The organism is Halobacterium bonnevillei (genome assembly GCF_009831555.1).
In the GTDB taxonomy this organism is placed as follows: Archaea; Halobacteriota; Halobacteria; order Halobacteriales; family Halobacteriaceae; genus Halobacterium; species Halobacterium bonnevillei.
On sequence record NZ_WUUU01000004.1, the window covers coordinates 1 to 54,341 of the forward strand.

56 protein-coding genes and 3 pseudogenes (1 of these 59 running past the window's edge) are annotated in these 54,341 nt (G+C 66.7%); 30 read left to right on the forward strand and 29 right to left on the reverse strand.

Annotation, left to right across the window (positions count from 1 at the left end; all coding sequences use genetic code 11):
• Both GRX66_RS01425 and GRX66_RS01430 read left to right on the forward strand, forming a co-directional pair.
• Positions 1-485 (forward strand): quinone oxidoreductase family protein (locus GRX66_RS01425; RefSeq protein ID WP_159524921.1); only part of this gene is annotated, 485 nt, incomplete at its 5' end.
• An 88-nt stretch (positions 486-573) separates the two neighbouring features.
• Positions 574-933: a hypothetical protein gene (locus GRX66_RS01430; protein WP_159524922.1), complete on the forward strand. Its 360-nt coding sequence runs from the start codon at positions 574-576 to the stop codon at positions 931-933.
• Positions 934-952: 19 nt separating this feature from the next.
• Here GRX66_RS01430 and GRX66_RS01435 read toward each other — a convergent pair whose 3' ends face one another.
• On the reverse strand, positions 953-1,636 hold the full coding sequence (locus GRX66_RS01435) for a 6-hydroxymethylpterin diphosphokinase MptE-like protein (RefSeq protein ID WP_159524923.1): 684 nt from the start codon (positions 1,634-1,636) through the stop codon (positions 953-955).
• 130 nt (positions 1,637-1,766) lie between these two features.
• Positions 1,767-2,913 (reverse strand): annotated as a pseudogene (locus GRX66_RS01440) (dihydropteroate synthase).
• Positions 2,914-3,040: 127 nt separating this feature from the next.
• On the opposite strand from GRX66_RS01440, the gene GRX66_RS01445 reads away from it, so the two are divergent.
• The 4 genes from GRX66_RS01445 (at position 3,041) to GRX66_RS01460 (ending at position 8,049) form a co-directional block, all read left to right on the forward strand.
• On the forward strand, positions 3,041-3,598 hold the full coding sequence (locus GRX66_RS01445) for a hypothetical protein (protein ID WP_159524924.1): 558 nt from the start codon (positions 3,041-3,043) through the stop codon (positions 3,596-3,598).
• Positions 3,591-4,307, forward strand: coding sequence for an RNA methyltransferase (locus tag GRX66_RS01450; protein WP_159524925.1), 717 nt, complete (start codon positions 3,591-3,593; stop codon positions 4,305-4,307). Before GRX66_RS01445 ends, GRX66_RS01450 begins: the two co-directional genes overlap by 8 nt.
• 197 nt (positions 4,308-4,504) lie before the next feature.
• Complete coding sequence (locus GRX66_RS01455) at positions 4,505-6,478, forward strand: methyl-accepting chemotaxis protein (protein WP_159524926.1); 1,974 nt, start codon at positions 4,505-4,507, stop codon at positions 6,476-6,478.
• 578 nt (positions 6,479-7,056) lie between these two features.
• Positions 7,057-8,049, forward strand: coding sequence for an MBL fold metallo-hydrolase (locus GRX66_RS01460; RefSeq protein WP_159524927.1), 993 nt, complete (start codon positions 7,057-7,059; stop codon positions 8,047-8,049).
• Between the two features lie 42 nt (positions 8,050-8,091).
• Here GRX66_RS01460 and GRX66_RS19715 read toward each other — a convergent pair whose 3' ends face one another.
• The 4 genes and pseudogenes from GRX66_RS19715 to GRX66_RS01475 all read right to left on the reverse strand — a co-directional run bounded on the left by GRX66_RS19715 (position 8,092) and on the right by GRX66_RS01475 (position 12,123).
• Positions 8,092-8,793, reverse strand: coding sequence for an acyl-CoA dehydrogenase family protein (locus GRX66_RS19715; RefSeq protein ID WP_233745233.1), 702 nt, complete (start codon positions 8,791-8,793; stop codon positions 8,092-8,094).
• Between the two features lie 151 nt (positions 8,794-8,944).
• Positions 8,945-9,244 (reverse strand): annotated as a pseudogene (locus GRX66_RS19720) (acyl-CoA dehydrogenase family protein); the annotation flags it as partial.
• Positions 9,245-9,360: 116 nt separating this feature from the next.
• Positions 9,361-10,305: an MBL fold metallo-hydrolase gene (locus tag GRX66_RS01470; RefSeq protein ID WP_159524928.1), complete on the reverse strand. Its 945-nt coding sequence runs from the start codon at positions 10,303-10,305 to the stop codon at positions 9,361-9,363.
• A 168-nt stretch (positions 10,306-10,473) separates the two neighbouring features.
• Positions 10,474-12,123, reverse strand: coding sequence for an acyl-CoA synthetase (locus GRX66_RS01475; RefSeq protein ID WP_159524929.1), 1,650 nt, complete (start codon positions 12,121-12,123; stop codon positions 10,474-10,476).
• A 264-nt stretch (positions 12,124-12,387) separates the two neighbouring features.
• On the opposite strand from GRX66_RS01475, the gene GRX66_RS01480 reads away from it, so the two are divergent.
• The 5 genes from GRX66_RS01480 to GRX66_RS01500 all read left to right on the forward strand — a co-directional run bounded on the left by GRX66_RS01480 (position 12,388) and on the right by GRX66_RS01500 (position 17,324).
• The gene (locus GRX66_RS01480; protein WP_159524930.1) at positions 12,388-12,585 is read left to right on the forward strand and encodes a hypothetical protein; all 198 of its coding nucleotides are present in this window, start codon (positions 12,388-12,390) and stop codon (positions 12,583-12,585) included.
• Between the two features lie 3 nt (positions 12,586-12,588).
• Complete coding sequence (locus tag GRX66_RS01485; protein ID WP_159524931.1) at positions 12,589-13,974, forward strand: phenylacetate--CoA ligase family protein; 1,386 nt, start codon at positions 12,589-12,591, stop codon at positions 13,972-13,974.
• A gap of 171 nt (positions 13,975-14,145) precedes the next feature.
• Complete coding sequence (locus tag GRX66_RS01490) at positions 14,146-15,330, forward strand: substrate-binding domain-containing protein (protein ID WP_159524932.1); 1,185 nt, start codon at positions 14,146-14,148, stop codon at positions 15,328-15,330.
• Positions 15,331-15,447: 117 nt separating this feature from the next.
• Positions 15,448-16,308, forward strand: coding sequence for a branched-chain amino acid ABC transporter permease (locus GRX66_RS01495; protein ID WP_159524933.1), 861 nt, complete (start codon positions 15,448-15,450; stop codon positions 16,306-16,308).
• Positions 16,305-17,324, forward strand: a complete 1,020-nt coding sequence (locus tag GRX66_RS01500) for a branched-chain amino acid ABC transporter permease (protein ID WP_159524934.1) — start codon at positions 16,305-16,307, stop codon at positions 17,322-17,324. The genes GRX66_RS01495 and GRX66_RS01500 overlap by 4 nt, the downstream gene beginning before the upstream one ends.
• A 126-nt stretch (positions 17,325-17,450) precedes the next feature.
• Here GRX66_RS01500 and GRX66_RS01505 read toward each other — a convergent pair whose 3' ends face one another.
• Positions 17,451-18,143: an ABC transporter ATP-binding protein gene (locus tag GRX66_RS01505; RefSeq protein ID WP_159524935.1), complete on the reverse strand. Its 693-nt coding sequence runs from the start codon at positions 18,141-18,143 to the stop codon at positions 17,451-17,453.
• Positions 18,140-18,865 (reverse strand): ABC transporter ATP-binding protein, encoded by a 726-nt coding sequence (locus GRX66_RS01510; protein ID WP_159524936.1) that lies wholly within the window; start codon positions 18,863-18,865, stop codon positions 18,140-18,142. The genes GRX66_RS01505 and GRX66_RS01510 overlap by 4 nt, the downstream gene beginning before the upstream one ends.
• A 105-nt stretch (positions 18,866-18,970) precedes the next feature.
• On the opposite strand from GRX66_RS01510, the gene GRX66_RS01515 reads away from it, so the two are divergent.
• Positions 18,971-19,822, forward strand: coding sequence for an acyl-CoA thioesterase (locus tag GRX66_RS01515; protein ID WP_159524937.1), 852 nt, complete (start codon positions 18,971-18,973; stop codon positions 19,820-19,822).
• A 71-nt stretch (positions 19,823-19,893) separates the two neighbouring features.
• A complete protein-coding gene (locus GRX66_RS01520; RefSeq protein WP_159524938.1) occupies positions 19,894-20,712 on the forward strand; it encodes an enoyl-CoA hydratase/isomerase family protein in 819 nt (272 codons plus the stop codon).
• 70 nt (positions 20,713-20,782) lie between these two features.
• On the opposite strand, the gene GRX66_RS01525 is transcribed toward GRX66_RS01520, so the two are convergent.
• The 8 genes from GRX66_RS01525 to GRX66_RS01560 form a co-directional block, all read right to left on the reverse strand.
• On the reverse strand, positions 20,783-21,067 hold the full coding sequence (locus tag GRX66_RS01525) for a 2Fe-2S iron-sulfur cluster-binding protein (protein WP_159524939.1): 285 nt from the start codon (positions 21,065-21,067) through the stop codon (positions 20,783-20,785).
• A gap of 2 nt (positions 21,068-21,069) precedes the next feature.
• Positions 21,070-21,552, reverse strand: a complete 483-nt coding sequence (locus GRX66_RS01530) for a GNAT family N-acetyltransferase (RefSeq protein WP_159524940.1) — start codon at positions 21,550-21,552, stop codon at positions 21,070-21,072.
• A gap of 273 nt (positions 21,553-21,825) precedes the next feature.
• Positions 21,826-22,014 carry a PaaD-like zinc ribbon domain-containing protein gene (locus GRX66_RS01535; RefSeq protein ID WP_159524941.1) on the reverse strand — a complete coding sequence of 63 codons (189 nt, stop codon included), beginning with the start codon at positions 22,012-22,014 and terminating at the stop codon, positions 21,826-21,828.
• On the reverse strand, positions 22,011-22,772 hold the full coding sequence (locus tag GRX66_RS01540; RefSeq protein WP_159524942.1) for a Phenylacetic acid catabolic protein: 762 nt from the start codon (positions 22,770-22,772) through the stop codon (positions 22,011-22,013). Before GRX66_RS01540 ends, GRX66_RS01535 begins: the two co-directional genes overlap by 4 nt.
• Positions 22,769-22,981, reverse strand: a complete 213-nt coding sequence (locus GRX66_RS01545; RefSeq protein WP_159524943.1) for a phenylacetic acid degradation PaaB family protein — start codon at positions 22,979-22,981, stop codon at positions 22,769-22,771. Before GRX66_RS01545 ends, GRX66_RS01540 begins: the two co-directional genes overlap by 4 nt.
• Positions 22,978-23,349, reverse strand: a complete 372-nt coding sequence (locus GRX66_RS01550; protein WP_159524944.1) for a metal-sulfur cluster assembly factor — start codon at positions 23,347-23,349, stop codon at positions 22,978-22,980. Before GRX66_RS01550 ends, GRX66_RS01545 begins: the two co-directional genes overlap by 4 nt.
• 113 nt (positions 23,350-23,462) lie before the next feature.
• Entirely contained in the window at positions 23,463-24,404 is a 942-nt protein-coding gene (locus GRX66_RS01555; RefSeq protein ID WP_201292878.1) for a Phenylacetic acid catabolic protein, read from the reverse strand.
• Between the two features lie 178 nt (positions 24,405-24,582).
• The gene (locus GRX66_RS01560) at positions 24,583-25,356 is read right to left on the reverse strand and encodes an SDR family NAD(P)-dependent oxidoreductase (protein ID WP_159524945.1); all 774 of its coding nucleotides are present in this window, start codon (positions 25,354-25,356) and stop codon (positions 24,583-24,585) included.
• Positions 25,357-25,893: 537 nt separating this feature from the next.
• On the opposite strand from GRX66_RS01560, the gene GRX66_RS01565 reads away from it, so the two are divergent.
• The 3 genes from GRX66_RS01565 to GRX66_RS01575 all read left to right on the forward strand — a co-directional run bounded on the left by GRX66_RS01565 (position 25,894) and on the right by GRX66_RS01575 (position 28,244).
• A complete protein-coding gene (locus tag GRX66_RS01565; protein WP_159524946.1) occupies positions 25,894-26,655 on the forward strand; it encodes an IclR family transcriptional regulator in 762 nt (253 codons plus the stop codon).
• Between the two features lie 63 nt (positions 26,656-26,718).
• Positions 26,719-27,849 carry an amidohydrolase family protein gene (locus GRX66_RS01570; protein WP_159524947.1) on the forward strand — a complete coding sequence of 377 codons (1,131 nt, stop codon included), beginning with the start codon at positions 26,719-26,721 and terminating at the stop codon, positions 27,847-27,849.
• A gap of 38 nt (positions 27,850-27,887) precedes the next feature.
• Positions 27,888-28,244 carry a Rieske (2Fe-2S) protein gene (locus tag GRX66_RS01575; protein WP_159524948.1) on the forward strand — a complete coding sequence of 119 codons (357 nt, stop codon included), beginning with the start codon at positions 27,888-27,890 and terminating at the stop codon, positions 28,242-28,244.
• 33 nt (positions 28,245-28,277) lie between these two features.
• Here GRX66_RS01575 and GRX66_RS01580 read toward each other — a convergent pair whose 3' ends face one another.
• Together GRX66_RS01580 and GRX66_RS01585 are read right to left on the reverse strand one after the other, a co-directional pair.
• Complete coding sequence (locus GRX66_RS01580; protein WP_159524949.1) at positions 28,278-28,727, reverse strand: MaoC family dehydratase; 450 nt, start codon at positions 28,725-28,727, stop codon at positions 28,278-28,280.
• Positions 28,728-29,494: 767 nt separating this feature from the next.
• Positions 29,495-30,427, reverse strand: a complete 933-nt coding sequence (locus tag GRX66_RS01585) for a DMT family transporter (protein ID WP_159524950.1) — start codon at positions 30,425-30,427, stop codon at positions 29,495-29,497.
• Between the two features lie 169 nt (positions 30,428-30,596).
• On the opposite strand from GRX66_RS01585, the gene GRX66_RS01590 reads away from it, so the two are divergent.
• Entirely contained in the window at positions 30,597-31,082 is a 486-nt protein-coding gene (locus tag GRX66_RS01590; RefSeq protein WP_159524951.1) for an Lrp/AsnC family transcriptional regulator, read from the forward strand.
• An 18-nt stretch (positions 31,083-31,100) separates the two neighbouring features.
• Here GRX66_RS01590 and gatE read toward each other — a convergent pair whose 3' ends face one another.
• Entirely contained in the window at positions 31,101-32,969 is a 1,869-nt protein-coding gene (gene gatE / locus GRX66_RS01595; RefSeq protein ID WP_159524952.1) for a Glu-tRNA(Gln) amidotransferase subunit GatE, read from the reverse strand.
• Positions 32,970-33,186: 217 nt separating this feature from the next.
• Here gatE and GRX66_RS01600 point away from each other — a divergent pair, with 217 nt between their 5' ends.
• Entirely contained in the window at positions 33,187-33,765 is a 579-nt protein-coding gene (locus GRX66_RS01600) for a hypothetical protein (RefSeq protein WP_159524953.1), read from the forward strand.
• 98 nt (positions 33,766-33,863) lie between these two features.
• Positions 33,864-34,823 carry a hypothetical protein gene (locus tag GRX66_RS01605; protein ID WP_159524954.1) on the forward strand — a complete coding sequence of 320 codons (960 nt, stop codon included), beginning with the start codon at positions 33,864-33,866 and terminating at the stop codon, positions 34,821-34,823.
• An 85-nt stretch (positions 34,824-34,908) separates the two neighbouring features.
• On the opposite strand, the gene GRX66_RS01610 is transcribed toward GRX66_RS01605, so the two are convergent.
• From GRX66_RS01610 to GRX66_RS01620, 3 genes are all read right to left on the reverse strand, one after another.
• Positions 34,909-36,372 (reverse strand): PH domain-containing protein, encoded by a 1,464-nt coding sequence (locus GRX66_RS01610; protein ID WP_325063904.1) that lies wholly within the window; start codon positions 36,370-36,372, stop codon positions 34,909-34,911.
• The gene (locus GRX66_RS01615; protein ID WP_159524955.1) at positions 36,369-36,854 is read right to left on the reverse strand and encodes a PH domain-containing protein; all 486 of its coding nucleotides are present in this window, start codon (positions 36,852-36,854) and stop codon (positions 36,369-36,371) included. Before GRX66_RS01615 ends, GRX66_RS01610 begins: the two co-directional genes overlap by 4 nt.
• 97 nt (positions 36,855-36,951) lie before the next feature.
• Positions 36,952-38,361, reverse strand: a complete 1,410-nt coding sequence (locus GRX66_RS01620) for a class II fumarate hydratase (RefSeq protein WP_159524956.1) — start codon at positions 38,359-38,361, stop codon at positions 36,952-36,954.
• Positions 38,362-38,555: 194 nt separating this feature from the next.
• Between GRX66_RS01620 and GRX66_RS01625 the strand changes: the two genes are divergently transcribed.
• The 6 genes from GRX66_RS01625 (at position 38,556) to GRX66_RS01650 (ending at position 44,816) form a co-directional block, all read left to right on the forward strand.
• Positions 38,556-39,905, forward strand: a complete 1,350-nt coding sequence (locus tag GRX66_RS01625) for an ABC transporter substrate-binding protein (protein ID WP_159524957.1) — start codon at positions 38,556-38,558, stop codon at positions 39,903-39,905.
• 9 nt (positions 39,906-39,914) lie between these two features.
• Positions 39,915-41,009, forward strand: coding sequence for a carbohydrate ABC transporter permease (locus GRX66_RS01630; protein ID WP_159524958.1), 1,095 nt, complete (start codon positions 39,915-39,917; stop codon positions 41,007-41,009).
• The gene (locus GRX66_RS01635) at positions 41,009-41,884 is read left to right on the forward strand and encodes a carbohydrate ABC transporter permease (protein WP_159524959.1); all 876 of its coding nucleotides are present in this window, start codon (positions 41,009-41,011) and stop codon (positions 41,882-41,884) included. Before GRX66_RS01630 ends, GRX66_RS01635 begins: the two co-directional genes overlap by 1 nt.
• A gap of 1 nt (position 41,885) precedes the next feature.
• Positions 41,886-43,031, forward strand: coding sequence for an ABC transporter ATP-binding protein (locus tag GRX66_RS01640; RefSeq protein WP_159524960.1), 1,146 nt, complete (start codon positions 41,886-41,888; stop codon positions 43,029-43,031).
• A gap of 130 nt (positions 43,032-43,161) precedes the next feature.
• A complete protein-coding gene (locus GRX66_RS01645) occupies positions 43,162-43,890 on the forward strand; it encodes a DUF4013 domain-containing protein (protein ID WP_233745236.1) in 729 nt (242 codons plus the stop codon).
• Positions 43,891-43,982: 92 nt separating this feature from the next.
• Positions 43,983-44,816, forward strand: coding sequence for a hypothetical protein (locus GRX66_RS01650; RefSeq protein WP_159524962.1), 834 nt, complete (start codon positions 43,983-43,985; stop codon positions 44,814-44,816).
• On the opposite strand, the gene GRX66_RS01655 is transcribed toward GRX66_RS01650, so the two are convergent.
• The gene (locus tag GRX66_RS01655) at positions 44,813-46,087 is read right to left on the reverse strand and encodes an AGE family epimerase/isomerase (protein WP_159524963.1); all 1,275 of its coding nucleotides are present in this window, start codon (positions 46,085-46,087) and stop codon (positions 44,813-44,815) included. The genes GRX66_RS01650 and GRX66_RS01655 overlap by 4 nt on opposite strands.
• Positions 46,088-46,164: 77 nt before the next feature.
• Complete coding sequence (locus GRX66_RS01660; protein ID WP_394351503.1) at positions 46,165-46,425, reverse strand: BolA family protein; 261 nt, start codon at positions 46,423-46,425, stop codon at positions 46,165-46,167.
• 127 nt (positions 46,426-46,552) lie between these two features.
• On the opposite strand from GRX66_RS01660, the gene GRX66_RS01665 reads away from it, so the two are divergent.
• Positions 46,553-47,533 carry a YIP1 family protein gene (locus GRX66_RS01665; protein WP_159524964.1) on the forward strand — a complete coding sequence of 327 codons (981 nt, stop codon included), beginning with the start codon at positions 46,553-46,555 and terminating at the stop codon, positions 47,531-47,533.
• Positions 47,534-47,551: 18 nt separating this feature from the next.
• Here the strand turns inward: GRX66_RS01665 and fen are convergent, their stop codons facing one another.
• From fen to GRX66_RS01680, 3 genes are read right to left on the reverse strand one after another with little or no spacing between them, the layout of a single operon-like run.
• The gene (gene fen / locus GRX66_RS01670) at positions 47,552-48,535 is read right to left on the reverse strand and encodes a flap endonuclease-1 (protein WP_159524965.1); all 984 of its coding nucleotides are present in this window, start codon (positions 48,533-48,535) and stop codon (positions 47,552-47,554) included.
• A 37-nt stretch (positions 48,536-48,572) separates the two neighbouring features.
• Positions 48,573-48,785 carry a hypothetical protein gene (locus tag GRX66_RS01675; RefSeq protein ID WP_159524966.1) on the reverse strand — a complete coding sequence of 71 codons (213 nt, stop codon included), beginning with the start codon at positions 48,783-48,785 and terminating at the stop codon, positions 48,573-48,575.
• Between the two features lie 30 nt (positions 48,786-48,815).
• Positions 48,816-49,394 carry a GNAT family N-acetyltransferase gene (locus tag GRX66_RS01680; protein ID WP_325063909.1) on the reverse strand — a complete coding sequence of 193 codons (579 nt, stop codon included), beginning with the start codon at positions 49,392-49,394 and terminating at the stop codon, positions 48,816-48,818.
• A gap of 90 nt (positions 49,395-49,484) precedes the next feature.
• On the opposite strand from GRX66_RS01680, the pseudogene GRX66_RS20675 reads away from it, so the two are divergent.
• Positions 49,485-50,107 (forward strand): annotated as a pseudogene (locus GRX66_RS20675) (class I SAM-dependent methyltransferase).
• A 52-nt stretch (positions 50,108-50,159) separates the two neighbouring features.
• Positions 50,160-50,558 carry a DUF3054 domain-containing protein gene (locus tag GRX66_RS01690; RefSeq protein WP_159524967.1) on the forward strand — a complete coding sequence of 133 codons (399 nt, stop codon included), beginning with the start codon at positions 50,160-50,162 and terminating at the stop codon, positions 50,556-50,558.
• A gap of 3 nt (positions 50,559-50,561) precedes the next feature.
• Here the strand turns inward: GRX66_RS01690 and GRX66_RS01695 are convergent, their stop codons facing one another.
• Complete coding sequence (locus tag GRX66_RS01695) at positions 50,562-51,779, reverse strand: MFS transporter (protein ID WP_325063908.1); 1,218 nt, start codon at positions 51,777-51,779, stop codon at positions 50,562-50,564.
• 163 nt (positions 51,780-51,942) lie between these two features.
• Between GRX66_RS01695 and GRX66_RS01700 the strand changes: the two genes are divergently transcribed.
• A complete protein-coding gene (locus GRX66_RS01700; RefSeq protein WP_159524968.1) occupies positions 51,943-52,164 on the forward strand; it encodes a hypothetical protein in 222 nt (73 codons plus the stop codon).
• A gap of 57 nt (positions 52,165-52,221) precedes the next feature.
• On the forward strand, positions 52,222-53,220 hold the full coding sequence (locus GRX66_RS01705; RefSeq protein ID WP_159524969.1) for an ornithine cyclodeaminase family protein: 999 nt from the start codon (positions 52,222-52,224) through the stop codon (positions 53,218-53,220).
• Positions 53,221-53,400: 180 nt separating this feature from the next.
• On the opposite strand, the gene GRX66_RS01710 is transcribed toward GRX66_RS01705, so the two are convergent.
• Positions 53,401-54,341 carry the 3' portion of a presenilin family intramembrane aspartyl protease PSH gene (locus GRX66_RS01710; protein ID WP_159524970.1) on the reverse strand. 10 nt of this gene lie beyond the right edge of the window, so the window shows 941 of its 951 coding nt (coding positions 11-951); the start codon falls outside the window, past its right edge — the gene reads right to left on this strand; the stop codon is at positions 53,401-53,403.

Consider the following 54,341-nt stretch of genomic DNA (forward strand, 5'->3'; position numbering starts at 1 on the left):
GCGCCGAGGTGTTCGGCACCGCCAGCACCGCCGAGAAACTCGACCTCGCGGACCGCCTCGGCTGCGACCACCCCATCAACTACACGGACGCGGACTTCGCCGACGTCGTCGACGACCGCACGGACGGCGAGGGCGTCGACCTCGTGCTGGACGGCGTCGGGGGCGAAACCTTCAGTCGTAGCGTCGACGCGCTCAGCCACTTCGGGCGCGTGGTCGCCTACGGCGCGGCGTCCGGAGAACCCGGCACCGCGGACACGGCGACGCTGCTGTTCGGGAACAAGTCCGTGGAGGGATTCCACCTGGGGCGCGCGATGCAGCGCGACCCCGAACGCGTCTACCAGGCGGTCCCGGAGCTCTCGAGAATGCTCGCCGCGGGCGACCTCGAGGTCGTCGTCGGGCAGACGTTCGACCTCGCCGACGCCGCCGACGCCCACCGCGCGCTGGAGGACCGTGAGACTACCGGCAAAGTCGTGCTGGAGCCGTAACGTCTGACTGCAGTGCCGGACCGGGGCAGACCACAGCGCGCATTTGACGTATCCCTGAAGCTTTCCGTCCCCTCGGTCTCGTGCGAGTATGCCCAGTCGACGCAGACAGGTTGTGCTGGCAGTGCTGGTCGCCGCGCTCGTCGCGGCGGCGGGATGTAGCGGGATTCTGGGGAGTACAGAGACGGAACTCCTCCTCGTCAACAACGACGAACAGTCACACGACGTGACCGTGGAAGTGCTCGACGACGGCGACGTCGTCTACAGTGAGCAGGAAACCGTCGACGAGAACACGAACAACGACTTCCCCACCTTCGAGGGGAGCGGCGAGTACACCGTCGCGGTCACCGTCGACGGCGCGACTACGGAGTCGGTCCACGAGTTCAGTGAGGACCCGGAAACGCTCTCCATCGGCGTGCAGAACGACGCCTCGGTCATCATCGGCGGGTGACCAACCTGGCCGTCGCAGGTCACCGCGGGGTGACTGCTTCGATGTCGTCGCGTCGTCCGTCGAGGACGTCGAACTGGTCGCCGCGACGACGTTCCAGCCAGTAGAGCAGGCGTTCGGCCCACGCCAGTTTCTTCGCTTTCTCGTCGCCGACGCTGGCGTCGTCGAAGTCCCAGCCGGGGAACACGAGGTCGGCTGCTCCGAAGTGGTCGGCGAGGAACGCTGCCCGGTCGCCGTCCGTGAAGCCGCCGAAGTTGTGGACTGCGTCGACAGGTGCCGCCTGCGTCGTCCCGAGGACGTGGGCCGAATCGAACGTGGGTACGTGTTCGCGGACGGCCGGGACGTTGTCGCCGTGGGCGTGCGCCGCAACCGGAACCCCATCTTCGGTGAGCTGTCGGACAGTCGAGGGGTTCTTGTCCAGGTCCGTCACCATCAAGTCCACGTCCACGCCCGCGTCGGCGAGCACGTCGACGGCCGTGGAGGCGGCGAACACGCGGTCCGCCGTTGCTGCCAGGTCCGTCTCGTCGGCGAGACGAGGCGCCCCGCCGGCAATCGCGACCCGCTGGCCCGAGCAGTCCAGTCTCGACAGGTCGAACGGCTCGACGTGCGCTGCGAGGGCGTCTCGCGCCCGCTCGTCGGCGGCCCGGTCGAACCCGAAGTCAGCCAGAATCGCCTCGTAGACGGGCTCCCAGTCGTCGTAGTCCATAGCTGTGGCTACCAGACGTGAATAAATAGGAATCCGTGGTCCGAGCCGGGACGCCCCGCAAAGTACCCCTACCCGACGGGGGTCCGGCTTCCATCAGCGGCTTGAGTGGCCGTCGGTATAAGTTTTCCCGTTAGTTCCCGGGTTGTGACCATGACGCGACGAGTTCGCCGAGCGCTCCGTCCCGCGACTCGAGGGCTCTCGCTGCCGTCTGGAGCGCTTCGACGCTACCGGCGACGAAGGCCGGGTCGTCGCCAACCACGGCGATACCCTCCCCCGTGAGCGCCTCGCGGTCCGCCGCAGTGAGCCCCGCCACCTCGTACGCGCGGGCCCGTCGCGTGCCCCGCTGCCGCCTGTTCGAGGCGGTCGGCGCCGGCAGTCTCGCTGGCCGGAGCGAGTCTGTCGACGTGGCGCTGTGCCTCCCGGACTGTCGTCACGTCGAGTTCCTCGATACTGCCCTCGCGCAGTCGGTCACGCCGGAACTCGTACCCGACGAGTGCAGCGTCTCTCGTCTCAGCGACGTCGTGGGTTCTGACGACGTGCGCGCCGCGCTCCACCGCCATCGACGTCGCCGCCAGCGACGCGGGGAGCGCTTCCTCGGTCGAACGCCCCGCAACCTCCCGGAGGAAGTTCTTCCGGTTGATCGAGACCAGAATCGGGTGTCCGTGCCCGCGGAACTCCCGCAGGCGGTCGAACGTCTCGCGGTCGTCTGCGAGCGACTTCGCTTCGCTCCACCCGCCGAACGCCGGGTCCACGATGGTCTTGTCAGTGAACCCGTTCAGCGTCAACGCCTCGTAGATGTCATCGACGGTCTCGACCGCCCCCGGGCGCTCGAGGTCCGGCGGACTCGCCATCTTCGCGACGGCGACGTCGTGAGCCTCGCAGACCGCCGGCATCTCCGGGTCCGCGAACCCACAGATATCGTTGACCATGTCGAACCCCCGCGAGAGCGCTTCGTCGGCGACCTCGCTGTACCGCGTCTCGATGGAGAACACGGCGTCGCCGTCGACGCGCTCGACGGCCTCGATGGCGGTGTCGAGGCGGTCCAGTTCCTGCTCGGCGGACAGGACCTCGAGGCGCTTGTTCGCGGACTCGAGGCCGACGTCGACGATGTCCGCGCCTTCACCGATCAGTTCGTCCTCGACGTACGCTGCTGCGTCCTCGGGGTCGTCGAAGACGCTGGGGTCGTACGGCGATTCGGTCGAGACGTTCAACACGCCCATGATGCGGGGTGGGTGCCCGTCCCCGATCTGGAGGCCGGCGGCGTCGACCGTCTGCATGCCTGCATCGGGGGGCCGACCGCCCATAGGCGAATCGGTTCCGGGGTTCCCTGCTGCCGTCGCGGTCCCCGCGAACCGGAGCGCGCCTTCAGGCGACTTTTGTGCGTTGCCCGCGTAGCCCTCGACAATGACGAAGGTGAGCATCGGCTTCCGGGGGTGGCGCTTCGAGGAGGACGACGTCTTCGACGAGCACGGGGACTACCGGACGTTCGAGGAGATGAGCGACGACGCGAGCGCGCGCCTCCGTCGCCTGCCGGCGCTGATGGACCGCCCCTGCGACGCGTGCTATCTCGCTCACGGGGACGACCCGGACGAGCGGAACACGCCAGCCGCGGTCTACGGCGAACCCCGAGCCGAGGTGTTGCTGTGCGACGAACACGAACGCGACTTCTACTACTGGTTCCTGGAGGGAGACGGCGACCAGCACCGAGGCACGGAAGCACTTCAGGAGGCGTTCCGGGAGTGGTTCGCGGACGGCGGCCGCGCGCCGGACTGGTACGACGGCCCCGAGCACGTCGCCACGGACCCCGAGAACACCCCGGACCCGGACGTTCCGGACCCCGAAATCTTCAACGTCGAAGTGCCGGAGGACGAGCAGGCGCGCGTGAACCTCCGCGAGCCGGTGGAGGGCGTCGACGAGGACGACCTCGACCTGGAGGCCGACTACCCGACTGGCGATGAGTAAGCCAGCCGTCGCCGTCGTGGACGCCGAGACGTCCGGGAACGTCGGCACGATCGCTCGCGCGATGAAGAACTTCGGCTTCGAGGACCTGCTGCTCGTGGATCCGCCGTACCTCGGCCGGGACTCGGAAGCCTACGGGTTCGCGGGGCACGCCCGCGAGGACGTGCTGCCGAACGCGCGGGAACTCACGTTCGACGAACTCGCCGACGAGTTCCACACGGTCGGCTTCACGGCGGTCACGAACCAGGACGCGACCAGCCACGTCCGCTTCCCGTTCCGGACGCCCGCGGAACTCGCCGACAGCCTCGCGGACGTCGACACCGACACCGCGCTCGTGTTCGGCCGCGAGCGCGTCGGCCTGACGAACGACGAACTCGCGCGCATCGACGAGGTCGCGGCGATTCCCGCGAGCCACGACTACCCCGTCCTGAACCTCGGGCAGGCCGCAACCGTCGCGCTCTACGAACTCCGGGACCTCGCGATGGACGAGACGCAACTGCCGGATGTCGAGGTCCACCGCGCCGAGGAGGAAGCCATCGAGGGGTTCTACGACCACGCCGAGCAGTTCCTTGTGGACGTCGACTACCCCGCGGAGAAGCGCGACAAGACGATGCGGATGCTCAGGCGGATGGTGGGCCGCACGCACCCGACTGGCCGGGAGATCAACACGATTCGCGGACTGCTGCGGCGGGCGCAAAACCAGATGAAGTAGTGCGGGTGGGAGCCGCCGCGTCGTGACGCAGTACGGTCGCGCGCTCAGTAGGTTTGTGCAGTCTGATAGCACCCGGTCCGATAGTGGACCGGTTCGACAGCGCCGCGTGCTGGCGGCTCAGGGGTTCTCGAGCAGAAATTATAGCGCGTGATACTTCGAGGCGAGCGTTTATCAGTGAGGACCGAAGCCTGACCGGTATGACAGAAACAACTGGGCCCGCGCGGACGAATCCGTCACTGGTCCGGCGGTGGGAACGCGCGCTGCAGGACGTCATCAAGTACACGCCGAGCGGCGACACGATTCCCGACGAGACGTGGCGCAGCAGACACCGGAACGTCCTCGTCTTCCTGCTGGCCCACGTGCCGATTCTCCTGGTGCTGGGAACCTACGAGGGGACGGAGTCCGCGGTCACGGGCGCGACGATTCCCGCAATCCCGCTGACGACTGTTCTCATAGAGGTCGGCGTCGTCGTCGCGCTCGCGGCCCTCGCGAGTTTCGGGTGGTTCGGACGGCGCACGCGGACAGCGCTGGCGACCCTGGGGTTGGCGACGACCTCGGCGTTCCTCGTTCACTTCTCCGGCGGGTACATCGAAGCCCACTTCCACTTCTTCGTCGTGATGGCGGTGGTCGCCGTCTACGAGGACTGGCTGCCGTTCCTGCTCGGCATCGCATACGTCGGCGTCCAGCACGGCTACTTCGGGATGATCGACCCGAGCCGCGTCTACAACCACACCGCGGGCATCAACAACCCCTGGGCGTGGTCGTTCATCCACGCCGGATTCGTGTTACTGCTGTCGGCCGCGCTGATGTCGCATTGGTCGTCGACCGAGCGCTCCCGCGAGGAGGCACGAGCCCAGCTGGCGGAGGCGCGGGCGAAGACCGAGGAGGTCCAGGACCTCGAGGAGAAACAGGCGGAACTGGAGCGTGCGCGGGCGCAGGCCGAGGAGGCGGAAGCCGAAGCGGAAGCCCGCCAGGCGGAGGTCCAGCAGTTGTACGAGGACCTGGAGGCGCAGGCGGACACGTACAGCGCCGCAATGGCGCGGGCTGCCGACGGCGAACTCGGCGTCCGGTTGGACGACGACACCGAGAGCCGGGCGATGGCCCAGATTGCGGCGTCGTTCAACGAGATGATGGAGGAGACGGAGTCCGCGATGCTGGAAATCCAGTCGTTCGCGGACCGTGTCGCGACCGCAAGCGAGGAGGCGAGTGCCGGCGCGGGGGACGCCCAGCAGGCCAGCGAGGAGATGAGCGAGTCTATCCGGGAGATCGCCAGCGGGGCGAACGACCAGCGGGAGATGCTCGAAAGCGTCTCCGGTGAGATGACTGACCTCGCCGCGACGGTGGAGGAAGTGGCTGCGTCGGCAGAATCCGTCGCGGACCGGTCTCACGAGACGGCGCAGGTCGCGGAGGCCGGCGAAGCGACCGCAGAGCAGGCAATCCAGAAGACGCGCGCGGCCCAGGAGGCGATCGATTCCACCGTGACGAACGTCGAGTCACTGGACGAACAGATGGTCGAGATCGGCGAGATTGTGGAACTCATCGGGGACGTCGCCGAGCAGACGAACATGCTGGCGTTGAACGCGAACATCGAGGCGGCTCGCGCCGGGAGCGGGAGCGGCGGCGTGAGTGGTGATGGGTTCGCCGTCGTCGCTGACGAGGTCAAACAGCTGGCGAAGGAGACCCAGGAGTCCGCGAACGACATCGAGGGCCTCATCGACGAGACGCAGTCTCAGACCGAGACGACGGTCGAGGAGGCGCGGGCGGCAGAGCAGTCGATGCAGGAGGGAATCGGGGCTGTGGAGGACGTCCTCGAGGCGTTCACGCAGGTGGCGCAGAACACCGAGGAGACGGACACGGGCGTCCAGGAGATCAGCGCCACGACTGACGACCAGGCCGCGAGCACCGAGGAGGCGGTGTCGATGGTCGAGGAGGTCGCCGACATCAGTCAGACGACTGCCGGAGAGACCGACAAGGCGTCCGCTGCGGCAGACCAGCAGGCGTCGTCGATGTCGCAGGTGAGCGCCAACGTCGAGACGCTTCGCGAGCAGGCCGAGCGGCTGCAGTCGTTGCTCGCGACGTTCGACGTGGACGCCGCGGACGTCGAGTCGGGTCGAACGGGTTCGGGTGCCGAACCCAGTGCTGCGATGCACGACGGCGGGCGTCGCGAGTAATCTCGCGAACCCGACTGCACGCTTCGGGGAATAAAATTCATATATCCGGTACTTCGTCAGAATCATACGAATAATAGAATAACTCAACGGGTCCACTACTGACTCGTGGACGGGTAGGGGCGTGAGTATAGAAACCGCCGTTTAATAGCGGTGCGTAGGGGGAATCATCCTGTCCTCGGCTCCGACTCGGTGAGTCTGACCCAATCTACGGTTTTCTTGTCAGGAATCGTGTAGGTGAAGGGCAATATCTCCGTATGAGGGCAGAGAGCAGTCATTGAGTCGTACACTGGCGGGCCAACCCAATCTCACAGAACGAATCCGGGTTGACCAAATTACCAACTAAATACATATAACTGTATTCTGTTCTTTCGGGCCTGCTGAATTGGCTGTTCGGCGGTCGAGTGCGTCCACTGCTGTTTCCCCGGCTGGTCGAGCGTCCCGAGGCTGGACATGCGGCCCGAGTCCGAACTGGCCGACTGCGTGCAGCGCGCGCCCGGACGAGCTTCGTGGGAGCCCGTCGCTCGAACGCGCTCTGACGGTACCGAAAGACTTGATTCGCTGGTGGCCGAGGAGCCCCTATGAACCAGATTTCGCTCTCCAACAGTGCCTTCGAGGGCGACAACAACGCCTACGTCTTCGCGGACGGGCCGGAGACCGTGCTGATCGATACGGGCGATCAGATGGCCTCCACCCGCGAGCAACTCGAGGCGGAACTGGCGGAACTCGACGTGGAACTGTCGGACGTCGACCGGATTCTGCTGACGCACTGGCACGGCGACCACACCGGTCTCGCCGGCGACATTCAGGCGGAGAGCGGGGCTTCGGTCCACGTCCACGCCGCCGACGCGCCGCTCGTCTCGGGAGACGAGGCCGCCTGGGAGGCGATGTGGCAGACGCAGCGCGAACTGTTCGCGTCGTGGGGGATGCCGGAGGCGAAACAGGCGGCGCTGTTCGACCGGATGTCGTACTCGGACCTGTCCGGCACGCATCCCGACGTCACGCCGTTCGAGGGCGGCGAGACGTTCTTCGTCAACGGCCAGGAGCTCAGGGTGGTCCACGCGTCCGGGCACGCCGCGGGCCTGTGCCTGTTCGAGTTCGACCAGGCGGACCGCACCGAGGTGTTCTCCGGGGACGCGCTGCTCCCGAAGTACACGCCGAACGTCGGGGGCGCGGACGTCCGCGTCGACCGCCCGCTCGAGAAGTACATTCGTGCGCTCCAGGCCATCGCGGCGGCGGACTACGACCGGGCGTGGCCGGGCCACCGCGACCCAATCGAGGACCCGACGGCGCGGGCCGAGGAAATCATCCACCACCACGAGGAGCGCGCGTGGCGCGTTCTCGACGTGCTGCGCCAGCAGGGGTCCTGTGACCCGTGGACTGTCAGCGCGGCGCTGTTCGGCGAACTCCACGACATCCACGTGCTCCACGGCCCCGGAGAGGCGTACGCGCACCTCGAACACCTCGAGCACGCGGACGTCGTCGAACGAGTCGGCACCGACTATCGCATTCCGGACGCGACGAGACGCGAACTCGACGCGCTGAACGAGCAGCGCTGGGACCTCGGCATCTGACTCCCGCAGCCGCGGTCCAGCGAGTAGCCAGTCCGGTGGCCGTTACAGGCCCATCGCTTCGGCGGCGACCGTCGTCTTCTGAATCTCCGTCGTCCCGCCGATGATGCTCAGTATCTTCGCGTCGCGGTAGTACCGCTCCAGGGGCAGGTCCGTGCGGTACCCCTTGCCGCCGTGGACCTGCATCGCGTTCCGGGTGACGAACTCCGCGGCGTCGCTGGCGACGTACTTCGCCTTGCTCGATTTCCGTGTGTCGCCCTCCCCGTCGGCGATTGCCGTCGCGGAGTCGTACACGAGGTGGCGCGCGCTGTCCAACTGGGCGTCCATCTCCGCGACCAGGACCTGCACGGCCTGGTATTCGCCGACCGGCTGGCCGCCCTGCTCGCGGTCGCCCGCGTACGCGATCGCGTCCTCGAAGGCTGCGGTGGCGATGCCGGTACCGATGGCGCCGAGTCCAGTGCGAGCCATGTCGATGGTCCCCATCGCGATGCGGAACCCGCTGCCGACGTCGCCGAGCAGCGCCGACTCGTCGACGAACACGTCGTCGAACGACGAGTCGCCGGTCACGTGGCCGCGCATTCCCATGAACTCCGAGCGGTCGAACGCGAAGCCGTCGCGGTCGTCGACTGACGGCGCGAGGAACACGCTCACGCCGTGTCCCTCGTCTGGTCGGGGGCGCTTGCGCGCGACGACGAGTTGCACGTCCGCGACGCCGGCGTTCGTCCCGAAGGACTTCTCGCCGGTCAGCCGGTAGCCGTCGTCGGTCGCCTCGGCGACGGTCGCGAGTTCGCTCGGGAGCTCCCGCGCCGGGTTCGGTCAGCAGCATCGCGCCGACCTGGTCGCCGCGCGCCATCGGCTCGAGGTAGGTCTCCTTCTGTTCGTCGGTGCCGTAGGTGGCGATCGGGAGCGCGGCGAACGTGTGGCCCTGTATCGTTTCGGCGACCGCGCCGGACGCGGCCGCGATCTGTTCGACGGCGAGACAGTACGAGACGAAGTCCGACCCCTCGCCGCCGTACGCCTCCGGCAGCAGGATGCCGAGCAGCCCCCAGTCCCCGGCGTCCGCGATGACGTCGCGGGGGAACTCGTCGTCTCGCTCGATGCGTTCGGCAGCGGGTTCGACCACGTCCGCGGCGAACTCCGCGGCCCGGTCCCGGAACGCCCGGTGTTCGTCAGTGAGTGCACTCTCGATGAGTCCCATACCCCCTAGACGCGGACGACGGCCTAAGTATTCACAGGGGACTCGTCAGCATTGCCGCAGGTCGGTCGGCCGGGGCGGGCTTGCCGGCCGGATCGGAAGCCGACCGGGAGGAGCCGTCAGTCGGTCTCCGCTGCGGTAGATTCCGGTGGGTCACGGGACTCGTACCGAACTGGGTTCTCGTCGACCCGCACGACGGTACCGGACGCTGCCATGTCGGCGAGGTGGGCCGCGGCTTCGCCCGCCCCGAATTTCACGTGGATGCCTCGCATCTGGCCGAACAACTCGACGGCGACGTCCCAGGGGGTCGGCTGGTCCAGCGCTTCCACCTGCTCGCGGACGCGTCGGCGCCGCTCTCGGTGATGCTCCCGAATTGCCTCGAACCGCTCCGGGACCGCCAGGGACGTCCCGTGTCCGGGGTGTAGTTCGCCGTCGTGGCGTTCGAGCAGGTCGAGGGACCCCAGGAAGGACGAGAGCGGATTCTCGGCGCGGGTGTCGCTGCCGCCGACGTTCGGCGTGTACGTCGGCAACACGGTGTCCCCGACGAAGACGTGGTCCTCGAACGAGAGCGCGATGTGGCCCTCGGTGTGGCCCGGCGTGTGGAGCACGGTGCCGCCCGCGACGACATCGCCGCCGGCGTGGGCCTCGACGGGCGTCTCGCTGGGGAGCGGGGAGGGCGTATCCGAGTCGCTGACCTCCGCTACTCGGGCCGCTGGGACACCCCAGGATTCCAGCGTCGCCTGGTCGCGGGCCCGCCGCTGTTCGTGGGTGGCCTCGTACGTGGCGACGAACGGCGCGTCGCGTTCGTGCATGTGGATCGTCGCGTCGCTGGCCGAAGCGAGTCGCGGTGCGAGACCGCAGTGGTCGACGTGCCAGTGCGTGACGACGACGTGTTCGACGGACTCGAGGGGGAGAGTAGTCCGCTGCAGACCCGCCAGCAGGTCGTCCCATGCGTCGTCCCCCGGTGGGCCGGGGTCGACGACGAGGCCGCGCTCGGGGACGACGTAGGCGCTGTTGGTTCCCTCCGGACTGCCCGTGCCGACGGCCACGCGTTCGACGTTCATCGCTCGCCTGTCGTCCGGGAAGCGTGGGTCACTCTGGGCTCGCAAACGGCGTCTGTCCCCGTGTTGGGTGTGGAGTCGGCGTCTGTCTCTGTGCTGGAATTCGTGTACATTGGTGTCGTGTGGGGGTTCCGGAACGTACCAAATTCGTGGTGTGGCGACGCCCCACGCTCAGTTCGCCTGGTGTTCCCGCTCGCGTTCCCGGAGTTTCACGCGCTGGATCTTGCCCGTCTCCGTCCGCGGCAGTTCGTCGACGAACTCGACCGCTCGCGGGTACTTGTACGGCGCGAGCGTGTTCTTGACGTGGTTCTGGATGTCCGTTTCGAGGCTCTCGCCGGTCACCACGCCCTCCGGGGTGACGACGAACGCTTTCACGATCTGGCCGCGCGTCTCGTCGGGCGCCCCGATGACCGCGACCTCCGTGACTTCCTCAAGTTCCTGGATCACGTTCTCGACCTCCGGCCCCGGGATGTTGTAGCCCGAGGAGATGATGAGGTCGTCGCGGCGGGACTTGTACTCGAAGCGGCCGTTCGGTTTGTGCACGAAGATGTCGCCCGGATAGCTCCAGCCGTCGACGACGGCGTCGTTCTGTTTCTCCGGGCGGCCCCAGTAGCTGATGCCGGTGGGACCGCGGACGGCGAGCAGTCCGGCTTCGCCGCGGTCGACCTCCTCGTTCGTCTCCGGGTCGACGACCTTGCACTCGTAGCCCGGGACCGCGAACCCTGTCGCTGACGGGTCGACGTCGTCGTGGTGACGGTGGCTGACGAAGATGTGCAGCATCTCCGTGGTCCCGATGCCGTCGAGGATCGTCATGCCGTAGTCGTCCTGGAAGGCCTCGAACGTGCTCGGCGAGAGCGGTTCGCCCGCGCTCATGCCCAGCCGCAGCGAGGACAGGTCGTACTCGCTGGGGGCGTCCGGGTGTTCGGACAGCATCTGGTTGAACGCGGTCGGGATGCTGCAGAGGATCGTGATGCCGTGGTCGTCCACCGCGTCGAGCAGGTCGCCGGGCGTCGCGTCCTCGACGAGACTCGTCGTCGCGCCGAATCGCAGCGGGAAGGTGACGAGGTCGCCGTAGCCGTACGCGAACGGCAACGGCGGATTCCCGCCGAAGACGTCCTCGCGGTCGGGCTCCAGGCAGTATCGGGCGTACGTGTCCGCCGTCGACAGGAGCTGCCGGTGCGTGTGGACCGCGCCCTTCGGCCGGCCCGTCGTGCCGCTCGTGTACAGCATCAACGCGAGGTCGTCCCGCTCGGTGTCGTAGGCCTCGAGGTCCGGGTCGCCGGCTTCCAGCATGTCGTCGAACCGGAGGTGGTCGTGGTCGACGTCGGCGCCTCGTTCCGCGACGATCACGGTTTCGAGGGTGTCGAGTTCGGGCATCGCTTCTTCGAGTTCGTCCAGGAGGTCGTCGTAGACCACGGCGTGCGTCGCGCCCGCGTCGTTCACGATGTACTCCAGTTCCTTCGCGCGGAGAAGTTTCATCGACGGGAGCGCGACCCCGCCGAGTTTCTGGACGGCGAGGCAGGCGACGATGGCTTCGGGTCGGTTCGGGAACCGAACCAGCACGCGGTGGCCCGGTTCGACGCCGCGGTCCCGGAGTGCGTTTGCGAATCGATTCACCCGCTCCTGAAGGTCCGCGTACGTGATCTCCTCGCCCTCGAACCGGATGGCCGGGTCGTCGCCGTGGCCGTCCTCGACGTGGGTGTCGACCAGCTCGGTGGCGACGTTCAGTGACTTCTCGTAGTGGACTTCCGGGACCGCGTGGAGGAGTTCGGGCGCGGACTCCGCATCCGGGAGCTTGTTACTCGGGACGTGCTCTTGCATAACATTCCCCAATGCGGCCTTTCCGGATATAGAAGTTCCTACTGACACACAATCTAGTGCCGTTGGTCGAGCCAGGCTCCGCATACCTAGCGAAACCGGCATTTCGACGTCTCTCTAGCGGTTTCTGTGCGACGGGGCGAGCGTGTCAGTGACGGGTCTCCCCCGCCACGGCGCGCTGTTTCACGATTTCTAACATGATGGTTGGCGAAACAATACAGTGGCTATAAAGTTTGGTACTGCGTTACTCGGTACCGACTGACAGCCATGGACGAACAAGAAGTCGTCGAGAAGACGAACGAAGTGCGTGAACTGCTCGCGGAACTCCGCGACGAGTGCGACATCCCCTCGATCGCACACTCCGCCCACCAGGCCGACGTGTACTGCCACGGTATCCTGTGGGAACTCGGCGCGGAGGACGCGACGACACCGGAACTGTCCCCCGACCCCCACGGGGAGGAGTAACCGATGCGCGACACCCATCGGCCGCTGTACAACGAGCGGGCCCGCAAGAGCAAGCACTGGAACGAGTACATGGAGACGATGCCGCGGGCGGAACTCGACGCGTTGCACCTCCGGCGCATCAAGCGGAACGTCGAGTACGCATACGAGAACATCCCGTTCTACCGCGACCTGTTCGACTCCGCGAACGTGAAGCCGTCGGACATCCAGTCACTGGAGGACTTCAACACGAAGGTCCCGATTCTCGACAAGCCGGACTTCATGGAACTCCAGGAAGAAAGCGAGAACTCCCCGTTCGCCGGGCGGGACCCCGCCGGCTCCGAACACCACCTCTACCGGTTCCAGACCAGCGGCACGACCGGCACCCCGCTCCAGGAGGCGATGTCGTTCCCCCTGACGATGAAGATGGGCGAGTGCTGGACCTACGGGTTCTGGAACTGCGGGATGCGGCCCGACGACCGGTTCTACTTCGCGTTCCCGTTCGGCACCTTCGCCGGCTTCTGGAGCGCGTACTGGGGCGTCAGGCGTCTCGGTGGGGTGGTCCGGAGCGGCGCCGGCCTGTCGACCGAGGAACGAATCAACGATATCGTGGACTTCGATCCGGACGTCGTCGTGATGACGCCGACGTACGCGACTCACATGCTCGAGCGAGCGGAGGAGATGGGCGTGGACCTCTCGGACACGAGCGTCCGGTTCACGGCGCACGCGGGGGAGAAGGGCCCGCACGTCGAGTCCATCCGGAACCGGATTTCCGAGGGCTGGGGCGCGGATGTCTTCGACCTCTACGGGCAGTCCGAATCGCCGTTCCTCGGCCCGACGATGGACACGGACTCGGGCGGCGTCCACCCCTGTGAGCCGTACTTCTACTCGACGGTCATCGACCCCGACACGGAGGAGGTCCTCGAGGAGAACGGGCAGCGCGGCGAACACGTGATTACGACGCACATCCCCGGGGCGCCGGGGCTCACGCTCCGGTACCGCACCCACGACATCGTCGAGGTGTACGAGGACCCCTCGGAGGTGTTCGACACGGACATCACCTGGAAGTTCTTCAAGGGCGGCGTGCTGGACCGAACGGACAACATGCTCTCCGTGCGGGGGACGAACGTCTACCCGCGTGCGCTCGAAGAAATCGTGACCGGCGTGCCCGACACGTCGAACCACTACGAGATTCACGTCAGCCGCGAGCGCGGCAACGACCAGGTGGAGATCCGCATCGAGGCGGACCCGTCCGTCGACCAGTCGGCGTACGGTGACCTCGCGGGACAGATCCAGCAGGAGGTCAGGGACGCCGTCGGTGTGACGGTGGCGGTGAACGTGCTCGAACCGTCGGAACTGCCGCGGTACGAACTCAAAGCCCGGCGCTTCTACGACCACCGGGAAACCGGGTAATCGGTCCGAGCACGTGCCCGGACCAGTCACGTCCGTTACAAATCACTGCCGCGAATCAATTGTTCCTCTGCGCCGTGCCGTAAATTGAGCGCGCAAATACGTACGCTAGATTGGAGGGGTGGCACCAACAGGTATAAATAAACTTAGTATAATTATGCACCGTGCCAACACATGCACAGGCGCTCATTCCTTAAAGCTAGCGGCAGTGGCGCAGCACTCGGCCTCCTGGCCGGCTGTATCGGCGGCGACGACGGCTCGTCGGGACCGATAACGATTGCTGCACTCGAACCGATCTCCGGACCGTTCTCTGCGTGGGGGCAGGTTCACCGAGCGGGGCTCAGGTTCGCGCTCGACGAGGTCAACGAGGACGGCGGCGTCCTCGACCGCGACCTCGAACTCGACGTGACCGACACCGGCGCCGATCCCGGAGAGGCCGACTCCGCGTTCCGCCGGTCGGTCGAACAGGAGAACGCGGTCGTCACGACCGGCGCCGTCTCCTCCGACGTCGGCATCCGGGTCGGCCAGACGGCCGAAGAACTGGAAGTCCCACACTTCCTGCACATGTCCGGGGCGGACGAGGTCATCTCAGAATCCACCAGGCACGTGTTCCGCGTCGGACTCCTCCCCGCGTCCTCGTACATCCGAGCGCAGGCGAGCGCGTTCGAAGCGGCCGACTACTCGCAGGTCGGCGCCATCGTCGGCGACTACGCGTGGGGCCAGTCCGCCCGCAGCGCGATCAACGAATTCTTCGACGCCGACGTCAACGTCGAGGTCGCGCCAGTGGGCGCGGACGACTTCAAGTCCTACATCCGCCAGATGCCCGACGACCTGGAGATGATGATCGCCAGCGGTCATCCGCCGGGGTCGGCGACCATCGCGAACCAGCTGTTCGAACTGGACTACGCCCCGGACGTCGTCACCGGCGCGAGCACGCCGCCGCAGTTGCTGTCCAACGTGCTGAGCGACGACGCGCTCAACGCGTACACTCACGTGCACCAGTCGGACCCGTACACGGATGCGTTCGCCGAGACAGCGAGCGCGTTCGCCGACTCGGAGGGCGCACAGTTCAACACGCACACCGCGTACGGCTACATGACTGGGAAGCTCATCGCGGCGGCCATCGAAGAGGCCGGCGAGGCGGACCCGACGTCTCTGGCCGACACGGTGCGGGACATGGAGTTCGACACGCTGTCCGCCGCGCCGCTGCAGTACTCCGAGACCGGGGAACTCGACAACGCCGTCGTCGCGTACAGTAACCTGGTGAAGGAGTCGCCGTCGTACTACTCCGACGGCAACTACAGCTACGAGGAGCTCTTCCGGTCCGACCCGGTGCCGGCCCGCCAGCCAGGCGAGTAACGAACCCCGGAGAGCCGTTCACTGAATTTCCACTCAGACGCTCATCAGTTCGACCACAGTTCGACGCGATGACCCAAAACATATACAACTCCTGGCACGCATCGTCGGTACAAGCTTATGGTTGCCATTGACACGCTAATCGCAGTCGCGGTGGACGGCTTGGCGTTCGGCGTCTTCCTCGCCCTGCTCGGCGTCGGGATCACACTCGTGTACGGGCTCGGAGACGTCCTCAACCTCGCGATCGGGGCGTTCTCCGTGCTCGCGGTCATCTTCACGACCGCGCTGATCGAGCAAGGATTCGGCCTGGTAGTGGCGATGGTCGCCGGCTTGCTCGGCGTCGCCCTGCTCGGGCTGGCCGTCGACAGGACACTGCTCTCGCTGGTCTACCGCTCCGAGGGCGAGGAACGAATCCTCCTCGGCATCTTCACGACGCTGGGGTTGACCATCTTCATCGACGGCACCATGACCAACTTCTACCCCTCCCGGTACAACCTCCCGGTCGACACCGGCGTGTTCAGTCTCGGCGGCGTCGGCGTCACCGGCGGCTCGTTGGTCATCATCGCCGTCGGCCTCGTCGCCATCGGCGTCGTGTTCGCGTTCCTGCGCGGGACGTTCATCGGGAAGGCGACGCGGACAGTCTTCCAGGACGAGCGCGGCGCGAGACTGGTCGGCGTGAACCCCCGCGGCATCCGGACGCTCATCTTCGTGCTGTCCGTCACCGTCGCGGGGCTGGCCGGCCTCGTGTTCGCAATCGGGTCGAACGTCTCCGTGGCATCGGGCTTCGAGTTCACGGTGCTGGCGCTCATCGTCTCCATCGTCGGCGGCGTGCGTAGTCTGACTGGTGCGGTCGCCGCGGGCGTCTTCCTCGGCGTCGTCAACGAGTTCGCGAACTTCTTCGTCGGGTCGTACGTCGCGACCATCATCCTGTTCGGGACCGCAATCGTTGTCCTCGTCGCGAAACCCGAGGTGATCTCATGAACTGGCTCCCGGGGAACAGCGCGCGGGACCTCACGGTCCTCGGCCTCCTGCTCGTCGTCGCCCCGTTGCCCGTTCTCGGCAGCACGTACTACGAGGGCGTGCTGGCGCACTTCGTCATCTTCGCGATGCTCGCGGTCGCGCTCAACATCGTGTTCGGCGAGACCGACCAGCTGTTCCTGTTCATGGGCGGGCTGGCAGGCATCGGCGCGTACGGGACGGCGCTGCTCACCGACTGGCTCGGCGTGACGGCCTGGCTGACGCTGCCGGTCGCCGCACTCTTCGCGGGACTCGTCGGCCTCTCCGTGAGCTGGATTTCCGCGAAACGGAAGTTCACGGTCGTGCTAATCTCGATTCTCACCCTGAACCTCCAGTTCGTCATCTCGGAGGTGCTGGTCGGCGCTCGCGAGTACACCGGCGGGTCGACCGGGTTCTCCTACCAGTACTTCTCGATGGACGCCATCGCCGAGACCGTCGGCGTCAACGAGACGCTCGTGCTCTACTACCTGATGGTCCTGCTGTTGCTCGCGCTACTGGTCGGGTACATCGCGCTCGTCCACTCGCGGTACGGCGTCGCGTTCAACGCCATCCGGCAGGACGAACTCGCGGCCGCTTCCATCGGCGTCGACGTCGTCCACTACAAGGTGTTCGCCGGCTTCCTGAGCGCGTTCACCTTCGGCGTCATCGGGGCGTTCTACGCGCTCGAGGCGGGCTACGTGCTTCCGAGCGCGTTCTCGTTCCAGACCGTCGACGTGCTCGTGCTCATCATCCTCATCGTCGGCGGGCTCCGGACGACGCTCGGCCCCGTCGTCGGCGCGGGCATCATCGTCGCCATCGAGGAGATGCTCGGGTCGACGTTCACGAACTGGCGGACGGCCATCTTCGGCGCGCTGCTGATCATCATCTTCCTGTACTTCCGCAGCGGCGTCATCCCCGCCGTCGATAGTCTCCGCTCCGGCCGGTTCGGCCGCCGCTTCGGAGGGGCTGAGGAAGAACCCGAGGACGAACCCGCGGACTAGCCACCGGACGCCCCTCGCACCGACTTCGTTCGCTACGGCCGACGTCACGACGTTCTTCTCTGGACCCGTCTTTCGGCACGCTGTTCGTCCAGTGGACCTTGCGGAGAAGACGCAGCGACGCGGCGGCTACAGGTAGGCGTCCTCGATGTGCTGAGACTCCAGCAGCCCCTGCCCCGTGTCCTGGGCGACGAATTCGCCGTTCTCCAGCAAGTAAGCGGTCTCGGCCAGCGAGAGCGCCTTGTTGACGTGCTGTTCGATGAGCAGGATTGTCACGTCCTCGCTGATCGCCTCGATCTTCTCGAACATCCGGTCGGTGATCTGTGGCGCCAGCCCCTCGGACGGTTCGTCCAGCGCGAGGATCTTCGGTTCGGCCATCAGTCCGCGGCCGATGGCCAGCATCTGCTGTTCGCCGCCGGACAGCGAGCCAGCCGTCTGGGAGCTGCGCTCGTCGAGAATCGGGAAGAGGTCGTACACCTCCTGCATGTTCGACTCCATGTTCTCGCGGCGCTTGTACGCGCCCATCTCGAGGTTCTCCTCGACGGTCATCTCGTTGAAGAGGTTGCGCTCCTCGGAGACGTGCACGAACCCCATGTCGACGACGTCAGACGGCTGCAGGCTCTCGATGTCCTCACCCCACAGCGTCAGTTCGCCGTCGTCGATGGGCTGGATGCCCGACAGCACGCGCAGCAGCGTCGACTTGCCCGCGCCGTTCGGGCCGACGATGGCGACGACGCCCTCCTCCTCGGAGACCGAGAAGGAGAGGTCCCACAGCACCTGGATGCCGCCGTAGGACGTGTCGATGTCCGTGGCTTCGATCATGCCGAATCACCCAGGTAGGCCTCGATGACGGTCTCGTTGTTCCTGATCTCCTGTGGGGTGTTCTCGGCGATCTTCTGCCCGCTGTGCAGTACGACGATCCTGTCGGCGACGCCCATGATTGCGTCCATGATGTGTTCGATCCAGAAGACGGAGATGCCGCGCTCGTCGCGAATCCGCTCGATGCTCTCGGTCAACCCCTCGATCTCGCCGGGCGTGAGTCCGCTGGCGATCTCGTCGAGGAGGACGAGCTGGGGGTCGGCCGCCAGCGCGCGCGCCAACTCGAGTTGCTTCTGCTGAGCGATGGGTAGCGCGCCCGCCTCGACGTCCGCCTGGTCCGCGAGGCCGATGAACTCCAGGGCATCCCGGGCCTTTTCGCGGGCTTCCGAGCGAGACAGGGACTCGGAGGACCCGAAGAGCGCGCCCGCGGTGGCGTTCTCCAGGACTGACATCTCCTCGAACACGCGCACGATCTGGAACGTCCGGATGACGCCGAGCTTCGCGATCTCGTGTGTCTCCCGCTGGACCAGATTATCGCCGTTGAATTCGATGACCGCTCCGTCCTCGGGGTCCAGGATGCCCGTGATCGTGTTGAACAGCGTGGTCTTGCCTGCGCCGTTCGGGCCGATGAGCCCGACGATCTCTTCGTCGCCGATCTCGAGGTCGACGTTGTCGACTGCGACGAGGCCGCCGAACTCCTTCGTGACTCCATCCACGTTGAGCATTCTTACTGTGGTATTACGTTACGTGGTTATAAATCCTGTCTGCCGTTCGCCCTCGAAACTGGCACCTATCGCAAGAGATTTGCCGACACCGAGTTACTGATTCCCATGGCGGAACTCCTGCGGCACAAGGTGCGGTTCGGCGAGCTGTCGTTCAGTCCGTTCGTGCACAACGCCGCGTTCTTCGACATCCTGATCCGGGCGACCGAGGAGCTCTCCTACGAACTGGACTACGCGGTCGAGGAGATCGTCGACGCGGGCGGCGTTCCGTACGCACCGGTCGCGATTCAAGCTGACTTCCAGCGCTACCCGCGGTACGAGGACACCATCGTCGTCGATGCCGACCCGGTGTCCGTCGGCGAGACGAACGTCCAGTTCGAGTACTCGTTTCGCCGCGCGGCCGACGACTACGAGTTCGGCACCGCGACGATGGTCCAGGTGACGATTACGCCCGACGGCGTCGCGGAGACGATAACGCCGGAACTCCGGGACAGAATCCAGTCGTTCGGGTCGGTGGACCGAGGGCCGGTGGCCATCGCTCCCCGCGAACCGAACGGACCCGGGCGCCGCTTCACGCACGACGTCACGTTCCGGACGCCGCACATCGAGGCTGCGGGACTCGGGTACTTCGAGGACTACGCCCGAGAGTTCTCGGTCTGCCTCGAACAGTTCCTCGAAGCGAACGGCCGGTCCCTGCGCTCGCTCACCGGCGACACGTACCCGTTCGTCCCCGTCGGCTGGACCTGCACGCTGGAAGACTCCATCCGGTTCGAGGACGACATCACCACCGTCGCCCAGGTGCTGGACGTCGCCGACGACGAGGCCACGATTGCCTACGAGATGCGGCGCGAGTCGACCGACGACGTCTGCATCCAGGCCGACTTCACGTACGGCTGCTTCGACGAGGTCGGCGACCGGGTCGAGTTCGACCCCGCAGCACTGGAGCCACTGACGGCGTGAGTGCGCCAATCCGACTGTGCGGACGCCCCTACCCAGTGATTATAATAGGCGGTAGGCGCATCTGAGAGACGATGTCAGACACAGAGTTCGACACCATCGAGTGGCACTTCGACGAGGACAGCGGCATCGGCTCCGTGACCCTGGACCGCCCGGACGCGATGAACGCCATCGACGAGACGATGCAGCGCGAGGTCATCGAAGCGTTCGACCGCTTCGCGGAACTCGACGACGAGGCCGACGGCGTTGCCGTCAGCGCCGTCGTCATGGACGCGGCCGGCGACAAAGCGTTCAGCAGCGGCCTCGACCTCGGGGAGATGCAGGGCCTTGACGACCACGACGAGAAGAAGATGATCCCGGACCTGTTCTCCGACGCGACCGACGCCATCGAGTCCTACGAGGCGCCCGTCGTCGCGAAAGTCGACGGCCTCTGTCTCGGCGGCGGCTTCGAGTTCGCCATCGCCTGCGACTTCCGGTACGTCAGCGAGGACAGCACGTTCGGCCAGCCGGAGGTCAACTTCGGCCTGCTCCCGGGCGGCGGCGCCGCTCAGCGCCTCTCGACGATTATCGGCGTGAGCCAGGCGAAAGAGCTCTGCATGACCGGCAAACACATCAGCGCCGAGGAGGCCCTGGAGTACGGCGCCGTGAACGAAGTCCACCCCGGCGAGGAACTCGACGACGCCGTCGACGAGTTCGTGAACACGCTCGCGGAGAAGCCGCCGCTGGCGCTGCGCGCCATCAAGGACGCCTCCAACATGACCCGCCAGGTCGGCTACGAGGAAGCCATCGAGTACGGCGGCCACATCTGGGTGACGATGTCCCAGACGGACGACCACGCGGAAGGCATGGAAGCGTTCGCGGAGGACCGCGAACCCGAATTCCACGGCAGATAACAACTCTCGAACGAATCAGAACCCGACTCTCCACCTGGGATCGCTGCTCCGGGGGCTGCGACCGCCCGGATTACGGACTGGAGTTCGTCACGAGTTCCAGGTCCGAGCGCGGTTTCCCGATGCACGTCAGCACGTAGCCCTCCTCTTGCTCCGAGTCGGAGAGGAACATGCCCTGCGTCTGGTCGACCTCGCCGTCCTCCTCGCGTTTCGCACAGCAGACGCCACAGATGCCGCGGCGACACCGGTACGGGAGGTCCAGCCCCATCTCCTCGCCGACGTCGAGGATGGAACGGTGCTCGGGCACTTCGAGTTCAACGTCTTCGTTGACGAATTTCACGGTGTACGTCTCCACCATCGTCAGACCTCGCCCTCGAAGGTCTCTTTGACCGGCTCGAGTCCGAGCTCCCGGAGGGCGCCCTCGGACTCCTCGTCGCCCTCGACGACGTCGACGCGGTAGAACTCCACGCCGCGCGGGTCGTCGCGCATCCAGTCCTCGGCGCTGTCGAGCAACGCCTCCCCGACTCCCTCACCGCGGGCGTGCTCGCGGACGTAGAGCCCGTGGATTTCGGCGTGGCGACCCAGCTGGAAGATGGGGTGCTCGCCGACGACGCGGATCTCGAGGACGCCGACGTGTTCGCCGTCGTCGTTCTCTGCGAGCAGAACGGTGCTGTACTTCGAGTCGACGAGCTGGTTCTCGAAGTAGGACAACCAGTGCTCGTCGGCGCCCTCCCTCGCCCGGTACCGTTCGTTGAACTCCGCGAGGTGCCCGGTGAACGCGTACCAGAGGTCGAGAATCTCCTCCCCGTCCTCGACCGTCGCCTCTCGTACAGTGACTGGCATGTACTCCGGACTGTGACGTGCAGAGGTCTTAAAACCAATCGGTGGGCGCGGGCTCGTCCGGTCCCCGTCGGTGCTTCAGAGACGCGACGCTGGGTGCTTCCGAGGAGCGGAGTTGGGATGACCCGAGAAGCAGAGCTAAGCGCTCCCGTGAAGCGAAGCTGGCCGCCCGTTGGCGCCGTCCGGGCGTGCTGCGGTCACTCTCTTTTCCGCTGGCGCCAAGACGAACCGTGATTCCGCTCTCGCCGCCGCTGTCGGGCGGTCTGAACGTCCCTGCTAGCGACCGGTGTCCGGGCGGTCCGGTTCGCCCCACTTGATGCGCTCGAATGGGGTCTCGCAGTCGTTGCAGTAGTACTGGCTCTTCGAGATCTCGGGGCCGAACGCGTGGTCCTTCTCGACGTCCGTCGACCCGCAGAACGGACACGAGACCTCGACGTCCTGTTCGCCACTGTTCTGGGGCGTCATTCTGCAGCGAACTCCGTGTTCTTGGAGCCGCGGATGGTCTCGAGGACGTCCGGTTCGATGCTCCCGGCGGCGACGCGGCGTCGCTCCTCGTTCCAGGACTCCAGGGGAACCTCGGTCGTGTCGGGGACGTCGACGTCCGTCCCCTCCACGATTCCCGCGAGGTAGTCGAGGAACGCGTCCCTGAGTTCCGCGACCGAGCGGTCGGTGAACCCGGAGGCGTACAGCGGGTCGGTGTCCTCGTCGTACGCTGCCGGACCGATGAACGCCAGGACGTCGTCCAGCGAGTCCTCGAGCGCCGCCTGGAACGCCGCGGGATTCGCGGCCGCGAGCTGCTCGAGCCAGCCGTCGTGGAAGTCAGTGTGGGAGTACTCCTCTTCGGCCATCTTGTCCGTGAGGCCCGTGAAGTCCTCGTGGTCGATGGCGTCCAGCAACAGCAGGGCGGCGCGGTCCGTCAGTCCGAACTTGACCTCGAACTCCGTCCAGTCCGCGGCCGGTCCGTCGGTCGTCGCCGCGTTGTAGAAGTTCCCGGTGTCGCGCTCGGAGCGCAGCCAGTCCTCGTCGCGGCCCTGCCGGTCCAGTTGGAGGTAGAACTGCCGCACCTGCCCGTACTCGTCCTGGGTCATGCTGAACAGCGCGATGTTGTCCCCCATGTTCGGGCCGAGGAACGCCTGGTCGGCGTACCAGTGCGACAGCATGAGCTTGGTGTCCGCCAGCGACTGCACGAAGTCGACCGCCTCGGGCGACCAGTCGTCGCTCATACCAGCTCACCCGCCTCGACGCGTTCGTCGCGACCGGCGTCGACTCGGACGAGGTCCTCCCGGCGGACCAGCACCATCGTCGCCCAGTCCTCCTCGTCGTAGGTGGTTTTCGCGTAGTTCTTCGCCAGTTTGTCGGCCGGCGCCTCGACACTACCGATGTGCTTGAGGTCGTCGCCGGCGCTGATTCGAGTGAACACTTCGTAGTTCATATTGCAGTCCCTGATGCCATTAGTTTCTCCTGGACGTCCTCGTCGAGGCGGTCCTTCGACCAGACCGGGTCCCAGACGACGTCGATGGAGACCGATTCGACTCCGTCGAGGTCCAGCAGACAGTCCTCGACGTCGTCCTGGATCATCTGGTAGGCCGGACACCCCATGCAGGGGTACGTCATCTCGACGGTGACCGCGCCATTCTCCTCGAAGACGTCGTAGACCATCCCCATCTCTACGATGCTGACGGGGATGTGTGGGTCCTCGACGTGCTCGTCGATCTGTTTCACGAGGCGGCGCTCGAACTCGGAGACGCCCTCCAGGGAGTCGACGTCCGCACTCGTGACTCGTACGTCTGATGCACTCATCTCGGTGTAGTTGCTGGTACTGTCGTCATGTGTTTAGTTCTTCGTCCGCCTGCGGCATTCGTCTGGATGCGACATCGGGTCAGTGGTGTCCGGACGCAGCGTCGTATCAGCGGTCACGTCGCCCCCTGGTACGGGCCGCCGCCCTGGATCATCTCGATGAACTGGTCTCGCGCGGGGCCGCCTTCCCGCCAGCGGTCCATCACGTCGTCCCACGAGACCGGGTCGTCGTAGTGCCACTTTGCCTCCTCCGCGTCGTAGGCGACCGGCCAGTCGAACTCGAGGACGTACTCTTCGGCGCCCTCGTCGTAGTGGGCGGGGACGTCGATGTCGTTCTCCTCGCACAGGGGCACGATCTCGTCCAGCCAGTCCTGGCGGAGTTCGTCGTTAGTCTTCCCCTTAATGCGGTACTCGAACTGCTCGGTGTGCGTCTTCAGGTCGTCCGGGAGCCCGAACACTTCCAGCCACAGCGGGAACATCCAGTACGCCGCCTCCTGGAGTCGCTGCTTGGTCGTCTCGCTCTTCGAGGCGAGTCGGCGGAACCACGTGCGGCCGTGCCGGATGTGGAACTGTTCTTCCTTCTCGACTTTCACGAGCGCGCGCTTCCAGGGCGCGTACGACGTGTTCTCGTGGATGTCCGAGAGCAGGGTGAGACCGGCCTGGTCGCCGAACGCGTGGAACACGGTCTGCTCGGCGAAGTCGTCGAGGTACACCTCGAACGCGTAGCCGGAGCGCCACTCGTAGGGCTCGCGCTCGTAGATGAGTTCGTCGATGTCCTCGCCGAGGTTCCGCAGGAGCCGATGCGAGATGTAGGCGTGGCCGACCTCGTCCTGGATGGTCGAGAGTTCGGCGTTCCGCGCGTCCAGGCTCGGGGCGTTCACCGCCTGCCGGAACAGCGCCGGCGCGCTCATCAGTTCGATGTCCGCGTTCACCAGCAGCGGCATCTTGACGGCTTCCTTGTACCCCTCGGTCATCTCGTCGACCGATTCGATCATCCGCCCGTTCTGGATCTGTCGCTTTAGTTTCTCCTCGTCGTCTGGCGGGGTGGTTGCTGCCATCGTGTTAGATACTGTCGTGCACGTACATAAAAATGTCCCTGAGGGGGGTTGACGGGGGTCTGGCGGCGTCGCTACGGGTGGTGCGCTGGCGCTGGCGTACCGCTCGGTACCCGGGTCGGTGTCGCGTCCGCCGGTCAGTTCACTGCGGCCAAGCGTACGCGCGAAACTCGGCGCCCACTCACCGCCGGATGTACCCGCCGTCCACGTGCACGACTTCCCCAGTCACCCACGCGGAGACGTCGCTGGCGAGGAACGCGACCACGTTCGCGACGTCCTCCGGTTCGCCGATGCGTTTCAGCGCGTACGACTCCGCGATGGTCTCCTCGTGCTTCCGGACCCACTCCTCGACGGCGGGCGTCCGAACTGTCCCCGGGGAGACGCAGTTGACGCGGACGCCGTCGCTCCCCACTTCCTTAGCGAGGGTCTTCGTGAACGAGACGTTCGCCGCTTTCGCCGCCCCGTAGACCGAGAGGCCGGGGTCGTTGCCCGTGTACGACCCGCTGGCGAAGTTGACGACGACGCCGTCTTCGCGCTCGCGCATCGACGGCAACACCGCGTGGGTGCAGTTCAACGTCCCGTACAGCGCGACGCCGATCCAGGTGTCCCAGTCGTCCGGGTCGGTCTCGGCGAACGGCTGGTTGTTCGCGATACCGGCGTTGTTCACCAGGACGTCGATGGGGCCGAGCTCCTCGGTTACTGTCTCGACCATCCGACTGGCGTCGTCGTACGACCGCACGTCCGTCTCGACGCCGATGGCGTCGACGTCGTACTCGGCTTCGAGTGCCTCCGCGTTGGCTTCGGCGCCCTCGACGTCCACGTCCGCGAGCGCGACGTCCGCGCCGAGGGCCGCGACGGTCTGGCCGATGGCCGTGCCGATTCCGCCAGCCCCGCCGGTGACGCAGACGACCCGGCCGTCGAAGCTGAACTGGTCTCTGATGTTGGGTTGACCCATCTCGACTACGACGAGACGCCAGACTCAGTTATATCTGGCCCCGCTGGCCGTGAACGCCCCGAGATTGACGTCGCACTTCTGGAGTTCTCAATTACACCACCGCCCGAGCTTCCCCCTCAATGGCTGTTCTCGTAGGTCGAACAGCCGGAGCACTTCGTCAGAGATACTCGGACGAGTTACGCTCTGTTTATGAACGGTCGCCGCGGTTCCCACGCAGTACACGCCGCCAGGGTTGGTATCGAGTAACAGGGTCGTGAAACAACCATATCTATTACGTCTATACATGTGTAATGGACAGGGGCGAACTGACTCGAACGTCAGAGTTATTCGGACGCATATGCCGTCATCGTTCCGTGACGCGGACTGGCGACTCCCGGGTCGTCGCAGTCAGGAATACTCGATTTCCGACCGTTCGACCGCCAATCCGTGGACGCCCGTGGGTCGGGGCGGCGCGGTGTTCGGCTTCGTGGAGCGGCACCGCCGTTCGCCGTCAGATAAACCCATACTATTTATAGAGAGTGCCCCACGTGTTCGCGTATGGGGAGTCAAACCACACCACTGAAAACCGTCCTCCGGGCGTTCGAGATCCTCGAACTCCTGGAGCGGGAACGGGAAGCGGGGCCGTCCGAGGTGGCCGACCACCTCGAGGTCACCAGGGCCACCGCCCACGACTACCTCACGACCCTCGAGACAGCGGGCTACCTCGTGAACGACGACGGCCGGTACCGCATCGGCTACCGCTTGCTCGGCCTCGGGAGTCGCGTCAAGTACCGCGACTCGTTCTTCAACGCTGCGCGCGCGCCGCTCCGGAAGCTGTCCGCGGACACCGGCGAACTCTCCCACATCGGCATCGAGGAGGCCGGTGAGTACGTTCTGCTCCACCACGAGGGCGATGTCTCCACGGTCGACATGGGAACGTACCCGGGACTGCGCTTCCCGCTGCACGCCCACGCGGCCGGAAAGGTCATCGTGGCGCACATGTCCGACGACCACGTGGAGGAGTTACTCCGGACGAAGGGGCTCGAACAGATCACGGACTTCACCATCACTGACGAACGCGAGTTCCTCGACGAGCTCGACCGAATCGTCGAGAACGGCTACGCTGCGGACAGCGACGAACTGAACCTCGGCGTCGGCCTCATCGCCGCCCCCGTCGTCGTCGACGGCGACCCGATCGGTTCGATATCCATCGCGTGCCCGAGCGGGCGGTTCCAGAACGCGGACTACCGCGACCGCATCGTCCAGCGGGTCGCGGAAGCCGCGGACGAGATCTCGATCAACTACCGCTACAGCATGTAGGGCCAGTACCAATCTGTCCCAACCGGGGAAACACTTAGGACGGACAACCGACGACATTGTGGCATGGCCTCACAGGACGTCGACCCGCAGCGCGAAGTACCCGCGGACGCGTTCGACGAACGCATCATCGACCTCGACTTCCACATGAATCCGCCCGAGGAGACACTGATTCAGTACGTCGAGGACGACGTCGCTCGCGAGAAGTTCGAGAACGTCGAGTACGGGATGGCCCACCGGAAGGCGAAGTGGGACGCCGCCTGGGCGATCCCCGGCGGCAACGAGGGACTGTTCACGCAGGGCCGCGCCGAGGTGGCATCCGACGTGAAACTCGCCGCCGAGAAGTTCGCAATCGACGACCCGATCGTCAACGTCGGTATCAACAACGCTCCCACCCAGCACAACCCCGTCCAGAAGAACGCCATCGCGCAGGCGGCCAACGACTTCGCGCTCGACCGGATCGTCCCCGAGGACCTCCACTGCCTCATGATGGTCCCGCAGTGGGACGTCGACTACGCGGTCGAGGAGATCCACCGCGTCGCCGACGAGGACGGCATCGTCGGCGCCTATGGCTGGTTCGGTCCGTTCGACCTGTTCGGCGACACGAAGTTCGATCCGCTGTTCGAGGCGCTCGTGGAACACGACCTGCCGCTGGTGCTCCACGGCTCGCTGTCCTTCTGGCCCCAGGACACCCCCTACGGGGACGGCATGCTCACGTGGACCGAGATTCTCGGCTTCGACTGGCCCATACACGCCATGCTCACCACCGTGAACGCCATCATGTCCGGCGTCTTCGACAAGTTCCCCGAACTGGACATCGTCATCGAGGAGGGCGGTCACTGGTGGGTGCCGTTCGTCAAGTACCGCATGGACGAGTTCTACGAGATGCACCCGGGCGACATCAAGATGCATCCCCGGCTGCACGAGATGGGGCAGGAACGCCTGCAGCGCACGCCCAGCGAGTACCTCCGGGAGAACGTCTACGTGACCACCCAGCCGATGGCGCCGCCGGAGCGCTCGACGGACTTCGAGGCGATGCTCGACCTGTCGATGGCCGAGGACATGTTCCTGTACTCCAGCGACTGGCCACACCAGACGCTGGACCCCGCGACGTGGGCGTTCACCAACCGCGCGTTCGACGAGGACCTCCGCGCCGCGGTCCTCCACGAGAACGCCGAAGAACTGTTCGGAATCTAACGAGAATGAGAACGCATGACTAACGAGACTGAGAACGCATGACCGAAGACTACACGCGCGTGGCCGCTGCGGACGAACTCGAACCGGGCAACGGAATGGGCGTCGTCGTCGACGGCATCGAGGTCGCGCTGTTCAACGTGGACGGCGAGTTCCACGCCATGAGCAACCGCTGTCCGCACCAGCGCGCGCCCCTCTGCAAGGTCGGCGAGAAGAAGATCAACGGCGAGAAGTGCTGGAACGAGAACCGCGGCGGGTTCACCGACCAGCCAGCAGTGACGTGCCCCTGGCACCTCTGGGAGATCGGCCTCGAGACCGGCGAACACGAGGCCTCCGGGAAGAAGATCGGCGTCTTCGACGTGAAAGTCGAGGACGGCGACGTGCTCGTGGCTATCTAAGGAGCGGCCGCCTGCCGGGCGCGGCCTGACGCGTCAGCCGTCCCGCCGGGCGAGAATGTTCGTGGCGGTCCAGGAGATGACCGCGTCTCCGTCCTCGTTTTCGCCGACTGTCCGGTTCTTGATGTATCCGCGGTCGTCCCGGCTCTCGGACGGACGCGTCCCAACGATCTCGTTGGACACGTAGACGGTGTCGCCCGGCCGAACGGGCTGGTGCCACTGCAGGCTGTCCATGCCGGTAGCGCCCATGCTGGCGGCGTCCGCGAAGAAGCCGTCCACGAGCAGGCGCATGCAGGAGACAGCCGTGTGCCAGCCGCTCGCGATGAGTCCGCCGTAGAAGGAGTCTTCGGCGGCCTCGGGGTCGACGTGGAACGGCTGCGGGTCGTACTTCTCGGCGAACTCGATGATCTCCGCCTCGCTCAGCGTGAAACTGCCGAACTCCCTGACGTCTCCTTCCGATACGTCTTCGAAGTAGGTGGTCGCCATGCCGGTCCAGTCTCGCGGAATCCGCAAGTAGATTCCGGAACCCACGGTCACTTGCCCCGCGACCACGCCCGCTCGAACGCTGCGTACAAAATATATCAGAACACAAGCTCGTTCCGAGAATTATTAATTTTAGTATGTTAATACTCGGCGTGTGGGCCGTTCGTTTGTGGGTCGACCGTAGAACTCTCGACTCAGAGAGACACCCGGCCAAGTGTTCCGACGAATAGTGTGGGTTACTGTCTCGGAAGTAGGCGGCCGCCCCAAAATCTGGCAACCCTCCGGCCTGCTCGTGCCCATCGGCGGTTCTGCAAGCCAATCGAGTCCCTGGCCGTTGCCGTGGAACCGCATCTTCTGAAACCACGGATAGTGGCTCTGCATCGAGGATTAATTGCTCCTCTCTGCTGTACCGCGGGACTGCCGTCGACTGTCGATACACCGCCGAATCGCCTCGATCTCGAAGTAGTTGTCTGTTCGCAGTTGTCTAACTGTTTGTTCGCTGTTGTCTAACTGTCTGTTCGCTGTTGTCGTCGCACACCGATTCCGGAGACAGCCGACAACTACCGGAAAATTTACTATTCTATACTTCTGGTACGTATTCAGTCAGCACACGTCCGAGGTCGGCAATCACGGCCTTCGGATTGGATCACCACTGCCGGCCCTGGACAGCAGTGGCTGGCGAACAAACGGGGCGACGGCAAAATCGAATCGGCGCGAGTAGCCGGGTGCTGCTCGGTGGACCGTTGAGAGAACGCGGAATCGTCGGTGCGCTAGTGCGACCGGACGGCGTCGGCGGTGTCGATGGCGACAGCGGACAGGACGTCGCGCTTCAGGAGCGCGAACCCGAGGAAGATGGCAGCGAACCCCGCGACGGCCTGCGAGTCGACGACCTGCCCGAGCAGCAGCCACGCCATCATCGCGGCGACGACTGGCTCGAGGTACCCGACCAGGTTGAGCTCCGTCGCGCCGATGCGCCCCAGGAGCTCGAAGTACAGCAGGAACCCGATGCAGCCGGCGACGAGCGTGAGGTAGAGGAGGCTCGCGATGGCGGGCAGCGTCCACTCGACGCCGACGAGGGATTCGCCGCGGGCACCGGCGCCGACCCAGAGGACGGCGGAACCGATGAGCATCGCCCAGCCTTCCATCGTCTCGATGGGGAGGTCGGTGTCCAGCGGGCGAGCGAGCACAGCGCCGAGTGCGAACGCGAGCGCGCCGCCGAAGACGAGCGCGACGCCGAGCAGGTCAGTAGAGCCGCTGCCCGGCGACGCGACGATGACGACGCCGGCGAACCCGGCGAACAGCCCCAGGCCCTCCACGAGGTCGATGTCGCTGTCGAGGAGGACAGTGGCGAGCCCTGCTGTCAGCACTGGCGTGAGGCTGACGACGATTGCGGCGACGGCCCCGGAGACGCGGAGTTCGCCGAGGTACAGGAGGCCGTGGTAGACCGCGATGACGAGGACGCCAGCGACGCTGGCGGCGAGCCATTCGTGTTTGCTCCGTGGCCGCCAGCGGTCCGTCGCGATACTCGCGTACGCGAGGATGATGACCCCCGCTGCGGTGTACCGCATGGCGGCGAAGGAGAGCGCTGGAATGCTGTGCAGCCCGATTTCGATGGCCGGGAACGACGTCCCCCAGATGGCCGCGAGTGCGAGAAACATCACGGTCGCGGGAGAAACGCCCAACCCGTGGCGTCGGTAGCTCATGTAGACACGAATAGCCGAGCATATATTAGAGTTTTCTTTAAAGACTGGAGAGGATATAGAAATAGTGGCAATATAGGGGCGGATGGTTGGGGTTCCGGACAAGCTCGCCGCTGGTGGCCGTGCCGCGACTCCCACAGGCTTATCGTGGCCCCTGTCGATGCCGGACGTGATGGACGAACGCGACGTACGCCTCCTGAAAGCCATCTCCGACCTCGGCACCGGCAGTCCCGAAGAACTGCACGAGGAGACCGACATCCCGGTGTCGACCATCCACTACCGGCTGAACAACCTCCGCGACGAGGGCGTCGTGGTCAACGACCTCTACGACCTCGACCTCGACGAACTCGGCCTCGGCGTGACCGTCGTGCTGGAAGTCCTCACGAGCTACGAGGGCAGCTACGAGGACGTCGGCGAGAAGATCAGCGCCATCGAGGGCGTCACGCAGGCGTTCTTCACGATGGGGGAGACCGACTTCATGGTCGTCGCGCGCCTCCCGCACTCCGACGACGTCGAACGCCTCATCTCGGACTTCGAAGCCATCCCGGAGGTCGACCGCACGAACTCGACGTTCGTCGTCGCGCGCCAGAAGGACACCACGCGCCCGCTCCAGAGTTACAGTATCGACACGCTGCTCGAAGAACTCTCCGAGGAGTGAGTTGCAGGCCGGGTGCGTTCAGGCGCGCTTCTGAATCTCTTCACGCAGCACTTCGCTGACCAGGTCGCCGTCCGCCTTCCCGCGGAGCGCGCCCATGCACTCGCCCATCAGCGCGGAGAACGCGCCCATGCCCTCCGCTTCGACCTGGTCGCTGTTCCGTTCGACCACGTCGACGACGGCCGCTCGGACCTCGTCCTCGGCTGCGGAACCGAGACCGAGTTCGTCGGCGAGGTCGTCCGCCTCCCTGTCGGGTTGCTCCGAGAGCGCCGCGAGCAACTCCGGGACGCCCTCCTGAGCGAGGTCGCCGTCAGCCACGAGGCCGAACACGCCACGGACGTGGTCGTCGGTGAGTTCGTCGACCGGCACGTCGTCGCGGCGCAGTTCGGTGACCGTCGACTCCAGGGTCTGCGCCGCGAGCGTGGCGTCGACGCCCGCCTCGACCTGTTCCTCGAACAGCGGCCAGCGCCGGCCGAAGGCCACCTGTTCCGCGAGGCCGGCGTCCAGGCCGTACTGGGCCTGATAGCGCTCGACCTTCTCGGTGAGCAGCTCGGGGGTCTCGACCTCCGCGGGGTCGGGGTCGACGGGCGGCACGTCGGTCTCGGGGTACATGCGCGCGGCGCCCGGAAGCGGGCGGAGGTATTCGCTCGTCCCGTCGTCGTTCGCGCCCCGCGTCTCCTCCGGGACGCCCTCGATTGCGGTCTCCGCGCGCTCCGCGACGGCTTCGATGGCGCCCGTCGCCACGCTCGGGCTGTCCGCGACGAGTGCGACGGCGTCCTCGTCGCCCGCACCAACGGCGTCTCGGAGCGCTTCGACCTCGTCCTCTGTGATGCCGTACGCGGGGAGTTCGTCGGTGTGGAAGATGCCGCCCGCGCCGTGGCGCTTCGCGTGGTCGGAGAACTCCGTGCCGAGGCGGCGGTCCGGCTGAAGTTCGCGGCCGACGAGGCCGTCGAACCCGTACAGGGGAACCGCGTAGACGACGCCGTCGGATTCCAGTGCGCCCCGGATGACGCCCGAGCCGGTGCCCTCGAACACTTCGGTGACGTTCTGGGTGTCACCGACGCTCGCGTCGCGCGCGCTGAGTTCTTCGGCGACGTCGACGAGTTCGACCTGCCGGCGGACCTCCTCGCGCACCAGGTCGTCGATGTCGTCGAGGCTCTGGACGCCCTTCATCTCGACGCGCGCGCCGTCCGCGATGGAGACGTTGACGTCCTGGCGGATCGTCCCGAGACCGCGCTTGACCTTCCCCGTCGAGCGCAGCAACATCCCGATCGTTTCTGCGGCTTCGAGCGCCTGCTCGGGGGTGGAGATGTCGGGCTTGGTACCGATCTCGACCAGCGGGATTCCCAGACGGTCCAGCGAGAACTGGACGCCGCCCTCGCGCTCCTCGACGCGCTGGGCGGACTCCTCCTCGAGCATCACGTCCTCGATGCCCACCGCGCCATCGCTGGTCTCGATTTCGCCGTTGTGTGCGATCAGCGTCGAGCGCTGGAATCCCGACGTGTTCGACCCGTCGATGACGACCTTCCGCATGACGTGCGCGCGGTCGACGACGTCCATGTCCAGGAGTTGTGCGATTTCGAGGGTCGTCGCCAGCGCCTCGTCGTCCAGGCGGTGGGGTGGCTCGTCGTCCTCCTCGACGAGACACGTGGAGTCGTACGCGAGGTACTCGAATTCGCGTTCGACCCTGCTCTCCTCGAGGGCCGCTTCGTCTATCTCCCCGAGTTCCGACCGCGTCGGGTGGAGGTACCGCGTGAACGCGCGCTCGGCGTCCTCGGGGTCCCGGAGTCTCGTCGGGCACTCGCAGAACAGTTTCGTCGCCGTGTCCAGTTGCTGGTGGATCTCCAGCCCGGCGACGAGCCCCAGTTCGTCGTAGTCGAACTCGCTCATTACGTCGTGGTGTGGGGCCGAGTGATAAAAAACCGTTCAGTCCGGTCGGCCAAGCCAACGCGACCAACCGGACCGACCCGGCACCTGTGACCGGACCTGGCCGACACGGGTCCTGGACGGGGAAGGGTCGTATCTGTGGCCACCCGTTTGTTTCCGTAGCCCGGAATGTCACGAAATCCGATGCGTTTTTGGCACGTCGCTAACCACTCCGACACACATGTCAGCGGATGTCGGGTCAGTGCAGGAGACGAGTAGTACCAGTCTATTGAGCAGCGTGCGCCCGATCGGGGGGAGCATCTACGGCATCATCTCGTGGGCCGTCGGGTTCGTCGCTGTCGGCGCAGTCTTCCTCGACCGCGTCGAGGACGGCGCACTGGACTTCGGGCAGGAGAGCACCGAGTTCATCGTGGACTTCTTCGCGTGGGTGTTCTACGGCGCCCACACCGTCGACCTGGAGGTGACGGGCGGCGGAGCGACCGAAACCTGGAGCCTCTTCGAGCAGTTCCTCATCCAGGACACGGTGGTATTCCACGTGATTCCGGCCGGCCTGCTGTTCGTGTCGGGGTACATCGTCGCGATGCGGGTCCCGCGCACCCTGGGCTCCGTCGAGGGCGGAATAGCCGGCGCGAGCGTCGCCGTCGGGTACGCCGTCCTGACCTTCGTCGGTGTCAGCTACTTCACCCACACCGTCGGCGGCTTGACGTACGCTCCGCCGATGGTGGATGCGATGCTGTACATGGGTGTCGGGTACCCCGTGCTGTTCGGGGGGCTGGGCGGATTCCTCCAGGGTATGTAAGGGAAGTATTATTTTCTGTCGTCGCCCCCTCTATCAACGTGCTCCAATATTGAAAATTCCCCTAGGTTTTTATCCTCGATTTGTGACGGGATTCGTGTATGAGTGGGAAGGGCGAAGTACCGGAGTACAGTCGACAGGACCTCCGGAAGTCGACGCGATTCGTGGAGGGCGACTACAAGGGAATCAACCCGCGGGAGTTCTACCGGCGGCTCAAACGCCGCCTGGAGGAGGTACAGACGGCAAACGACTTCAAGTACGAGACGCGCGGGGTCCAGGACCGCGACCTCCAGATCAAAAGCGAGCAGGTCGGCGAGAAGACCGGCCGCGTCGACGGCCGGCTCGCGGCGGAATCCGACTGGGAGTTCATCGGGAACGGGAGCCTCGAATACCGTCCGTACGGTCCGCACGGTGCACTCGGCATCCTGGTCGGCGTACTGGTGACACTCGCTGGGGGCCTCTCGAACGAGATGGCCATCGCGGGCGTCGGCATTCTCGGCGTCCTCGTCGGCGGGTACTACTACTTCCAGACCGACACGCACGGGTTCCCGGTCGTCAGGAAGGACGCCATCCGCGTGCTCATCACCGGTGAAGTAAGCGAACGCACCATCGAGGACGACGACGAACGTCGGACTGACATCTTCGCGAACATGAGTGTCATCTACGCCGGTGACACGTTCGTGAACGTCTACTCGGACAACCTCGACGAACTGCCGTGGACGTTCCGCGAGGAACTCCTCCGGCAGGTCAAACGCTGGCACAACAAGATCGTCGTCCAGGACCAGCGCCTCGAAGTCAACGACGGGTTCCTCGCGCACCTGTCGTCGTGGTCGAACCGGAGCCTCGAGGGCGACCGCCAGACCCTCGAGTCCATCCAGCAGGCGCTGAACGAATCCTTCGATGTTCGACTCGAGTACACGGACGAACTCCTCGAACAGCTGCCGTCCGACGTCCAGGACGAACTCAGCGAGCAGCAGGACGCGCTCCGCGGCGAACTCGAGGACCTCGCAGAGGAGATGGACGTCTACGTCGAACGCGAAGGACTCGAACAGACCGCGTAACGCGAGCGGACCCCCTCTTGTGCGGTTTTATTGATCGCGTCGTAGCTGCTGCCAGTCCAATCGGGGAGCGCCGTCGAAGCCGCTGCTATTCGGAGCGGTAGATGGCGTCGAAGACACTGTCCTGGGAGGTGTCGACGAGTTCGTCCGCGACGTCGTCGTCGCGGTCGATGGCGACCGCGTCACCGGCGGAGATGGACCGCGAGCCCGCGGTGTCGAAGACGACCGACGTGAGGTTCCAGCGGCGCTGGAAGACGGTCTGTCGGCGGATGAGTGTCTGAATGCGGTGATAGGGGACGACGCGCGTCCGTCGCTTCCAGAAGCCGACCTGCGCGACCGCGTGGTCGGGTCCCAGGTCGAATCCGCGGTTCCCGTGGGCTCGCCGTGCGGCGGGCCACGCGAGCACGAGCAGCGGCGCGACCACGTACCACGGGACACTCGTCAGGAAGCGGTCGACAGCGAACCCGCCCGCGAGGACGGCGAGGCCGACGAGCAGGTACCGTCGGACGTAGCGCTTGCGGGCGCGCTCCGGCGGGCGGTCGAGGTCGAAGTCGTGGAAGTCCTCGAGGGTGCGCGCCAGCGAGAACACGGCTTCGCGTGGCGCCAGCGGCACCGCGGCCTCCGAGCCCCCGCTGGGCGTACTCCCGGGGCCGTAGCCCGCCGTCTCGACGGCCAGTGACGCGAATCCGTACCGCCGCATCAGGACGTTCTCCTCGACGGCGACCGTCTGGAGCTTCGACAGCGGGATAGTGCCGTCGCGGCGCTGGAGCAGCCCGCGTTCGTACCGCAGGTCGTCGCCCACGCGTCGCAACCGGAACCCGTAGAACTGGATGATGCGCGCTGCGGCCGACGCCACCCACAGGGCGAGGATGCCGACGACGGCGAGCGCGACGACGAGCGCGAGCCCCGGGCCGCTGAGTTGCACGCGGTCGCCGACGAACGGCGCGGCCAGCGGCGCGAACGCCAGAATCCCCGACGCGAGGCGCGGGTCGAACGAGAGGGCTCCGTACAACAGCAGGTCGCGGTCCGACAGTTCGAACAGCGTCTCGCCGCCGACGACCGCCTCGCGCTCGGCCTCGGGCTCCTCGGCGACGCCGACTGACTCGTCGCGGTCCAGCGTCGCGCGGCGCTCGCGGATGGCTTCCTGGAGGTGGTCGGCGTCGGCGCGGCCGACGAACCGCAGGTTGGCTTCCGTGCCGCCGCCGCCCGCCGTCTCGACGTCCACTTCGGCGATGCCGAGCAGGCGCGCGACGAACGACCGCGTGACGTCGACGTTCTGGACGCGCCGGAGCGGAATCTCGCGCTCGCGCCGAGAGAAGACGCCCGAGTAGATGTCGAGGCTCTCGTCGGTGAGTTCGTAGTCGAAGCGGCGGTAGTACGCCACCTCGTAGGCGGTCACGACCAGGAAGACCAACACTGCGGCGACCACGACGCCGCTGGTCAGGACGGGGTCGCCGCCCGCGAACGCGATGCCGCCGATGATGAACGCCCACGCGAGGCCGACGCCCCGCGACACGATGCGGACGGGGACCGATAGCGGGTGGAGTTTCACACCGCATCCCCGGCGTCGCCGGACTCGGGCTCGCTCTCGATTGCGAGACGGCGGAGGGTCTCCTGGACGTCGTCGGCGCGCTGGGCGACGAGGCCGGGAATCGAGACGTCGGCGCCCCGCGACCCCGCGGTGAACACGACCACGCTACCCAGGCCGAGCAGGCGCTCGATGGGGCCGCGACGGGCGTCGACGTGCTGGACGCGCACGTACGGGACGACAGTGCGGACGTTCACGAGCACGCCGCGCTCGATGTAGAGGGTGTCGTCGCGGACCTCGAACCGCCACGCGCGGTACCGCAGGAACACGTGCAGGGCGCCGACTGCGAGCAGGACGACGAAGACGGCACCGCCCGCGACGACGGGAGTGACAGCCACGCGGTCCACGGCGCCGACCGCGAACGTGACGACGACGCCCGCGACGAGCGAACCGACGAGCGAGCGGAGGAGCCAGATGAAGCGGACGCGCGAGTCGAGTCGTTCCATGCGGTGGCAATTACGGTCCGGACACAAGAAGGTGGGCGGGGCGTCACTGCGTCAGCGAATCCTCGGAAACGGGGCCGCTACGGGGGGTGGTCGTGCGTCAGTCGTCGCCGGAGAGGATGCCGCGGTGGGTCATCTTCTCCGGGTCGAGGACGTCTTCGGCCTCCTCGGCGGTGAGGTAGCCCTTCTCGACGACGACTTCCTTGACGGTCTTGCCCTCCTTCAGCGCGGCTTTCGCCGCTTCGCTGGCCTTGTCGTAGCCGATGGCGGGGTTGAGCGCCGTCGCGAGGGCCATCGAGCGCTCGACCTGCTGCTCGCAGTGCTGTTCGTTGGCCTCGAGTTTCGCGACGAACTTCTCGGCGAACGTCTCGCTGGCGTTCGCGACGAGGTCCGCGGACTGCAGGAAGTTGTGTGCGAGCACGGGCTTGTAGAGGTTGAGGTCGAGTTGCCCCTCGACGGCGCCCGCGTTCACCGCGGCGTCGTTGCCGACGACCTGCTTGTGGACCTGGTTGACGGATTCCGCGACCACCGGGTTGATCTTCCCGGGCATGATGGAGGACCCGGGCTGGTTCTCGGGTTGTTCGAGTTCGCCGAGGCCGTTGCGCGGGCCGGAGGCGAGCAGACGGAGGTCGTTCGCGACCTTGTTCAGAGAGCCGGCGACCGTCCGGAGCGCGCCGTGGGCTTCGTTCATCGCGTCGTGGGCGGCCTGCGCCTCGAAGTGGTCGTCGGCCTCCCGGAACTCGACGCCCGTCTCCTCGCTGATGTACGCGGCGGCCTTCTCGGGGAACTCGGGGTGGGTGTTGAGGCCGGTGCCGACGGCGGTGCCGCCGAGGGCCAGTTCCGACAGTCGGGCCTTCACGTCGCGCACGCGCTCGATGCCCTTCTCGACCTGGGTGCGGTAGCCGCCGAACTCCTGACCGAGGCGGACGGGCGTGGCGTCCTGGAGGTGCGTGCGGCCGGTCTTGACGACGCCGTCGAACGCCTCGGCCTGTTCGTCGAGCGCGTTCCGGAGCGTCGCCAGTGCGGGTTCGACGTCCTTCACGAGCGCTTCAAGGCTCGCGACGTGCATCGCGGTCGGGATGACGTCGTTGCTGGACTGCCCGTAGTTGACGTGGTCGTTGGGGTGGACGACGCGTTCGCCGACGTCCTCGCCGAGAATCTCGGCGGCGCGGTTCGCGATGACCTCGTTGGCGTTCATGTTCGAGGACGTGCCGCTGCCGGTCTGGAAGACGTCCACCGGGAACTGGTCGTCGTGGTCGCCCGCGATGACCTCGTCGGCGGCCGCGACGATGGCGTCGGCTTTCTCCTCGTCGACGAGGCCGAGGTCGCGGTTGGCCTGCGCCGCAGCCTTCTTCACGACGCCGAGCGCGCGCACGAAGCGCCGGCCGAACGTCGCGTCAGAAATCGGGAAGTTCTGGATTGCGCGCTGCGTCTGGGCGCCCCAGTAGGCGTCCGCCGGCACCTGAATCTCGCCGAGGCTGTCCTGCTCCGTTCGGTAGTCCTCGCTCATAGTCGGAGCGACGCAACGGTAGCGCGTAAAACCTACTGAATCGATCCCGGGACAGACGTGGCTCGGGGGTGGCCCTGCATCGACCGCGGACACACCTAAGGAATCTATCTTTACTCGGTTCTGGATTAAATATCAGTAACAATTAAGTGCGGCCGACCGGTTCGTCTGAGTAGGTTTCGCACACGGCCGTTACCATGACAAACGACACAAACAGCAGTCTGACACGGCGACGGTACATCAAGGCGGGCGGCGCAGCGGGCGCCACCATCGCAATTGCCGGCTGTCTCGGCGGCGGCGACGGAGACAGCGACGGCGAGGAAACGACGACCGCCAGCGACGACGGCGGCACCACCCAGTCAGATGACGGCGGCCAGGAACTCGAAATCGTCCACTGGTGGACGGCGGGTGGCGAGAAGGACGCGCTGAACGCGCTGATCGAGGGCTTCGAGCAGGAGTACCCCGACGTCGACGTCACGAACAACCCCGCACCGGGCGGAGCCGGGAGCGCGCTCGACACGGAGATCCAGAGCCGCATCATCAACGAGAACCCGCCGAGCACGTTCCAGATCTGGCCGGGGAAGGCGCTCAACACCTACCTCGAGTCCGACGTGCTCGTCGACATCAGTGACAGCGTCTGGGACGACGGTATGCGGGACGCCTACCTCGACGGCGTCAAGGAGATGTCGCAGTCCGAAGACGGCGAGTTCGTCGCCGTCCCGCTGAACATCCACCGCCTCAACAACCTCTTCTACAACGTCAGCGTCCTCGAAGACGCGGGCGTCGACCCGGCGAACCTGGATTCGCCGTCCGCGCTCCTCGACGCGATGGAGACCATCGACGCCGAGACTGACGCCGCGCCGATGGCCCACCAGACGCAGGCGGTCTGGTCGACCCTCCAGATGTGGGAGGACGTGCTCATCGGTCACGCCGGCGTCGACACCTACCAGGACGTCATCGCGGGCAACGTCGCGGACAACGAAACCGCCGTCCGGGAGTCCCTCCAGCTGGTCGCGGACTTCCGCGAGTACTTCAACGAGGACGCCGGCTCCGTCGCGTGGGACGAGGCCAACGCCAAGGTCATCCAGGGCAACGCCGCCTTCATCCACCAGGGCGACTGGGCCGCGGGCCAGTACGGCGCCGCCGACGACTTCGAGTACGACAGCGACTGGGGCAACCTCGCGTTCCCCGGCACCGACGGCGTCTACCACGTCGTCGCCGACTCGTTCGTGATGCCGACGTCCAACCCGTCCCCCGAGGCCACCGAGAAGTGGCTGAGTTACTGTGGCTCCGTGGACGGCCAGGAGCGCTTCAACCCCGTGAAGGGGTCCATCCCGCCGCGCACCGACGTCCCCGACGACGAGTTCGGGCCGTTCCTCACCGCGCAGCGCGAGGACTTCGACAACTCCGACGCGCAGCCGCCGACCATCGCCCACGGCACGGGCGTCACGCCGCAGGTCAAGAGCAACGTGGAGGGCGCGTTCTCCGCGTTCGTCGGGAACTGGAACGTGGACGCCGTGTACAACGAACTCACGAACGCGTTCTAGAGCCACGAGATGCGTTCACGTATTTTGCGAGTACTGCGACCGGGCGAGCAAGCCGACGCGGAGTCCGAGCAGCAGGTACGCACGGACGGCGGCACGTCCGCCGACAGACCCCAGCGCGGCGCGGCTGATTCGGACGCGAGAGCCGACGGCGGCGTGACTGCGACCGCGGACCAGCCGTCGCGAGCGCGTCGCTGGCTCGACAGCGAGTTCGTGAAGTCGCTGCCGTTCTGGCTGCCCGCGACGCTGCTCGTCGGCCTGTTCGTGTACGGCGCAATCGGCTGGAACTTCGTCATCTCGCTGACCGACTGGACGGGGCTCCGGCAGCCCACGTACGACTCCTTCGACTTCGAGATGTACGAGGTGTTCTTCCGGAACGTGGGGAAAGGCGGCCTGCTGTCGGGCCCCCACACCCAGGAGTACTGGGCGCTCCGGAACACGTTCGTGTTGCTCGTCGTGTTCACCGTCGCAGCGCTCGTGGTCGGCCTCCTGCTGGCGATCCTGGTCGACCGCGACATCCGCTACGAGAACACGTTCCGCACAATCTACCTGCTGCCGATGAGCCTCTCGTTCGTCGTCACCGCCATCTTCTGGGCGTGGATGTACAACCCGGACACGGGGATGATAAACGAGACGCTCAGGCTCGTCGGCCTGGGGTCGCTGACGCAGCAGTGGATCAGCGACCCGCAGTTCAAACTGTTCGCGGTGATGTTCGCGCTCGTCTGGCAGTTCAGCGGCTACGCGATGGTCGTCTACCTCGCGGGCCTGCGCGCCATCCCGACCGACCAGTACGAGGCCGCGAAAGTCGACGGCGCCAGCCTCGTGAAGATGTACTGGCGGGTGATCATCCCGCAGTTGCGCGCGTCCACGACAAGCGCCGCCGTCGTCCTGATGGTGTTCGCACTGAAGGCGTTCGACTTCCTGTTCGTCCTCTTCGGGACGCGTCCCGGACCCTCCGCGGACATCCTCGCGATGATGATGTACCGGGAGTCGTTCGGCATCACGAACTGGGCGTACGGCTCCGCGATCGCGATGGTGCTGTTCGTGCTCGCGCTCGGCGTCATCGCGCCGTATCTCTACGTGCAGTTCAAGCGAGGTGAACTCTGATGGCAGACACGACAGACTCCCGGCTGGGACTGAATCGCATCGGCCTGTACGCGGCGCTCGCTCTGCTGGTGGCGTTCTACCTGTCGCCGCTGGAGAGCGCCATCATGACGGCGTTCAAGACTCAGACCGGGTTCTTCGAGACGTCGCCGTTCGTCCCGCCGACGCCGTCGACGTTCACGTTCGACGCGTGGGGGCAGGCCTTCGACCGCCTCGAACAGGGCCTCGTCAACAGCCTGCTGTTCACGATTCCGGCGACCGTGCTGTCAGCGACGCTCGGCAGCCTGGTCGCGTACGGTCTCACGAACACGAAGTGGCGCGGGCAGGCGTTCGTGCTGGTGTTGCTGGTCGCGGGCATCTTCATCCCGTACCAGTCCGTGCTCGTGCCGCTGTCGCGGTTCTGGTCGATCGTGGACGTCGCGAGCCTGTTCGCGTGGTTCGAACCGGTCGCGGACCGGTCGGGGCTCGTCGCGCTCGCTGTGACGCACACCGCGTACGGAATTCCGATCACGACGCTGCTGTTCCGCGCGCACTACCAGTCGCTGGACGACTCGATGCTGGAAGCGGCCCGCCTCGACGGCGCCAGCATCGCGAAGATCTACGCGCGAATCATTCTGCCGCTGTCGATTCCGATGTTCGCAGTCGCGCTCATCTACCAGTTCACGAACATCTGGAATGACCTGCTGTTCGCGCTCGTGCTCGTCCAGAACCCCGCCAACGACGTCGTGACGATGTCGCTGACGTCGCTACAAGGGTCTATGGTTGGGCAGTACAACTTACAGATGGCGGGAGCGTTCATCACCGCGCTCCCCACGCTACTCGTGTACATCTTCTTCGGCGAGCAGTTCGCCGAAGGGGTCGCGGGCGGAGGTGCCTAACATGGCTGAACTAACACTCGACCACATCACCAAGACGTTCGACGACGGGGGCGACGAGATCGTCGCAGTCGACGACGTATCCATCGACATTGCGGACGGCGAGTTCCTCGTGCTCGTCGGTCCCTCCGGCTGTGGGAAGTCCACGACGCTGCGGACCATCGCCGGACTGGAATCGATCACCGACGGCGAAATCCGGCTCGGCGGCGACGTCATCAACGACAAGCGCCCGCAGGACCGCAACACCGCGATGGTGTTCCAGTCGTACGCGCTGTACCCGCACATGACCGTCCGCGGGAACATGGCGTTCGGCCTCGAGGAGTCCACGCAGCTCTCTGACGACGAGATCGACGACCGCGTCACTGAGGCCGCCGAGATGATGGGCATCGCCGACCTGCTGGACCGCAAGCCCGGGGAGCTCTCGGGCGGCCAGCAGCAGCGCGTCGCGCTCGGCCGCGCCATCGTCCGGAACCCCGAGGCCTTCCTGATGGACGAGCCGCTCGCGAACCTGGACGCGAAGCTCCGCGCGCAGATGCGCACGGAACTCCAGCGCATCCAGGAGGACCTCGGCGTGACGACCATCTACGTCACCCACGACCAGACGGAGGCGATGACGATGGGCGACCGCATCGCCATCCTCGACGACGGCGAACTCCAGCAGGTCGGCACGCCGCTGGAGTGCTACCACGAGCCCGCGAACCTCTTCGTCGCCGGCTTCATCGGGGAGCCGTCGATGAACACGTTCGAGGCGCGCGTGGACGGCGCCACGCTGGTCACTGACGACTTCGAGTACGACCTCTCGCAGCGCCACCGCGACGCCATCGGCGCACGCGAGGACGTCGTCTTCGGCATCCGGCCGGAGGACGTCGAAGTCGGCGCGGACACGGCCGACGGCCACACGTACGCGGTCACCGTGGACGTCGTCGAACCGAAGGGCGACGAGAACTACGTCCACATGACGTTCGACGACGACCACGAGACGCCGGACACGTTCACGGCGACCATCGGCGGTCTCCGCCAGGTCGACGCGGGCGACTCCGTCGTCGTCCGGTTCCCGCCGGAAGCGATCCACGTCTTCGACGCAGGCTCCGGCGAGGCCGTCCTGAACCGCTCGCTGGACACGGCCGAGGGCGTCGACCTCGTGCTCTGAACTCCCGGCGGTACCGGCCTCTCATCTCTGTGCGTCTCCCCGCCCGACGCGCCACTGGAAGGCCGCGCTCGGTCCTCGCGGCTGTGTCCCGGAACGCACTTGCACCGCCAACAGAGTCACTCGAACAGTGATGCTCCCGGCGCCGTTCAGGTATCCGCTCCGCGGCGAGCGCGGCGTGGACACCGTCTTGATCGGCGGCGGCCTCCACCTCCTCGCGGTGTACGTGCCAGTGCTCCCCCTGATTGTCGTCCTCGGCTACCTGCTGGTCGTCTTCCGGGAGACCAGCCGACGGGCGGACCGACAGCGATACGACGCGCTGCCGCCGTTCCGGGACGTGCTCGCGACGACGCGGGCGGGGGTCGGCGGCGCTGTCGTCGTCGTCGCGTACCTCCTGCCCGCTGCCGTGACGCTGCTCGTGACGGTCGCTGGGCTCTCGCAGACGTCCATCGACCCCCAGAATATCAGCGTGGGCACGTCCGTCGGGTTCGTCGCCGGGTCGACGGCCTCGCTGCTGCTCGCGGTGGTTTTCCTCTACCTGCTGCCCGCCGCGCTGGCGAACTACCTCGCGCGCGGCCGGATTCGCGGGGCGTTCGACCACGAGGTCCTCCTGCGAGCGGCCAGCGACGGCGCGTACTTCTACGACGTCCTGGTCGGCCTGGTCGCCGGCGGGCTCCTCCTCGTAGTCGCGCGCGCGACCACGGCGTACGCCATCGGGTTCTTCGTCGCGTTCTACGCCGAACTGGTCGTCGTCGGATTCTGGAGTCGCGCCGTCAGTCGAGCGCTCCCGTCGGTCACGGCAGCGAATACGGACGACGCAACCGACACGAACGATACGGACGGCGCGGACGACGGCGCCTGAAGTGACTCCACGGGAGGCGTCTGTTCGAAGTAGCCGCGTGAGCGCACCACCGGGCAAACGTTTTTGTCGCGTCGTTGCCACTCGCCGGCTACATGTCAGTCGTCGTGGGCGCGGTGTTCAGTCTGTTCGGCGGTCTGCTCGTCGTCGCGGGCGTCAAGAGCCTGTTCACAGCGGTGTCCCTGCACCGCAACGACGTCGTCCCGGTCCGGGAGGTTCCGAAAGCTGACCCGCCCGTCGAGTTCGACGGGACGGCGGAAGCCACGACCGACGACGGCGCGTTCGAAGCGCCGTTCTCCGGCGAGGAATCGCTGTACTGTGACGTCTGGATGGAGGCGAAGTCCCGTCACCGGACGGACGTGGACGGCGTCGAGGTACTGGGCGGGGAGGAACCGCGCCGACCCAGCAACACCGAGCCGTCGTGGGGGCTGGTGGAGCGCGACGACGTCCGGCGGCGGTTCGTCGTCCGGGAGGGCGGGGGGCGCGTCGTCGTCGACCCGACTGACGCGGACTTCGAGGTCGACGACGGTCACATGGGCGAGACGGTGCTGACGGTCGGCGAGGGCGAGACGCTCTCCGAAGCCGTCAGGGAGCGACTCGCCGCGCTCGACGACGCGGGCGTGGAATTCGACTGCGAACCGGCGACCTGGGACCGGGAGGAGGAGGCTGTCCGGTACAGCGAGGTGCGACTCGACCCCGGCGAGCCGGTGCACGTCGCCGGCGCGGCGGTCCAGAGTCAGCCCGAGGAGTGGGGCAGCCCCGTTGACGCGACGGTTGGCGCGATGGACGGTGAGCGCTTGCTCGTCAGCGAGGGAACTGAATCGAGCGTGGTCCGCAAGCACTACGTGCAGTTCGTGACTGGCGTCGTCGTCGGCCTCGGCGTGCTCGCAATCGGCGTCCAGGCGCTGACCGCGGCCGGCCTGCTCTAACCGGCCATCGATTCCAGCGTCTCGATGCACTCCAGGAGCGCGCGGCCGTTGTGGTACGCGCCCTTGTACTCCGCGCCCTTCCGGCCGACGGGCTCGCGGTCGTCGGTCACGCCGGAGTGCCACTCGCCGTGGGCTTCGTCCACGTGGTACTCCTCGATGAAATCGTACGTGTCCGCGAAGACGTCGCGGTAGGTGTCGTCGCCGGTCGACTCGTACATGCGGAGCGCGCTGGTCATGCACTCGGCCTGCACCCACCACGCCTTGATGCGGTTCGTCGCGTCGCCGTCCAGCGGCCCGAAGAAGTAGAACCCCCCGTGGTCGTGGTCGTAGCCGCGTTCGAGTGAGAACTCGAACAACCGCTCGTGGAGGTCCGCGAACAGGCGCGTCGAGACGTCGAGCGCGTCCGCGGCCTCCATCGTCAGCCAGACGTTCTCCAGGTCGTGGCCGTACGAGACCACGCGGAAGTCCTCGTCGTCCAGGCGGGGCGTCCAGTCGGGGTCGTACTTGTCAGTGCACGCGGTCAGCTCCTTCCGGACGACCGTGTTCGTGAGCACGTCCAGCAGTTCGTGGAGGCGCTCGCGAGCCGTCTCGTGGCCGGTCGCGCGGTAGAACGTCGTGAACGCCTCCATGAGGTGGAGGTGCGTGTTCATCAGCTTCAGCGTCGGGTCGAGGACGCTCTCGCCGGACTCCTTGGGCGACCAGTCCGGCTCGATGCTCTCCAGGTAGGTCGTCCCCTCCGTGACCTGCGTCCAGTCCGGTTCGAAGTACTCCCGGTAGCCACCGTGCTCGTGGTCCTTCGCGGCGTCGTCGATGGTCTCGAAGAGGTCCACGGCGAGGTCGCGGGCGCCCTCGTCGCCCGTCGCCCGATAGTACTCGGAGAGGCCGTAGAGCGCGAACGACTGCCCGTAGAGGTGCTTGCGAGGTTTCTCGACGTCGCCCGAGCGGGAGACCGACCAGTAGAAGCCGCCGTGGTCGTCGTCGTACATCTCCTCGCGGAGGAAGTCGTAGCCCAGTTCGGCTTGCGCGAGGTAATCGCCGTCGACCGCGTCCGAGCGGGTGAGCCGCGAGAACAGCCACAGCATCCGCGACTGCGTCACGATCATCTTCTCGTCGTTGCCGGCGAACTCGCCCGTGCGGTCGAAACTCAGGATGTACCCGCCGTGTTCGTCGTCGAGACACCGCGGCAGCCAGAAGTCCAGGACGACGTCGTCGAGGTTCCGCCGGAGTTTCGGGAGGTACTCGGCAGCGAGGGTTTCGGAACCAGTACTCATATTCGAGTGAGTGCTTCGCGGACGCGACACTAATCCCTATCGCATCCGCGTACCGCTGCCGAACCCCCGTCCCGCAGTCAGTTCGCGCGCTCCTCGTACTCCGCGGGCGTGTACGTCGACAGGTCCAGCGCGTGAATCTCCTCGGTCATGTGCTCGTCGAGCGCGTCGTACACCATCTCGTGTTGCTGGACAAGTCGCTCCCCCTCGAACGCGGGCGAGACGACCGTGGCCGCGAGGTGGTCGTCGTCGTGTTCGCCGCGCATCCGCGTCACCGTCGCCTCGGCGTCCGGAATCGCGTCCTCGATGAGGGCCTCGATCTCCTCGAACTCCAGGTCCATACCACGTTCTCGGGGTGCCGGCGAGAAAAGCCCGTGGGTCACGAACGGGTCCGCGGAGCTTCCCGAACCCGAGTCCCCGTCCACCGCTACCGGTGACGTTTTTTCGGGCGCGGTCGACGCACCAGCCATGGATTGGTCCCCACGGACTGTCGTGCGGTGGTTCGTCCACCCCGAGCAGGGGTTCCGCGAGTGGCTCTCGCTGCGCTCGGCCGCAGTCGTCGTGCTCGCGCTCTGCCTGCTGAACGCCGTGCTCGTCTCGCAGGCCGCAACCGCAGTCGCGACCGCCACGACCGGCGGAACGGACGTCGAGAACCAGCACAGGCCCCCCGACTGGATCTGCGAGCAAGCGGAGCCCGGGAGCTCGTTCGAGCGGTACCAGGACGCCTGTGAGACCGAACCAGAGACGGTGACTCGGCAGTTCTCGGCGGTCGCGGGGAATGCGGCAGGCGGTCTGGTCCCGCTAGCGTTGCTCGCGCCGCCGGCCGTCTGGCTGGCGGCTAGCGGCCTGTTCGCGGTCGTGATGGGTGGGAAGAGCCACGACGACCCGAGCGACCGCGTCGCGCTGACAGACGTGCTGGCGGTCGTCGGCGTCGGTCTCGCGCCGGCCGCGCTACGCTACGTCGGCCGCACAGCCGTCGTGGAACAGTCCCTGGCCGGCCGCACGCTCGCACCAGCCAGTATCGTGGACGCGAAACGCGTTGCCGTCGACGCGATGATTCCTGCTAGCGCGGTCTACCTCGCCGTCGTCGTCGTCACCGTCGTGTGGTCGGCGTACGTCTGGCGCGGCGGCCTCAGGACAGTCCTCGAGACCGAGTCGCGACGCATCGACGCCGCTGTCGCCGCGGTCGCCGTGCTCCTCGTCGTCCCGGCCGTCCGTCCGGTCTATCTCGGAGCGAGTGCTGTCGGTGCAGGCCTCGCACTGCTCGCATTGGGGCTGCCCGCGATGGCTGCGCCGCGCGTCGTCGAACGCGTCGAGTTGTTCTTCGACCTCATCGGGACCCGCGGGGACGTCGAAGTCAAGTCGTGGCGGGTCGCGCTCACCCAGGTTCTCGGGCTCGCGCTCGTGTTCGCCGGCGCTCTCACCCTGGGCGGCCTCGTGTTGGCGTGAGGACGGCCGGCGAGCGACTCACGTCCACTGGTCGAGGCCGGTCTGCGTGACCGCTTCCTCGATGCGGGAGAACCCGCGCTCGACCTCCTCGGCGTCGACCTCCCATTCGTCGACGACGAACTCGCGAGCGGCGCCGAGGTCCGGCGAGACCTCGAGACGGACGTCGTAGTCGTCGGTGACGTCCGGGTTCAAGAACAGTTCGCGGATGCGGTCTGCGAACTCGACGTGCTCGCCCTCAGCGTCCAGCACGCCCCAGAGGTCGCCGTGCTCGTGGATCGCCGACAGCGCGGTCTTCGGGCCGTAGCCGGTGAGTCCGTCGTTGAAGTCGGTCCCGCAGAGGATGCCGACGTCGACGAGTTGCTCCCACGTCAGGTCGTGTTTCTGCAGGGTCGCGTCGAAGTCCATCCGCTCAGGGGCGCCCTTGCTCGTGAGCTGGCGGAGCGTCACGGGCGCGCCGAGCAGCAGGCAGTCGTAGTCGTCGCTGCCCGCGTAGTCGATGTCGTCGTCCACGCGCGCCATGTGCGCTGCCTGTGCTTCGCCTTCCGCGGGCGCCTCCACTTGCGGGACGCCAAGGTGGTCCAGGAGGTCGCGCGAGGTCTCGTGGATGGTGTCGGTGAGTCGCTGCGTGCGGGCTTCGAGGCGCGCCGCTTCGACGGCCTCGCCCGCTTCCCTGGCTTCCTCGAGTTCCGCCTCGTAGCGCTCGCGTTGCTCGCGGCGCTGTTCGATCTCCTCGTCTTTGAGTTCGGTGACGCCGCCGTCCCAGACGAACACGGGCGTGAGGTCGTTCTCCAGGAACTTCGGGAGCCCCTGGACGATGCCGACGAGGTTCGCCACCTCGACGCCGCCGCTGGTGGTGTAGACGTCCTCCCGCGTCCACTGAACGGTGGTCGTCAGGTACTTGTACAGCCAGTTGTGCGCGTCGACGGCCACCGCGTCGCCCTCCAGTTCCTCGAAGGGGACGTCCTCGATGACCGCGAGCGTCCGCAGGTCCGCGTTACCCATTGTCGGCGCTACGCGGCCCCGGGATGTAAGCGTTGACTCACGCGCCGAGCGCGCTCGCAATCAGCACCGTTGAGATCCCGATAGATGCCACGCCCGCTCCGAACCCGCGCCAGGCCCGGCGGCCACCGACGGCCTCGGCGTACCGCCGCGGCAACGCGTCCCGAACGCGGCCGGGGGCGAGCAGTATCGGGACGGCGGCAGCGAGGTGGACCGCCCCGACGACGAACAGGACTGTCGACAGCAGTGTCACGGGTGAGCGTCGTCGCTCCGCCGTGAAAAATCACGCGTCGAGTCGCGGCGGCGGCGACGCGTCGGCTTTCCGGGTCAGGAACGCCGCTTCCTCCTCCGACCGGTCGCGCCCGCGGTACCTGTCGAGGCCCGCCTGGTACGCCGCCTCCCGGTCTTCGGCGGGTCGCTGGAGCACGAGCTCGGCGATGCCCGTCTCTTCGCCGGTGAACCCGAACCCGGCCTTGTGGAGTGCCTCGTACGCGAAGGGATTGTTCACCGCAATCTTCACGCGGTCGTGGTCCGCCAGTAGTCGGTCGGCGGCGAACGCGCAGAGGTGGGCGCCGACGCCGTCCCCGCGGCGGCCGTCCCGCACGGTGACGTACCGGAGCCACGCTGTCCGAGCGTCCGTTCGGTCGTCGTTGAACGACACCGCCGCGACGACGTCAGTGGTCGGCTCGTCGGCGTCCCGCGCTTCCGGCGGCCAGTCGTCGCGCTCAGCGAGCGGCGTGCCCTCGTACGCGATGGCCTTCCCGGTGTTCGACATCACGAACTTCCCGGCGTAACTGAACCGCCGCCAGTCCAGTTTCAGGGTCGGGCCGTCGTCGGGGCCGCCGAGGACCGCGTACTGCACGCTCACGGGTTGGGCGGCCAGGGCAAAGAGTTGTACGCTCGTGCTCGACCTGAACGTCGCAGGCTCGCGCTGGGGCAAAGAGTTGCAGGCCTGCGGGCTGTCGGTGTCGGCGTGAACGACGTCCAGTACTTCGAGTGGTTCGCGCCGGTGTACGACCTCGTCGTCCCGGCAGCGGACCGTGGCGACCTCGCGCCGGGACTGGCTGCGGCCGAGCGCCCGGTCGAGAGCGTCCTCGACCCTCGGCGGCGGAACGGGCCGGGCAGCGCGCGTGCTCGCCGAGGATACCGCTGAGACCGCGGGCAAAGACGTCGTCGTTGTCGACGCGAGCCATCGGATGCTCGTAGAGGCACGGGGCCACGGACTCCCGGCGGTCCTGGGCGACGCCGCCCAGGTTCCCTTGCGCGAGAGCGCTGTCGACGCCGTCGTGATAACCGACGCGCTCCACCACCTCCCCCGACCGGGAGGCGGCGCTCTCGGAGGCCGCTCGCGTCCTGGAGCCGGGCGGGGTTCTGGTCGTGCGTGACTTCGACCCGACGACCGTCCGCGGCCGGCTCCTGGTCGCCGGCGAACACCTGTTCGGTCTGCGCTCTACGTTCGACTCGCCGGACGAGCTCGCAGCCCGAATCGCCGACACCGGGCTGGACGCTCGCGTCATCCAGCGCGGCTTCGGGTACACCGTGGTCGGCGTCGCGCCGACGACGGGTACCGACTGACGCGTCGCGCGGAACCGGGAGCAACATAACCCCCGCTCGTGAACACGCGGGCATGAATCTCTACGACGCCGACCCGCGCGCGGTCGTCCGGTTCCTCCCAGGGGACCTGCTGGCGGTGTTCGCGTTCGTGCTCGCGGGCACCATCTCGCACGGCTCGCTGACGGCGAACCGGTATGCCGGCGTCCTCCTCCCGTTCCTGGTGGGCTGGATCGTCGTCGCGCCGTTCGCGGGCGGCTACGACGAACGCACCATGGAATCGACGCGAGCGGCGGTCGGGTACGCGCTGGCGTCCTGGCTCGGTGCCGACTTCGTCGGGCAACTGCTGCGCGAGACGGCGTACTTCCCGGGGAACGCCGACCCACAGTTCTTCCTGGTCGCGCTCGTGTTCGGCGGGATTCTCCTCGTCGTGGCGCGGTTCGCGACCCTCGTGGTCGTCGACGTCCGCTCGTAGCGCCTACCTGGCTGCGAGCACGACGGCGATGCCGCTGCCCGTGACAGCGAACGCAGCGAGCACGGCGAACAGCGCGCCCGCGTTCGCGTACTGGAGGATACCGCCGGCGAGCGCCGCGCCGGCCGAACCGACGCCGAACACGCCCAGGTAGGTGTAGCCGTACGAGAGGCCTCGCGTGCCCGCTGGGGTGTAGACGGCGACAGTCGCCTGGTACAGCGGCTGGATGACGAACAGCGCGAACCCGAGCAGCGCGCCGACGACGAGCAGCGGCAGCAGGCCGGCGTCGGCGGCGGGCAGGAACGCGACGGCGAGGACGGCGAGGCCAGCGAACGCCGCGGCGATGCCGCGTTCCACTGGGACGAGTTCGGTGAGTTTCCCGCCGACGTATTGGCCGAGAACGCCGACCATCAGCAGGCCGGCGTACGCGTACCGGTACGGCTCCATCTCGCGGCCCGCGAACTCCACGGGGGTGAACGCCGGGAGCTCCGAGAGCAGGTTCGGGAGGAAGGTGAGCACGCCCCGGTAGTAGAGGCCGCTGAGCATCACGACGAGGAACACGGCGGCGAACGACCCGGCGAGCAGGCGTTTCGATTCCGCGAGGAAGCCCTCGAGCGACGAGACGTCCACGCCCGCTCTCGAGTCGCCGCCGTCCGTCGCTTCGACGGCGGCGTGCTCGTCAAAGCGCACGCGGACGGCGACGACGCCTGCGACGACCGCGGGCACGGCGAGCAGTGCGGTCACGACCCGCCAGTCCGCGACCAGCAGGAGTACGGCGACCGTCAGCGGGCCGAGCGCGGTGCCGACGTTGCCCGCGATGCCGTGGAGGGCGAACGCGTCACCGCGCCTGCTGACGCCGGTCGAGATGAGCGACAGGCCGGACGGGTGGTAGACGCTCGCTGCGACCCCCCAGAGGGCGAGCGCGACGGCGACGACGACCATCGACGGCGCCGCCGCCAGCAGGAAGAACGACGCCGCCATCCCGAACAGACAGCCAGCGATGAGTCGACGCGACCCGAACGAGTCCGAGAGGATGCCGCCCGGGAGCGCGCCGAGGCCGAACAGCGCGTAGCCCGCGGCGACCACGAGGCCCACCGTGCCTTCGCCGACCTGGAAGGCGTCCAGCCACAGTGGGATCAGAATCGGGATGGAGAGTTCGTACGTGTGGACCATCGCGTGCGCGAGCGCCACGAGGCCGACGATTGCGCGGTCGTTCCGATTCACGGAGTTCGGTTACATCCTCGACTGACACGGTTAAAGACGTGTCTACTCCGGCAGCCGCGCAGAATCGCGATCCCGAGGGGAACCACACGATAACTTATACAGGACATACCTCGAACCCGTAGTAAACTATTAGTTGGATGATTCCGAATGTACGGACTGACCTATGACCGGGTACTACGACCTCCTCCTGGTGTTGCTTCCCGCGTCCCTGTTCGGTCTCAGTGGCACGCTCTACGCGGCGGGCCTCGGTCTCACGCTCGCGCTCACGGTCGGCGGACTGGTGGCGACCGGGCTGACTGCCCACGGCCTGTTCGTCAACGACCCGTCGAGCGCCGCTGCGGAGCCGACCAGTCGGTCGAGTGCCGCGCTCGAATCCGCGGACTGACGCCACGACCGGGCGTCGCCCCCGGCGCTTAACTGCCGGACGCACGAATCGGTTCGCATGACCGAGACGCTGTTCCTCTCAGACGACGACGTCGCCGGGCTCGCCGACCCCGCCGCGTACGTCGACGCCGTCCGCGATGCCTATCGACAGCGCGGCGAGGGCGCACCCGCGAAACCGCGGACGAAACTCCTGAACGAGGACCCGCCGGGAATGTTCACCGCCTACGCCGCGGTCCTCCCGGAAACGGGCGCGATGGGCGGATACATGTACAGCGCCGGCTTCAGTGAGGCGGACGGGTGGTTCGTGACGCCACTGTTCGACGCCGAGACTGGGGAGCCGATCGCCATCATCGACGGCGCTCGCATGAACCCCTTCAAGACGGGGGCGGCGGGCGCGGTCGGTGTCGACGCACTCGCCCGCGAGGACGCCACCACGCTCGCAGTCATCGGGAGCGGCGCCCAGGCACGCGGCCAGCTCAGGGCCACCGCCACTGTCCGAGACTTCGACACCGTCCGAGTCTACTCCAGGACGCCAGCCCACCGGGCGTCGTTCGCCGACCAGATGGACGAATACGTCGACGCCGACGTCACTGCCGTCCCGTCCAGCACCGACGCTGTCGCCGGGGCGGACGTGGTGATTACGGCGACGAACGCCAGCGAACCGGTGTTCGACGGCGACGACCTCGACGACGGCACGCACGTCACCGCGATGGGGCAGTACGCCCCCGGGAAGCGGGAACTCGACGCCTCCACCGTCGAGCGCGCCGTGTACGTCCCGGACCTGCGTGAGCGCGCGACTCAGGACGCGGGGTCGTTCCTGCACGCGCTCGAAGCGGGCGCAATCACCGAGGACCACGTCCACGCCGAACTCGGGGCGGTCGTCGCGGAGACCGCACCCGGACGAGAATCGCCCGAGGACGTGACGGTCTTCGACAGCGGCGGGACTGGCATCGAGACCGCGGCAGCCGCGCACATGCTCTACGAGCGAGCCAGCGAACAGGGGCTCGGTCAGACGATCGACTTCGCGCCGGCCAGCGAAGCGCTCACCGGCGAATAGCCCACAACACATCAGTTCTCTGCGGGCGTGGGTTGAAGTACGAGGCCGGAACCAGGCCCCCTGTGACCTGACCACAGTCGCGGGGCGGTCAGCGATAGTGTGGCGCCACGTCCCGCGATCAGCCAGTGCAGTTGCCCTCGCCGCCACCTGTTCGCCCAGAAACAGCCGGTTGCCTTCGTCTCAGACGTACTGTGCGACGCCTAGTGCCTCAAGGAGCGGGATGCCGACAGCCAGTGCCCCGACGAGGTATCCCGCGATAGCGCCGCCGTTCAACAGCGGGAGGCCGGCGTGCGCGCGCCCCGCGAACACCATCCGCATCAACACCAGCAGGCCCAGGAGCGTCCCGACCATCGCGGTCAACGCGGGAATTTCGACGCCCAGAACCGAGGGCGCGTCGAGGAAGAACGCGGCGCTCGCCACCAGAATGGTCGGCATCACGGCGTCACCGAGCCCGATGAAGTAAGCGCCTCGCTGTCCCTCACCCTCGTCCATCTCGTCGTCCTCGGCGGACTCGGCGACGCCCTCGGACTCCTCCAGGAACGAGTAGCCCATCGTCGCGGGCACGACGAGCACGATGGGGAGTCGGAGCTCCATCACGCCTGACGCCAGCGTGAGCATGTGTTCGGTGCCGTAGACGCTGATTGCGTCGTAGACCGCCAGCACGGCAAGGAGGACAATTGCCGGCAGGATGCCGAAGCTGATGCCGAACAGCGCCGCCGCGCCCATCCCGAGAATGGCGCCGGCGGCGTCGATGACCCACCACTCGGGGTAGACGTAGAGCGCGACGACGAGCGCGACCGCCGGCACGTAGGCCGCAGCGTTCACGCCCCCGACGAGCAGCGGCGGGAAGAGGACGGCGAACACGTACGAGGCGATGAAGCCGCTCGTGAAGAGGATGAACGCGCGGAGGATCCACTGCTGGTCGTACTTGATGACCAGCAGGATGCCACCCGTAGCGACCAGCAGGAGCGCGACGTAGAGGATGCTGTTCAGGGGGTTCTGCGGGTCCTCGGTGGACTGCAGGCCCGCGCTCTCGAACGGCTGGAGGAGCGCGAGCGCGCCGAACTGGACGACGACAAACAGCGCGACGACGCCGCCGAGCACGGCCACGGCGCGCAGCG

Coding starts and splice junctions, on each gene's coding strand:
- GRX66_RS01430 (WP_159524922.1), top strand. CDS start 574: ATGCCCAGTCGACGCAGACAGGTTGTGCTGGCAGTGCTGGTCGCCGCG.
- GRX66_RS01435 (WP_159524923.1), bottom strand. CDS start 1,636: ATGGACTACGACGACTGGGAGCCCGTCTACGAGGCGATTCTGGCTGAC.
- GRX66_RS01445 (WP_159524924.1), top strand. CDS start 3,041: ATGACGAAGGTGAGCATCGGCTTCCGGGGGTGGCGCTTCGAGGAGGAC.
- GRX66_RS01450 (WP_159524925.1), top strand. CDS start 3,591: ATGAGTAAGCCAGCCGTCGCCGTCGTGGACGCCGAGACGTCCGGGAAC.
- GRX66_RS01455 (WP_159524926.1), top strand. CDS start 4,505: ATGACAGAAACAACTGGGCCCGCGCGGACGAATCCGTCACTGGTCCGG.
- GRX66_RS01460 (WP_159524927.1), top strand. CDS start 7,057: ATGAACCAGATTTCGCTCTCCAACAGTGCCTTCGAGGGCGACAACAAC.
- GRX66_RS01470 (WP_159524928.1), bottom strand. CDS start 10,305: ATGAACGTCGAACGCGTGGCCGTCGGCACGGGCAGTCCGGAGGGAACC.
- GRX66_RS01475 (WP_159524929.1), bottom strand. CDS start 12,123: ATGCAAGAGCACGTCCCGAGTAACAAGCTCCCGGATGCGGAGTCCGCG.
- GRX66_RS01480 (WP_159524930.1), top strand. CDS start 12,388: ATGGACGAACAAGAAGTCGTCGAGAAGACGAACGAAGTGCGTGAACTG.
- GRX66_RS01485 (WP_159524931.1), top strand. CDS start 12,589: ATGCGCGACACCCATCGGCCGCTGTACAACGAGCGGGCCCGCAAGAGC.
- GRX66_RS01490 (WP_159524932.1), top strand. CDS start 14,146: ATGCACAGGCGCTCATTCCTTAAAGCTAGCGGCAGTGGCGCAGCACTC.
- GRX66_RS01495 (WP_159524933.1), top strand. CDS start 15,448: ATGGTTGCCATTGACACGCTAATCGCAGTCGCGGTGGACGGCTTGGCG.
- GRX66_RS01500 (WP_159524934.1), top strand. CDS start 16,305: ATGAACTGGCTCCCGGGGAACAGCGCGCGGGACCTCACGGTCCTCGGC.
- GRX66_RS01505 (WP_159524935.1), bottom strand. CDS start 18,143: ATGATCGAAGCCACGGACATCGACACGTCCTACGGCGGCATCCAGGTG.
- GRX66_RS01510 (WP_159524936.1), bottom strand. CDS start 18,865: ATGCTCAACGTGGATGGAGTCACGAAGGAGTTCGGCGGCCTCGTCGCA.
- GRX66_RS01515 (WP_159524937.1), top strand. CDS start 18,971: ATGGCGGAACTCCTGCGGCACAAGGTGCGGTTCGGCGAGCTGTCGTTC.
- GRX66_RS01520 (WP_159524938.1), top strand. CDS start 19,894: ATGTCAGACACAGAGTTCGACACCATCGAGTGGCACTTCGACGAGGAC.
- GRX66_RS01525 (WP_159524939.1), bottom strand. CDS start 21,067: ATGGTGGAGACGTACACCGTGAAATTCGTCAACGAAGACGTTGAACTC.
- GRX66_RS01530 (WP_159524940.1), bottom strand. CDS start 21,552: ATGCCAGTCACTGTACGAGAGGCGACGGTCGAGGACGGGGAGGAGATT.
- GRX66_RS01535 (WP_159524941.1), bottom strand. CDS start 22,014: ATGACGCCCCAGAACAGTGGCGAACAGGACGTCGAGGTCTCGTGTCCG.
- GRX66_RS01540 (WP_159524942.1), bottom strand. CDS start 22,772: ATGAGCGACGACTGGTCGCCCGAGGCGGTCGACTTCGTGCAGTCGCTG.
- GRX66_RS01545 (WP_159524943.1), bottom strand. CDS start 22,981: ATGAACTACGAAGTGTTCACTCGAATCAGCGCCGGCGACGACCTCAAG.
- GRX66_RS01550 (WP_159524944.1), bottom strand. CDS start 23,349: ATGAGTGCATCAGACGTACGAGTCACGAGTGCGGACGTCGACTCCCTG.
- GRX66_RS01555 (WP_201292878.1), bottom strand. CDS start 24,404: ATGGCAGCAACCACCCCGCCAGACGACGAGGAGAAACTAAAGCGACAG.
- GRX66_RS01560 (WP_159524945.1), bottom strand. CDS start 25,356: ATGGGTCAACCCAACATCAGAGACCAGTTCAGCTTCGACGGCCGGGTC.
- GRX66_RS01565 (WP_159524946.1), top strand. CDS start 25,894: ATGGGGAGTCAAACCACACCACTGAAAACCGTCCTCCGGGCGTTCGAG.
- GRX66_RS01570 (WP_159524947.1), top strand. CDS start 26,719: ATGGCCTCACAGGACGTCGACCCGCAGCGCGAAGTACCCGCGGACGCG.
- GRX66_RS01575 (WP_159524948.1), top strand. CDS start 27,888: ATGACCGAAGACTACACGCGCGTGGCCGCTGCGGACGAACTCGAACCG.
- GRX66_RS01580 (WP_159524949.1), bottom strand. CDS start 28,727: ATGGCGACCACCTACTTCGAAGACGTATCGGAAGGAGACGTCAGGGAG.
- GRX66_RS01585 (WP_159524950.1), bottom strand. CDS start 30,427: ATGAGCTACCGACGCCACGGGTTGGGCGTTTCTCCCGCGACCGTGATG.
- GRX66_RS01590 (WP_159524951.1), top strand. CDS start 30,597: ATGGACGAACGCGACGTACGCCTCCTGAAAGCCATCTCCGACCTCGGC.
- gatE (WP_159524952.1), bottom strand. CDS start 32,969: ATGAGCGAGTTCGACTACGACGAACTGGGGCTCGTCGCCGGGCTGGAG.
- GRX66_RS01600 (WP_159524953.1), top strand. CDS start 33,187: ATGTCAGCGGATGTCGGGTCAGTGCAGGAGACGAGTAGTACCAGTCTA.
- GRX66_RS01605 (WP_159524954.1), top strand. CDS start 33,864: ATGAGTGGGAAGGGCGAAGTACCGGAGTACAGTCGACAGGACCTCCGG.
- GRX66_RS01615 (WP_159524955.1), bottom strand. CDS start 36,854: ATGGAACGACTCGACTCGCGCGTCCGCTTCATCTGGCTCCTCCGCTCG.
- GRX66_RS01620 (WP_159524956.1), bottom strand. CDS start 38,361: ATGAGCGAGGACTACCGAACGGAGCAGGACAGCCTCGGCGAGATTCAG.
- GRX66_RS01625 (WP_159524957.1), top strand. CDS start 38,556: ATGACAAACGACACAAACAGCAGTCTGACACGGCGACGGTACATCAAG.
- GRX66_RS01630 (WP_159524958.1), top strand. CDS start 39,915: ATGCGTTCACGTATTTTGCGAGTACTGCGACCGGGCGAGCAAGCCGAC.
- GRX66_RS01635 (WP_159524959.1), top strand. CDS start 41,009: ATGGCAGACACGACAGACTCCCGGCTGGGACTGAATCGCATCGGCCTG.
- GRX66_RS01640 (WP_159524960.1), top strand. CDS start 41,886: ATGGCTGAACTAACACTCGACCACATCACCAAGACGTTCGACGACGGG.
- GRX66_RS01645 (WP_233745236.1), top strand. CDS start 43,162: ATGCTCCCGGCGCCGTTCAGGTATCCGCTCCGCGGCGAGCGCGGCGTG.
- GRX66_RS01650 (WP_159524962.1), top strand. CDS start 43,983: ATGTCAGTCGTCGTGGGCGCGGTGTTCAGTCTGTTCGGCGGTCTGCTC.
- GRX66_RS01655 (WP_159524963.1), bottom strand. CDS start 46,087: ATGAGTACTGGTTCCGAAACCCTCGCTGCCGAGTACCTCCCGAAACTC.
- GRX66_RS01660 (WP_394351503.1), bottom strand. CDS start 46,425: ATGGACCTGGAGTTCGAGGAGATCGAGGCCCTCATCGAGGACGCGATT.
- GRX66_RS01665 (WP_159524964.1), top strand. CDS start 46,553: ATGGATTGGTCCCCACGGACTGTCGTGCGGTGGTTCGTCCACCCCGAG.
- fen (WP_159524965.1), bottom strand. CDS start 48,535: ATGGGTAACGCGGACCTGCGGACGCTCGCGGTCATCGAGGACGTCCCC.
- GRX66_RS01690 (WP_159524967.1), top strand. CDS start 50,160: ATGAATCTCTACGACGCCGACCCGCGCGCGGTCGTCCGGTTCCTCCCA.
- GRX66_RS01700 (WP_159524968.1), top strand. CDS start 51,943: ATGACCGGGTACTACGACCTCCTCCTGGTGTTGCTTCCCGCGTCCCTG.
- GRX66_RS01705 (WP_159524969.1), top strand. CDS start 52,222: ATGACCGAGACGCTGTTCCTCTCAGACGACGACGTCGCCGGGCTCGCC.